A 57,671-nucleotide genomic window follows, 5' to 3' on the forward strand; every position below is an offset into this window, starting at 1 on the left:
CTCCTATTGCGACCGGTGTGCCAACGGTTTCCCCCTCGGGGCGGGGCGCGGGTGTGTCCCTGGGGCCACAGGCGGGAGGGGAAAAGCGTGGCAGGGGCGTGGGCCGCGTGCGACGGTCCGCGCCGCATGCGAATCGCGACCTGGAACGTGAACTCGGTAAGGGCCCGGCAGCAGCGGTTGGTCAACTGGCTGAAGAGCGCCCAGCCAGACGTGCTGTGCCTTCAGGAGCTCAAGTGCACCGACGCGGACTTCCCCTTCGACGCGGTGAAGGAGGCGGGCTACTTCGCCGCGGTGCACGGGCAGAAGACGTACAACGGCGTGGCCATCCTGGCGAAGACGGAGCCCACGGACGTCATCCGGGGCCTGTCGGACGGGGTGGATGACACGCACGCGCGCTTCATCTCCGCGACGGTGAACGGCATCCGCGTGGTGAGTGCGTACGCGCCCAACGGACAGCAGGTGGACTCGCCCGCGTATGTCTACAAGCTGGAGTGGTACCGGCGGCTGCGGAACTACCTGGACACGCGCCACAAGCCGGATGACCTGGTGGTGATGGGCGGGGACTGGAACATCGCGCCGGAGCCCATCGACGTGTACGACGTGGCGCAATGGGAAGGGCAGACGCTCTTCACCCTGCGCGAGCGGGACGCGCTGCAACAGCTCCGCGCCTTCGGCCTGACGGACGCGTTCCGCCAGCTGCACCCGGACGTGCAGAAGTTCTCCTGGTGGGACTACCGGATGCTGATGTTCCCCAAGAACAAGGGCGTGCGGATTGATCACCTGTTCCTCACGGCGCCGCTGCTGCCCCGGCTCACGGCATGTGACGTGGACCGCGAGGAGCGCAAGGGACAGCAGCCGTCGGACCACGCGCCGGTGTGGCTGGAGCTGAAGGACTGAGTAGAGTCGGAGGCATGTCCGTCCTCCGACTTGAATGCACGAAGTGCGACCAGACGTATGCGCCGGGCAAGGTGTGGAACCTGTGCACGGCGTGTCAGGCACCGTTGTTCGCGCGCTACGACCTGGAGCGCGCCGCGAAGACACTGCGCAAGGAAGCGCTGCCCGGACGCGAGCGCTCCATGTGGCGCTACCACGAGGTGCTGCCGGTGGACGACCCGGCGCACCGGCTGACCCTGGGTGAAGGCTTCACGCCGCTGCTCGCCACTCCCCGGCTGGGCGCGCGGTTGGGTTTGAAGCAGGTCCTGGTGAAGGACGAGAGCGGCAACCCGACAGGCTCCTTCAAGGCGCGAGGCCTGTCCGCCGCCGTCTCCATGGCGAAGGCGCTGGGAGCGAAGGCGGTGTGTCTGCCTTCGGCGGGGAACGCGGGCAGCGCGCTGGCGGCGTACGCGGCGCGGGGAGGCCTGGAGGCGCACGTCTTCGTGCCGAAGGACATCGCGTCATTGTTCCTGATGGAGACGCGGGCTTACGGCGCGCACGTGGAGACGGTGGAAGGGCTCATCTCCGATGCGGGCCGCGTGTGCGCGGGGCTGGCGAAGGAGCACGGCTGGTACGAGTGCGCCACGCTGAAGGAGCCGTACCGCGTCGAGGGCAAGAAGACGATGGGCTACGAGCTGGCGGAGCAGCTCGGGTGGACGCTGCCAGACGTCATCCTCTATCCGACGGGCGGGGGCACGGGGCTCATCGGGATGTGGAAGGCCTTCGAGGAGATGGAGGCGATGGGGCTCATCGGCGCGAAGCGGCCGCGCATGGTGGCAGTGCAGGCGGAGGGCTGCGCGCCCATCGTGAAGGCGCACTCGGAGGGCAAGCCGGACGCACCCATGTGGCAGGGCGCGACGACACACGCGCACGGCCTGCGGGTGCCCAAGGCGCTGGGGGATTTCCTCATCCTGCGCGCGGTGAAGGACAGCCATGGCACGGCGGTGTCGGTGACGGAGGAGGAGATCGTCCAGGGCACGAAGGACGCAGCCGCGGCGGAGGGCCTTTTCATGGCGCCGGAAGGCGGCGCATGCGTGGCGGCGCTCAAGAAGCTCCAGGCCACGGGTGACGTGAAACCGGAGGAGACGGTGGTCGTCTTCAACACGGGCACGGGCTTCAAGTACGTGGAGAACATGGCGCCCTTGTGGTGAGCACCGTTCCTGAATGACTGGGATTCAAGAATGAGAATCCCAGAGTCTGGTTGGCGCGGTGTGTTGGATGAAATCCAGATGTGTCGCTTGTCTTTGTGAAGACAATTCGTACGATGGGTGAATGCACTTCGTTCAAATCGAGATGAGCAACGAGCGGTTGGCCGAGAACGTGAAGTACTCGGTGTTGGACAACAAGCTGGCCCGGTTTGTGACCGTCGTGGGCAGCACCCGGAGCTTCACCGTCGAAAATGGCATCAAAGACACGAAGGCCTTCGTGGTGACCTTCCAGACGGAGAATCTGGAGGAGGTCAAGACGATGATGACGGACCCGACGATGAGGGTCGCGTCGATGTGTGCCTGGGAAATGGCGGCCTGAGGTGAGCAGACCCCTGGGACCTCCGCCGCGTCCGCCTGGAATGCCGCCCGTGCCTGAAGCCCCGGAGGCCGAGCCGGTAGGGTCGGCGCACATGAAGCCGGACGGCACGCTGGAACTCCGGATGTCCGCGCGAGGGCCCGGGGCCATCGCGGGCGAGGCGCTGTTCATCCTGAAGCCGGATCATCCCCGCTACGCAGGGGTGCTTGAGCACCTGGGCCCGATTGAGCCCGGTAGCTACGCACAGGTGATGCCGTTTCCCCCGGGCGTGTTCTGACGTGGGATTGATATGAAGTCGCGCGATGCGAGCGCGCGCCTTCATGCTGTTCCTATTGGTGGTGTCGTTCCTCGGAGGCTGTGCATCCGCCCCCTTGCCCGCGCTGGAGGACTGGGGCGCGGCGGAGGAGGACCACGCCTGCGAAGGCGACGACCGGTGCGTGGCGCTGGTCTGCGCGGATGACCTCTGCGGGCTCTATCGCTGCGAGGACACCGGTGTGCTGCTGGCACGGGGCGGCATCCGGCCTCCTGTGTCGTCAGCGGCGCCCGGTTCGGGACCCCGGCGCAACTGGGGCAGCGCTCAGTCGCTCCCAGGTGACCGCGAGGCCATCTTCGTCATCCGCTGGTACAACCATCCCGCCCCGGCTCCGCCACCCGATGGCAGGAAGCCTTCAGGGGCTGGATGGGTTAAGCATCACCTCTATCCGCAGGATCCGAACCTCGCGATATTCTTCAGGCGACAGGGCGGTATCAACGTACATGACTTCACGATGATCATCCCTCGTGCGGAGCATGTACGGCTACATGGGGTGGGGGGCCGGGGCGGCCCTTGGAATCAAGCGTGGCGCGACTTCGCTCGCGAACACACGAGGGCCACCCCAAAGGAAATCCAGGACCAACTGGCTCGGATGATCGTTGACTTCAACATCATGGGTCCCATTGTTCACTACTACCAGCTTCGCTAGGTGCCGGGAGGATGTGTGAGATTCTTTGAGGTGGAACCCAGGGAAGGCCCGCGCTTCACTGGCTATATCAATGGCGTGCACCGATGGGGCCTGCCGGGTGGGCTCTGCCCGGCCTGCCATTCGAGCCCGGGTGGACTGGGAGAGGCGTATCCGTCCGTGGATCTCTCGGGCTGGGCCCATCGTCAGGAACTCGTAGAGGCTCGGCAAGTACCGCTTGAGGAGTATGAGCGATTGCGTGAGCTGGTTCGGTCCCAGGTCCCTTTTGATGCCCCGTTGTTCCCAGGTGCTGAGTTCGGGCCTCTCACAGGGAAGGCCTCCGGCAAATGGGGAGCAATCCATCTGCCAGAACCATGGACCCTCGTCATGCGGCGCGATGCACTGGAGCGCATGCGTGAAGAGGGCATCGCGCTTCGTGCCAGCAAGATGGACCTGCGGTTCCTGGGGCGGACGGAAGTGGAGTTACTGGAGATCGAAGTCCATCCCCGCGGCCGAGTGCACGACAGTTGTTTCCCTGAAGGACGAGAACGTCCATGCGCACGGTGTGGGCGTCAGGGAGGCGGTTATCCGAAAGAGCCCATCCTGGACGGACACACCCTGCCTAAGGACCAGGACCTGTTCCGGCTGACGGACTACACGACCATCCTCATCGCCACGGAGCGATTCATGCAGGTTGTCGAACGCCATGGACTGGAGGGTGTCGTGTTCAAGGGACTCCCTGTCCTTTGACCTATGGCTCCACGTCCAGCCGGGTCCAATCCGAAGCCACCTGGAGCTCCAACACACCGTTCTCGACACGGTGTGCACGTACCCCCGTGACCTGTCCCACGGACTTCAAGCCATACACCCGGATCGTCTCCTCCGTCCGGGCCCGCAGAAGCGTCCCTGTCTCGCTCCGCTCCAATTGCATCACTCCGTCCGTCACTCCGCCGCGCAGCACCGTGAGCCGTGATTCACCGTATCCATCTCCCGCGTCTTCATAGAGCCGGCCGTGCACCTCCGGCGCCGCGTGCACGTGCCACTCCAGGTGCTTCCAGTTCGCGTCCGTGGTGTGCATCGCGGGCCGTGTCAGCGCCACCGCGCCTCCCGCGCGCAGCCACACCGGCACCGTGTCCAGCGGCCCGTCCGCGATGACGTACTGCCCTCCCTCGCGCACCTCGCCCGTCCTTCCCAGCCCCGGCCATTCCAGCCACGCGCCCGCCGGCAGGTACGCCAGCCGCTTCGTCTGTCCCGGCCGCACCACCGGCGCCACCAGCAGGTCCCTGCCGAACAGGAACTGATCAAACGCACCGGCCGCCTCCGCGTCCCCGGGCGCCTCCATCAACAACGGCCTCAAGGGCGCGAGCCCCGTCTCCGACGCCTCGTGCATCAGCGTGTACAGCGTGGGCAACAGCCGGTACCGCCGCTCCAGAGCCTCGCGCGCCAGCGTCAGGTACGGCTCTCCGTACCGCCACGGTTCCTGCGGCGCGACCCCCTTGCCCGCGTGGTTGCGCATCAGCGGATAGAACGTGCCCGTCTGCATCCAGCGCACCAGCAGCTCACCGGTGGCCCTGCCGATGAAGCCCGGGATGTCCACGCCCGTGAAGGCCACCGCCGCCAGGCCCAGGCCCATCAACATCGGCAGGGATGTCTCCAGTTGCGACCAGTGGCTGGAGTTGTCCCCCGTCCACACCGCCGAGTACCGCTGGATGCCCGCGAACCCCGCTCGCGTCAGCAGGAACGGCCGGACCTCCGTCCGCAGCTCGCGCAGCGCCTCGAACGCGCCCTTCGCCATGCCCAGCGCGTAGACGTTGTGCACCTCCAGGTGACGCTTGTCCCCGTGGCGCGCGTCGTACGGCAGCGTGTTGCCCTCCACCTTGCCCACGCCGTCGGAGCGCTCGCTCGTCAGCGTGAGGATGCCCACGTCCGGCTGCACCGCGAAGCACGACGGCTCGTTCATGTCGTTCCAGAACCCCGCCATGCCCAGCGCCACGAAGTCGCGGTGCAGGCCGCCCCACCAGCGCTGCACCTCCGGCCGCGTCAGGTCCGGGAACACCGCGGGCCGGGGCCACACCTCGCCCACCAGCACGCCGCCCCGGTCGTAGCGCACCAGGTAGTCGCGCGCCTTCGCCTCCTCGTACACGCTCCAGCCCGCCTCCTGCTTCAAGGCCGGGTCGATGATGGGCACCAGCCGCACGCCCTGCGCGGCCGCCTCGCGCACCAGGCCCGCGGGATCCGGGTAGCGCGCCCCGTCCCAGGTCCAGACCTTGTACCCATCCATGTAGTCGATATCGAGATACACGCAGTCCAGCGGCAAACCCCGCTGCCGGTAGCCCTGGATGACGCCCCGGATGTCGTCCGCGTTCTCGTAGCCCCAGCGGCTCTGCTGCGCGCCCAGGCTCCACAGCGGGGGCAGGGGAGGCCGCCCCGTCAGCGCCGCGTACCGCTGAACCACGTCCGCCGGCAGGGGCCCCGCGAACAGGTAGCAGTCCAGCTCCGGCCCCCACGACTCCCACGCCACCCGCGACACGTCCGCGAGCGCGACGTCCACCTCCGAGCGCCAGGACTCGTCCAGGAAGAACCCCCACGCCACGCCCTCGCGCAGGCCGATGAAGAACGGGATGGACTGGTAGAGCGGATCCGTGTCCGGGTGGTGCGGCACCACGTCCGTGTTCCAGAACGTGAAGTGCATGCCGCGCTTGTCCAGCGGCCCCACCTTCTCGCCAAAGCCCAGGTATCGCTCCCCCTCGGGTGCCCGCAGCGCCAGCCGCGCGCGATGCCGGCTCATCGGATACGCGGCCTGCACCTCGCCGGACACGTCCACGCAGCGCGCCAGCTCCCGGCCGTGCGCGTCCCGGAAGCGCCACGTCCCCGACTCCGCGTCCACCTCCAGGGACACGCCCTCGGCCATCACCCGCACGCGGTCGCCTTCGCGCTCCACCGTCAACGCGTGGCCCCCTTCCGCGATGACGGACCAGGACCGCTTGCCGGGCAGCTCGGGGTGGAGGAAGCCGATGTCCGACGACACCGGCGCGTGCCTCAACCGCAGCACTCCGGGCAGCGGACATGACACCTCCAGGACGGCGTGCCGTCCGGACAGGCGCAGGCGGGAGGGTTCGACGTGGGCGTCAGCGACGTGCATGCCTCGCAATCTAGGGAGCGCGCGCGGCCCGCACCCGCCTTTCCTTCCGGGTCCGTGCGATGCTGTCCACCGCCATGACGCCGCCCCCGGATCCGCTGCCTTTCCCGGACAGCCTCTGCCACCGCTGCGCCGCGCCGCCCCGCTACGTCCAGACGCGGACCACCACCTTCATCATGTGCCCGCTCCTGCCCCAGAAGTACGCGCCCCAGCCCGTGCGCGCGTGCTCCCTGTTCCGTCCCCACGACCCGCCCCAAGGGTGAGCAGGCAGCGGAGCACCTGAAGCCATTCCCCCGGAGCCATCCGTACCTTTGTCACAAGCAAAGGAGCCTGGATGGCCACCCGACGGAAGACGACCCGCGCCGCTCCCCGGCGCAAGCACGCCGCCGCCACACCCGCGAAGCGCGCCGCGCGCAAGAGTCACACATCCGCCAGCGCCAGCGGCCGGTACACGGACCCCGCCCTGCGCGAGCGCCTCAAGAAGCGCATCATGAAGAGCGACAAGGGCGGCAGCGCCGGTCAGTGGAGCGCGCGCAAGGCCCAGCTCCTCGCCACCGAGTACAAGAAGGCCGGCGGCGGCTACCGGGGCTCCCGTGGCACCGCGCAGCGCCACCTGTCCTCCTGGACGAAGGAGAAGTGGGGCACCCAGGACGGCGGCACCCGCGCCCGCCATGGCAAGACGACCGCGCGCTACCTGCCCAGGAAGGCCTGGGCCCACCTGAGCCCGGCACAGAAGAAGGCCACCGAGCGACGCAAGCGGACAGGCTCCCGCGCGGGCCGCCAGTTCGTCGCCAACACGCCCGCCGCACGCCGGGCGAGGAAGCAGGCCTCGAAGCGCTAGCCCGCGCCTCCAGGTCCTCCCTCCCGAAAAGGCGTGCGACAGCTCCCGCGAGGACGGCTCGCGCTCGTGGCATAGAGTGCGGACCTCCCGGGCGTGGGGAACTCGCGCACCTTCGGGAGACGGAGAGGACGTCATGGACTGCGACTGGCTCATCATCGGCTCGGGGTTTGGCGGCAGCGTCAGCGCGTTGCGGCTCGTCGAGAAGGGCTATCGCGTGGTGATGCTGGAGAAGGGCCGGCGCCTCAAGGGCCAGGACTTCCCCAAGTCCAACTGGAACCTGAAGCGCTGGCTGTGGATGCCGCGGCTGGGGTGGCGCGGCCTCTTCAAGATGACCTTCTTCCGCCACGTCACCGTGCTGTCCGGCGTCGGCGTGGGGGGCGGCTCGCTCGTCTACGCCAACACGCTGCCCATCCCGAAGGACGACTTCTTCGGCGCCTCCTCCTGGGGCCACCTGGCGTCGTGGAAGCAGGAGCTCGCGCCGCACTACGCGACCGCGCGCCGCATGCTGGGCGCCACCGTCAACCCGCTCAACACGTACCCCGACCAGGTGCTCAAGGAAGTGGGCCAGGACCTGGGCCGCACGGACTTCCAGGCCACCTCCGTGGCCATCTACTTCGGCGAGCCCGGCGTCACCGTGAAGGACCCCTACTTCAACGGCGAGGGCCCGGACCGCACCGGCTGCAACGCGTGCGGCGGCTGCATGCTGGGCTGCCGCAACAACGCCAAGAACACGCTCGACAAGAACTACCTCTACTTCGCGGAGAAGAAGGGCCTCACCCTCCACGCGGACACGGAGGTGACGTGGGTGCGCCCGCTGCCGGAGGGCGGCGGCTACGAGGTGACGGCGAAGGAGGGCACCGGCTTCTTCAAGAAGACGCGCCGCTTCACCGCGAAGCACGTCATCTTCGCGGGCGGCGTCCTGGGCACCATGGACCTGCTGCTCAAGCTCAAGGACGCACCGGACGGCCTGCCCCTGCTTTCCGAGCGCGTGGGCGACGGCGTGCGCACCAACTCCGAGGCCCTCATCGGCATCGTCAGCGGCGGCAAGCACAAGGACCGCGACCTGTCCCGGGGCATCGCCATCGGGTCCATCCTCCACACGGATGAGCACTCGCACCTGGAGCCCGTGCGCTACCCGGAGGGCTCCGGCTTCTTCCGCCTGCTCATGGCCCCCCACGTCCCGGGCGCCACCGCGTGGACGCGCGTGGCCCGGCTGGTGGGGCTGCTCGCGCGAAAGCCCCTGCGCTTCCTCCAGGCCTGGTTCGTCCCGGACTTCGCGCGCCGCACGATGATCCTCCTGTACATGCGCACCATGGAGGGCCACCTGCGCATGCGCCGCGGCCGCGCGCTCACCACCGGCTTCCGCTCCGGCCTCACCACCGGCCTGCAGGAGGGCCCCGCGCCCACCGCGAACATGCCGGAGGCCTTCGACCTGGCGAAGCGCGTGTCCGACAAGCTGGATGGCTACCCCATGACCATGGTCAGCGAAACGCTCATGGGCATCCCCACCACCGCGCACATCCTGGGCGGCGCGTGCATGGGAGACTCCGCAAAGACAGGCGCCATTGACGCGCGCCACCGCTTGTATGGCTATGAGGGGCTGTACGTGGTGGATGGCGCGGCCATTTCCGCCAACCCCGGCGTCAATCCCTCTCTCACCATCACCGCGCTCGCCGAGCGCGCGATGAGCTTCATCCCCGCCGCCCGCGAATTGCCCCGGGGAGACACGGACGCCACGCTCGAAACGCCGTCGCGTCCCCACGCCGCCGCCTCCTGATGGTGCCCCGCGGGGCGTGTACGCCGCTGGCCCCTGCGCCCCCTTGGGACCTGGGTGCGGGGCCCACTGGCCAGACGTGAGCGCACGCCTCGTACTCCGGTACCGGATGCGCCCGGTTCCATGGACGCGGGGATGGCCAGGATGTCATTGTTGGCTGCGAATGCACGGGATGGAGCCGCTCGGTTCTGTCTCACACCGTCGGCGTGGGTGGGGGCCGGCAGTGTTCAAGTGCAGGCACTCCTCGTGCCCTGGGGCAGCATGGTTGGATCATGGAGTTCCGTGTAATTCGTATTTTACAGGGTTAATCACTTCCGCCACCATTCCGGTCGGGTGAAGAGAGATGACTTCGTCCATGCCAGCCTTTTCCTTTCATGCTCCGGTGAATGTCTCTCAAGGTCTGGAAGGACGGGCGGCGGCGCTTCTGGCATTGCAGCTGCGCGAATCCCGCAGGCGGGTGGACGGACTGTTCACGTGGCTGATGCTGGGGCAGTGGGTGGCCGCGGTGCTGGTGGCGGTGTTCGTTTCTCCCTACGGGTGGGAGGGCAAGGTGCGCGCGCTGCACCTGCACGTGCAGACGGCGGTGCTGCTGGGGGCGGCGCTGAGCGTGTTCCCGGTGATGCTCACGCGGCTGCATCCGGGGGAGGCGGTGACGCGGCACGTGGTGGCGGTGAGCCAGATGCTCTGGTCCGCGCTGCTCATCCACCTGACGGGCGGCCGCATCGAGACGCACTTCCACATCTTCGGCTCGCTGGCGGTGCTGTCCTTCTACCGGGACCCGAAGGTGCTGCTCAGCGCCAGCCTGGCCATCGTCGTGGACCACTGCATGCGGGGCGCGCTGTGGCCGGAGTCCGTCTATGGCCAGCTGCACCCGGAGTGGTGGCGCTTCCTGGAGCACGCCTTCTGGGTGGGCGTCATCGACGCGGTGCTGCTCGTGGCCTGCCGGGACGCGCTGCGCGACCTGGGGGAGCGGGCCGGGCGCCAGGCCCTGGCGGAGGCCGCCAGTGAAGAGGAGCTGGCGCTGCGAGCAGGTCAGCTGGACGCCGCCGTGCGCGAGGTGCATGCCTTCCGTGACCACGCGGAGCGGATGGAGCGGCTGGCGTCGCTGGGGCAGCTCACCGCCAGCGTCAGCCACGAGTTGCGCAACCCGCTGGCGGCGGCGCGCACCGCGAACGCGTTCGTCCTGCGCCGCATGCGCAAGGTGGAGTCCTTCCCCGCGGATCCACGCATCGCGCGCTTCCTGGACATCATCGACCGGGAGCTGCAGGCGTGCTCGGTCATCATCTCCGACCTCCTGGACTACGCGAAGGGCCGGCCTCCGCGCCGCACGCCCTGTCCGCTCAAGCCGCTGGTGGAGGAAGCCATCAGCGTGGTGCCCTGCCGCGAGGGCGTGCGCGTGAACAACCAGGTTCCGGACGGGCTTCCGGTGCCGCACCTGGACCGGGAGCAGTTCCGGCAGGTGCTGGTCAACCTCATCCAGAACGCGGTGGAGTCCATTCCGCCGGAGCGCTCCGGGACGGTCTGCGTGCACGCCGACGCACGGGGCGACGGCGGCTGGAGCCTGCGCGTGACGGACGACGGGCCGGGCATCCCCGCGCCGCTCCTGGAGCGCATCTTCGAGCCCATGTTCACCACGAAGCTGCGCGGCACCGGGCTGGGGCTCGCCATCGTGAAGCGCCTGGTGCAGGGCCACGGCGCGCGCATCCAGGCGGAGAGTGACTTCGGCCATGGCTCGCGCTTCACAGTCCTCTTCCCGGACGCGTCTATCCAGGCGGCCGGGGCCGTGGCGCATCCCTGAAGAGAGAGCAGCAGCGGCGGCACGTTGGTGAATCGCAAGTGGGGCGTGGGCCCACGCGAACATGGAGGAAGCACATGCAGGCACAGGCGAAGCCGTACCCGGAGGCGGGCGCGGTGGAGGCGGACTGGGCGGTGCGGCGCATGGCGGCGACGGAGCTGGACACCGCCCGGGGCATGTTCTTCCTGGGGGTGCTGGAGACGGTGCGCAGCGGCGTGGGCGAGGAAGCGGTGGCCTCGTGCCGGGCCGTCACCGACGAGCGCCGCTTCGTGGGCTTCTTCAACTACCCGGTGGCCAGCTTCCTCAAGCTGTCGCAGGTGGCGGCGCGGCTGCTGGCACCCCGGTGGGGTGGGGGCGATGAGGCGTTGCGGCAGATGGGCATGCAGGCCACGCGCAGCTTCCTGGAGTCCGCGGTGGGCCGCACGTTCCTGCTCCTGGCCGGAGGCGACGCGCGCAAGCTCGTGTCCAACCTGCCGTCCGGATACCAGATGGCGGTGAGCTACGGGGAGCGCTCCGTCGACTGGAAGGGGGATGGGGACGCGCTCTTCATCATGCGGCGCGACTTCATGCCGGCGGCGTATCACGAGGGCGTGCTGCGCGAGGTGCTCACCATGGTGGGGGTCCGCAACCCTCGCGTCCAGGGGCGCAAGCTGGGCCTGCTGGACACCGAGTACCACATCACCTGGGAGGCCCCCATCGCGCTGCCCACCGGGGCGCCGAAGGAGTCCCGCTGGCGGCTGTTCCAGTAGGACGCGCGGGGACCGGGGGCGGGGCCCGGTCCCCCACCGGCCGGGCGCCCGGAACGTGCGTGCCTGGCCGCCGGGCGCTACGCTTCAGCCCATGTGTGGCCGAGTCACCGTCCGGACCTCCCCCGCGCAGCTCGTCGCCGAGCTGGAGCTCGCGGGCGCGCGCGCGACGCTGGAGCGCGAGCGCTTCAATCTCTGTCCCACGCAGCTCTTGCCCGTGGTGCCCAACGACGGCGCGCGGCTGCTGGACGTGTTCCGCTGGGGGCTCATCCCGTCCTGGGCGAAGGACGCGTCCATTGGCAACAAGCTCATCAACGCGCGCGGCGAGACGGTGGCGGAGAAGCCCAGCTTCCGCTCGGCGCTGAAGCGCAGGCGGTGCCTGGTGGTGGTGGACGGCTGGTATGAGTGGAAGCAGTCCACGAAGCCCAAGACGCCGTTCTTCTTCCATCACCGCGACGGCAAGCCGCTGGCGCTGGCGGGGCTCTGGGAGGAGTGGACGGCGCCGGACACCGGCGAGGTGCTGCGCACCTGCACCATCATCACCACCGGCCCCAACGCGCTGATGGCGCCCATCCACGACCGGATGCCCGTCATCCTGTCAAAGGAGGCCCAGGAGGTGTGGCTGCGCCCGGAGCCGCAGGAGGCGTCCGTCCTGCTGCCGTTGCTCGTCCCGGCGCTGGATGCGCCGCTGGACCTGTATGAAGTGGCGCGCGGAGTGAACTCGCCCGCCAACGACGGTCCGGAGTGCGTGGCCCGCATCGCGGCCTGACCCGAGGCCGTTCTAGCCCGCGGAGTGCTCCTCTTCACCGGGAGGCGTGCAGGGGCAGTACGGCGCGACCGCCTCCAGCAGCAATTCCATGTGCAGGGGTTTGCGCAGGAGCCCGACGACGCCGGCCATCCGCTCCGTCTGGAAGCTGGCGGTGAGCACGAAGACGGGCAGTCCGCACAGCGTGGCATCGTCGTGCACCCGGCGGAGGAAGCCGTAGCCGTCCATCACCGGCATCATCAAATCCAGCAGCACGATGCAGGGCTTGCGGCAGGAGGCCAGGGCCAGCAGTCCCTCCTCGCCGTTGCTCGCCGTCAGGACAGAGTAGCCTTCAAGCTCGAGGTACCGGGCCATCACCTCCAGCTCCGGCTCGTCGTCGATGATGAGAATCAGGGGCGGGGTCGTCGCGTCGGGCACGGCTCTCTCTTCCGTGTGTTCGAAAGTAAGCTAGGTCGCCCGAGCGCCGCACTGCCCAGGGCCCGTCATTGATTCCGGGCAGGCGGATCCACCCACGGCCAATAGGGCAGGGGTCTGGTTGGCCGTCTGCCCTGAAACAGTGGCGCGGCGGTCGTGGACAGTTCCTGGGTCGTCTGGAAAAAGCCCTCTAGGATTGTCCGTCATGAAGTCCTCCGACAGGGCAACGCCGGGCAGGAGCAGGCGCATCGCCACGGTCTCCGTCGCGGGGCTTGTCGTGCTGACCGGTGCCTGCCTGGTGGGCGTGGAGGCATGGTTCCAGCGGAAGTCCGAGTCCCCGTTGCGCCTCCACCGCGAGCAACTGGCCGCGAACGTGGATGCCTACTGCGCGCAGGAAGCCGCGCTCGGCGCCGACCCCTGGTTCCACGAAGGCCGGACGGAAGGCGACGCGGGCCTCCTGCTCAACGCCTGGCTGCCCTGGTCGCGGGACCTGAAACGGCCGCCGCCCGAGGGCTCGCCGCTCGTCCTTCCCGAAGCGCTGCGCGAGGAGGCCCTGGATCTGAAGCAGGGCCGCTGGCTCACCGCGAACATCGACGTGTCCCGCCTGGACTTCGACTGGATGGTCCGGCTGCTGGCGTATGACCGGTGGGACCTGTTCAACGGCAGCCCCTTGAGCGCCGGGGCACGCTTCAACTGGGTCGCCGGTGAGGTCCCCGACCTCTTCCTCCTCCAGCGCTGGGCGAAGTTCCGCATGCTCCAGGGCTTGAGGACGGGCCACCCGCTGGAGGCCGCGCAGCAGGTGCGCCACCTCGCGTGGCTGAGCCTGCGCACGGACTCGCTCGCGGGCGGCTCGCTGGCCGTCAACCTGCTGGACATCGAGCGGCTGGCGCATGCCTCACTCGCCTCGCCCCCCGCGGACTGGACGCCCATGTCCGCGGAACAGACGGCCCGGATGAACGCCCTGCTCCTGACGGCCCCCCGCTTCGCCGGTCTCGCCGCGCCCCCGGACGTGGCCCGCCAGGCCCGCGGCTGCGCGACGCAGGCGAACCGGTGCCTCGCCCTGACGGAGACCGCCTTCCACGCGCGGCTGCTGGAGCCCTTCGCGGACGCCTCCCTGGAAGAGGCCACCGCCGCGCTCGACCGCGACCTGTCGCGGGCCGGCTGTCCCACGCTCGCCGCGAACGAGATACGCACGCGCGGTGTGGCGCTGCGGGACCCGGACTCCGGCATGTCCGCCGGCGCCTCCGCTGTTGCCTGGATTCCCGGGCCCCCCGGCCGCTGGCTCCGCTCACGGATGGCCTGGAGCGTCCTCGCCAGCGCACTGGAAGACCTCCCTCCGCTGGATGAAAACAAAATGAAACAACCCGAGCGCTTTCATGGCCAGGCAAGCACTCCAACCCCCTGAATCGCCGTCCCCGAAGCGCCGGGAAAGGCCCTGCGCCTGCCCACCTCCACGGTTTTCCGTGGATGACATGGTACTGGCGCCTCGACTGACCTACAGTTCTTGAACGGAGGGGGAAGGTTGTCCGAACTGCCACCCAGCGCGTATCCGGCCTTGTTCGAGCACACGCGAGACGGCGTGCTCGTCCTGGACCCGACCCTGCGGGTCGTGGCCGTGAACCGCGCCGCGGAGGCGCTGCTGGGGCCGCGCGACCTGTTGGTGGGACAGGCGGTGGACCGGGTGCTGCCGGGCTGGACGCCTCCCCAGGTTCCCTCCCCGGACGGGGCTCCCCTGGAGATGGACTGCCACGTGGGCCCGGTGCACCCGGTGCGGGTGCTGGCGGTGCCGCAGGACGGTGGCTGGATGCTGCTCATCCGCGGCATGGACGCAGCGCAGGCCGCTGAGTCCATCCTCCGGCAGCAGAAGGAGTTCTTCGAGGCGGTGGTGCGCCACAGCCCCGTGGCCATCGTCACCATCAGCCGCGCCTTCGAGGTGCTGACCTGGAACCCCGCCGCGGAGCGGCTCTTCGGCTACACGCCGCAGGAGGCGCTGGGGCGCAACATCCTCAAGCTGGTGGCCAACGTGGACGGCATCCGTCCGGAGGCCGAGGAGACGTCGCGCGAGGTGCTGCGCATGGACCGCGTGCACGTCGTCACCCGGCGCGCGCGCAAGGACGGCACGGTGGTGGACGTGGAGCTGCGCGCGCTGCCGGTGACGGTGGCCGGGCAGTCCATGGGCTTCATCGCCATCTACCACGACGTCACCGACCTCCAGCGGGCGCGCCAGGCCGCCGAGCACGCCAACCAGGCCAAGAGCCTGTTCCTGGCCACCGTGAGCCATGAAATCCGCACGCCGATGAACGCCATCATCGGCATGGCGGGGCTGCTCATGGACACGGCGCTCACGCCCGAGCAGCGCGACTTCGCGTCCACCATCCGCCAGAGCGGGGATGCGTTGTTGGGGCTGCTCAACGACATGCTGGACTTCTCCAAGATCGAAGCCGGCCGGGTCGAACTGGAGCAGCAGCCCTTCAACCTGCGCCAGTGCGTGGAGTCCGTGTTGGACCTGCTCGCCATGCGCGCGAGCGAGAAGTCCCTGGACCTGGGCTACCACGTCACGGACGAGACGCCCGTCAGCGTGGTGGGCGACGGCGCGCGCCTGCGGCAGGTGCTGCTCAACCTGGTGGGCAACGCGGTGAAGTTCACCGAGCGCGGCGGGGTGTCCATCTCCGTGGACACGCCGCGCCAGCCGCTCGCGCCGGGCGGCCTCTTCGAGCTGCACTTCGCGGTGCAGGACACCGGCCTGGGCATCACCGAGGCCGCGCGCGGCGGCCTGTTCCAGCCCTTCAACCAGCTGGATGAGTCCGTGTCGCGCCGCTACGGCGGCACGGGGCTGGGGCTCGCCATCAGCAAGCGGCTGGTGGAGGCCATGGGCGGGCGGCTGTGGATGGAGAGCGAGGGCGTGCCGGGCCGGGGCGCCACGTTCCACTTCACCTTCCAGGCGCGCGAGGCCCCGCGCAGCGCGGACGCCCTGCGCCCGGACGCGCTGAAGCTGCACGGCCGGCGCGTGCTGGTGGTGGACGACAACGCCATCAACCGCAAGCTGCTGGGCCGTCAGCTGGCCGCGTGGGGGATGGCCATCGTGGAGGTGGGCTCCGGCGCGGAGGCGCTGACGAAGCTGGAGTCCGGCGCCCGCTTCGACCTGGCCATCCTGGACCACCGCATGCCGGTGATGGACGGCCCCACGCTGGCGGCGCACATCCGCCAGCAGCGCGACGCGCGCGAGCTGCCCCTGCTGCTGCTCACCTCGTACGACCAGCGCGACGCGCAGCCGCCCGGGATGTTCACCGCGGTGCTGCCCCGGCCCGTGAAGGCGTCACACCTGCACGACGCGCTGATGACGTGCCTGGCCCAGGACCTCATCGCCGCGCGGCCCCTGCCGGTTTCGCCCGCGCCCGCCACGCGCGAGCGCTCCGTGTTCAACACGCGCCCCGGCGAACAGATGCCGCTGCGCATCCTGCTGGTGGAGGACAACCCCACCAACCAGAAGCTGGCGCTGCTGGTGCTGGACAGGCTGGGCTACCCGGCGGACACCGCGAACAACGGGCGCGAGGGGCTCAGCCTGATGTCCCGCAAGCGCTACGACGTCGTGCTGATGGACGTCCAGATGCCGGAGCTGGACGGGCTGGAGACGACGCGCCAGCTGCGCAAGGACGTGCCCGTCAGCGAGCAGCCGTGGGTCATCGCCATGACGGCCAACGCGATGACGGCGGACCGGCGCGAGTGCCTGGACGCGGGCATGGACGACTTCCTCAGCAAGCCCATCCGCGTGGAGGAGCTCATCTCCGCGCTGCGCCGCGCCTGGGAGCGCCTGCCTCGCGAGCCCGGAGCCGCTCCCGTCGCCCGCGCGCCGGAGGCTCCCCGCATGGGCGCCCCGCGCATCCGGGGGCTGGAGGCGGGCGCGCTGGACAGGCTCTGGCAGTCGTTGGACGGGCAGGTGGAGCGGATGCTCCCGGAGCTCGTGGACACCGCGCTGGAGAGCATGCCCCGGCTGATGGACGACGCGCGGGGAGCGCTCGCGCGCGGCGAGCTGGAGACCCTGGCGCGGGCCGCGCACACGCTCAAGTCCAACGCGGCCTACTTCGGGGCGGCCACGCTGGAGTCGCTGTGCTGGGACATCGAGCAGCGCGCGGACGCCCGGGTGCTGGAGGGGCTGGAGCCGCTCGTGGCCCACTGCCAGGAGGCGCTGGATGAGAGCCGCCGGCTTCTGGAGCAGCTCAAGGGCACGGTGACGGCCCGCGCCGCGGGCTGACGGCCTTCAGGCGCGCTGGGGCGCGTTCGGGTCGCTGATGGTGAGCGGCCGCCGCTGTCCATCCTTCGCGACGAGGCTGGCGGTGAGGGCGAAGTCCGGCCCCATGCGCAGCTCCAGCGTGGTGGGGCCCGGGTGGGCCACGCGCCAGTCCGGTTCGATGCGCACGGTGCCCAACAGCTCGCGCTCCACGGTGGTGCGGTCCAGCGCTTCGAACAGCGCCACCGGCACGGGACCGGGCCAGGGCGGCAGCTCCAGGTCCACGGAGCGCGTGCCGGGCACGGGCGTGTTGGCGGGGAGCACCTCGTGCTGGCCGCCGCCGGGCACCATGGCGCCAATGGGCATGGGCACCACGTCCGACAGGCCGCTGATGCCGCGCGCCAGGTTGCGCCCGAGGATGGCCGCGCCCACGGCCACGCCCAGCTCCGGGTGCACTTCTTTATCCGACGACAGCTTCTTGAAGTGGGACAGGCGCTTGCGGATGGCGGGCATGCGCGTCTGGCCGCCCACCATCACCAGCTCGTCGATGGCGTCCGGCTTCATGCCCGCCTTCTCCAGCACGTCGTCGCACGCGGCGGCGGTGCGCTCGATGAGCTGGAACACCATGGCCTCCATCCGCTCACGCGTGAGCGTGACGTTGAAGTCCACGAAGGCGCCGTCCTTCTGGGTGATGCAGGGGATGCGGATGGGGACGGACGCGCCGCTGGAGAGCGCGATCTTCGCGGACTCGGCGGCGAAGACCAGGCGCTGCATCACGACCTTGTTGTCGCGCAGGTCGATGCCGTGCTCCTTCTTGAAGTCGTCCACCAGCGCCTCGACGATGGCCTCGTCGAAGTTGGCGCCGCCGAGGAACGCGTCGCCGCCGGTGGCCAGCACCTTCACCACGCGGTTCTGCACGGACATGAGGGTGACGTCGAAGGTGCCGCCGCCCAGGTCGAACACCATCACCGTCTGCTCGGGGTTGCGCAGGTTGGCGTAGTAGAGCGCCGCGGCGGTGGGCTCGTTGACGATGGCGCGCACGCGCAGGCCTGCCTTCTCCGCTGCGCAGCGGATGGCCTCGCGCTGGCGGATGTTGGCGTGCGCGGGCACGGTGAGCACGCACTCCTCGAACTTCGCTCCGGCCGCGTGCGTGGCCAGCGTGTTGATGTGCTTGAGGATGAAGTGCGCCACGTCGATGAGCGGCGTCACCTTCCCGTAGACCTGCACGGCGGTGTAGCCGTCCGGGCCCTCCACCAGCTCGAAGGCGAAGCGGTTGCGGTGGCGGGCCACGTATTCGGACTGGAAGCGGCGCCCCAGGAAGCGCTTGGCGCCGAAGATGGTGTGGCGCGGGTCATCGATGATCTGCCGCCGCGCCGCGGGGCCGACAATCGCCTTGTCGCCCGCGTGGAACCACGCGATGGAGGGCAGCGTGAGGCTCTTCTCCGCGATGGGCACCACGCGCAGCTTGTTCGCCTTGTCGAAGAAGGCCGCCGCGGTGTTGGTGGTCCCGAAGTCGATGCCGAGGATGGGGGCGGCGCTCGTGCTCATGAGAGGCCGCCATCCTCGCACGTCCCGCCGCGCCGGGGCACCCGGCGCGGTGGTTCGCCTGTGCGCGGAGGTCGGTTGAACCCCCCGTGTCAGCTCCCGGACGGCGTGTTGTAGCCGGCGTCGCCATAGGGCTTCAGGCGCTCCAGCCACATCTCCTCCAGCACCTTCAGCTCCTCCACGGGGGGCGGGCCGCCGGGCTCCTCGCGGGGCTTGAGCTTGTCCAGCACCTCGAAGGAGAAGGCCGCCTCGCCATGGCGCTCCCAGTCCGCCTGCAGCTCCGGGACGCGGTGCATGCGCTGGGCGAACTCGAACCGGATGCGGTTGAACATCGCGGTCAGGTTGAGGGCGTGGCCGATGAAGAGCTTGCCGTTCGCGTGACAGCGGATGGCGTAGATGCCCATGGGCACCTCCGCTTCCTTGTACGCGCGCTTGCGTTCGGCGCGGGCCGCGCGCGAGTCGTCACCGGACATGGTGGCCTCCGTAGCCCAGCGCGACGAGCTTCGCTTCCAGCCGCTCCTTCGCGGCGGCGTCCCGGGGGCGCACCCAGTCGCGGCCCATCCGTTCCCAGTCCGCGTCCCGCGCATCAACGCCCAGCGCCTGGAGGAAGCCGGCCTCGCAGATGAAGCACTGGTCGCGGAAGGGGAAGAGGAAGCCGCCCTGCGCCTCCAGCGACCGCGCGGCCTCTTCGTGGGTGGAGAACCACCGGTTGAGGAACACGGCCTGGACCTTCTGGAAGAAGGCGCGCGTGTCCAACCCCCGCGCACCGCCCTCCAGGGCCTGCTTCAGGTCCGCCCAGGTGGCGTGCCCGGCTTCCCGCGCGATGACGGCGAGCCCGTGTTTGTGCTGCACGCTGTCCTTGCGCGCGAGCACCTCGCCCAGGGGCAGGGCCGCGAAGAAGGGCAGGGCGCGCATCCGTTCCGCGGCGCGCGTGGCTCGGGCGGTGTCGGACGCGTCCAGGTCCTTGAGGAGCAGGGACGCGCGGACCTTGTATTCATGCAACGTGACGGGGAGGGTGCTGCCGGTTCCCATGACGAATCCTCCGGTGCTGGCCCTCACCCGTTGGGGGACCGTGGAAGGACTGCATCAGGGTCTGGCGACAGCGGGTGCAGCGAGGGTGACGTCGTCTTTCCGGGCGGCGGGCACCCCTCGGCACCCGTGGACGCGAATAGACCAGACGCGTCCCGCGGACGTCAACGCGTCCACGCAACAGGCCCCGGGTCGGACGCGAGCGTGTGATGGATGGCACGCAGGACGGGGAGGGCGAGCGGCCCGGCGAGGCGGCGCCCGCGCTGGTAGCGTTGGAGGCGGTCGGGTGGTTCACCCGCGCGGGGGACAGTGATGCGTCGATACCCAGGGGCTCTGCTGGTGCTGTGGCTGTCATTCGGGCCCGAGGTCGCATGGGGCCAGGCGCGGGACCCGGAATCGCTGAACCTGCTGGTGCCGCCCGGCATGGCGCCGGAGCCGTCCTTCGCCCCTGGTACGGGTCTGGTGAAGGCCTCGAACGACTATCGGGTGGGCAAGCACCTCGGCCTGGGAGTGCTGATGGGGAGCGCTGGCTTCGTGAGTGGCACGTTGACCGGGCTGCTCATCGGCATGGGGGTGGACAGCCAGTGCGATGTGTCGGGCTGCCCGGGCTCTCCCACGAGCCTCATCCCCACGGGGTTGGGGGCGGCGATCGGAACCTCGATTCCCATCTACTTCGCCGGAAGGATGTCAGGAGGGGAGGGCGGCTATGGCCTCACCCTGCTGGGGGCCTCCCTGGGCGCGCTGCCTTCCGCGCTGCTCACCCTCAGCGACGACAGCACCCTCCATTCCGTGGGCATCATCGGGCTGGTGGTGATGCCCTTCGTGGGCTCGTTCCTGGGCTACGGGTTGTCCCAGAGCCTCGAAGGCACTGGCGCATGGCCCCCCACGACCCCCGTCCTCCCGGGCGCCCAGGTCACGCCCGTGTTCGGCATGTCGAAGAAGGGGGCCGTCGTGGGCGGCCTCATGGGCCAGTTCTGAGGCCCGGGACTCAGGCTTCGGACTGCCCGCGGCGCAGGCCCAGGGCCTTCATCTTCTTGTAGAAGTGCCCGCGCTCCAGGTCGAGGATGCGCGCCGCCTCCGTCACGTTGTCATGCGTGTGGGCGAGCACCCGCTGGATGATCTCCCGCTCCGCGTCCTCCACCTGTTCGCGGAAGGTCTGATCCACGCGCGGCTTCCATCCGCCAGCGCTTGCGGCGGGCTCGGCGGCGGGCACGGCCTGCGCGGCAGGCGGCGCGACGGGCGGAGCATCCCCGCCCACGGTGGGCTCGGGCATCGGCGGCAGGGGACGGCCCCGGGGCAGCAGCTCCAGCGCGTCCGTGCGTGACACGACCGGGCCCTCGCAGAGGATGGCCAGCCGCTCCACCAGGTTGCGCAGCTCGCGCACGTTGCCCGGGTAGTCATACGCGCTCATCACCGCGAGCGCGTCCGGTGACAGGGCCAGCGGCCGCCGCCCGTTCTTCGCGCACGCCTCGCGCAGGAACGTGTCGATGAGGTCCGGCAGGTCCTCGCGGCGCTCGCGCAGCGGCGGGGAGTGAATCTGCACGACGTTGATGCGGTAGTAGAGGTCCTCGCGGAAGCGCCCCGCGGCGATCTCCTTCTCCAGATTCTTGTTCGTCGCGGCGATGACGCGCACGTCCACCTTGAGCGTCTCCGCGCCGCCCACGCGCTCCAGTTCTCCCTCCTGGAGCACGCGCAGCAGCTTCGACTGCATGGCGGCCGGCATGTCGCCAATCTCGTCCAGGAAGAGGGTGCCCTCGTGCGCCAGCTCGAACTTGCCGCGCCGCACGCTCACCGCGCCGGTGAAGGCGCCCTTCTCATGGCCGAACAGCTCGCTCTCGATGAGGTCGTGCGGCACCGCGGCGCAGTTGAGCTTCACGAACGGCCCGCCCTTGCGCTTGGAGTGCTGGTGCAGCGCCCGCGCGATGAGCTCCTTGCCGGTGCCGTTCTCACCGGTGATGAGCACGCGCCCCTCGCTGGGGGCTGTCCGCTGGATGAGGGAGAAGATGCGCTGCATGGCGGGACCGCCGCCCACCATGTCGAAGCGGCCCAGCTGCGCGCGCAGCTCCTGCAGTTCCTCCATCGCCGCCTGGTGCTTGAGGGCGTTGCGCAGCGCCACCAGCAGCCGGTCGCGTGCCAGGGGCTTCTCCAGGAAGTCGCGCGCGCCCAGCTGCGTCGCCTTCACCGCCGTGTCGATGGTGCCGTGGCCCGACATCATGATGACGGGCAGGTCCGGCTTGAGGGCGGTGAGCTTCGCCAGCACCGTGAGGCCGTCCATGTCCGGCATCTTCACGTCCATCAACACCGCGTCCACCGGACGCGCGCTCACCACGTCCAGCGCCACCTGCCCGCTGCTGGCCAGCTCCGTGCGGTAGCCGGCCAGCTGCAACGACTGGCTCAGGGTGAGGAGGATGTTCTTCTCGTCATCGACGATGAGGACGGCGGCGGGCATGGGCAAACCGCTCACACTCTCATGGAAATAATCGGGGCTTCAAGCGTCTCGTGCCGTCCGGAAGGCCAGGGAAAGGACAAATCTTTTGACTCTCCCCGGTGGGTCCGACTACACGCGACAGCCCTGGCCCACTCCCTGTGGGCCTCTCTTTTCCCGTGGTTGCTGTCGGAGGAATGATGCGTCGGATTTCGCTTTGGGCCGGGTTGGCCCTCGCCGTGGCCGTGATGACCGGGTGCCCGCCCACCTACCCCAAGTGCAACAACGACGAGCAGTGCCAGGAGAAGGGCGAGGTCTGCGTCCAGGGCCAGTGCCAGGAGTGCGCGACGGACGCGAACTGCCGCGAGGGCTTCACCTGCCAGGCCAACAAGTGCGCGCCCAAGCCTCCTGAGTGCACCACGGACACGGCCTGTGGCACCGGCCGCATCTGCGAGGCCGGCAAGTGCGCCGAGGCCCAGTGCAAGGACGACTCCGCGTGCAACGGTGGCAAGTGCCAGGCCGGCCGCTGCCAGGCCCCCAAGGACACCTGCTCCGCCAGCACCGACTGCGGTGAGGGCCAGGAGTGCCAGTCCGGCAAGTGCGTGACGGCGGACGCCAGCTCCAAGTGCGACTACTCGCCGGTGCCCTTCGGCTTCAACGAGTCCACCCTGGACTCCAGCGCGCAGTCGCGCCTGGGCGAGCTGGCGGCCTGCATCAAGGCCAGCCAGGGCAAGATCACCCTGGGCGGCCACGCGGACGAGCGCGGCACGGAGGAGTACAACCTCCAGCTGTCCAACCGCCGCGCCGCGGCCGTGAAGCGCTACCTGGTCGACCTGGGCGTGCCGGGCAACCGGCTGTCCACGGTGGGCTATGGTGAGACCCGCCCGGTCTCCAGCGCCGCCACCGAGGAAGGCTGGTCGGAGAACCGCCGCGTGGAGTTCCAGCGCTAGTTCTGGGGTAGGCTCTGGGGCGCATGGCCGCCCTAGAGTCGGAAACACGCCAGTCCTATCTCGTCTTCGCGTGTGGAAACAGTTGGTACGCGGTGCCCGCGGAAGCCGCGGCGGAGGTCGTCACCTTCCCCGAGCTGACGCGGGTACCGGGTTCCCCGCCCCACCTGCTGGGTGTGTTCGCGCACCGGGGTGAAGTCATCCCCGTCGTGGACATGAGCCTGCTGGTGGGCGGGGTCACCGCCGGGTCCCGCCGCGCCGTCCTGGTGCGGCTGTCCCGCGGAACGCTGGCCCTCACCGCCAGCAGCGTCGCCGGCGTGTCCGCCCTGATGGGGCCGCTGGAGCCCCTGGGCCCCTCGGGCGTGCACGTCCACCTGCGCGGCCCCGTGAAGAGCGGCTCGCGCGACGTGGCCGTCATCGACCCGGAAGGCCTCTTCGACCACCTCAGTCAGGGCGGATAGGTCCCATGCTTCCCGCGGGCCGGGTCGAGGGGACGCTCCTGTGCCACGTGGGGCCGCACCGCATCGCCTTCGAGGCGGGTGAGGTGGCCTCCATCGCCGCGCCGGACGCTGGCACGGTGTCCGCCCACCGGGCCTTCCACGGCGCCGGGGGCACCCAGCGCGTGCTCGTGACGGCCACCGGGGAGACGGTGGGCGTGGACGGACTGGAGATCGACTCGGAGGTGCTGTCGGTGCTGCCGCCCTCGCCGGTGGTGGCGGGTGCCTCCGGGGGCAGCCTGCGGGGCTTCGTCATCACGCGCGGGGTGCTCTGGCCGCTGTTGCGCCTGGACGCCTTCCAGCGCTACCTGCGAGAGCTGGACGGGGAGGGCGCATGACGCCGCCGCCGGAGCTGCGCGCCCTGGGGCGCTGGACGACGCGGCCGCGCATCCCGGGCAGCTGCCTGGGCGTGGGGGTCGCGTTCCTGCACATCCACCTGTCGCACACGCTGCCGGAGGCGGGCCGCACGCCGCTGACGTGGCTGATGTTCTGTGCGCTCGCGCTGTTCATCGGCGTGGGGTACGCGCGCGACACGCGAGCGCTGCGCACGCTGTTCGCGCTGGGCGAGGGTCAGCTGCCCGTCACGTCGGAGCACCTGCTGGTGGCGGTCCAGGAGGTGGCCTCCATCCCCGGCCGCAGCTTCTGGTTCGTGATGCAGGGCTGGCTGGGCGGCACGCTGACGGTGGCGCTGGCCTTCCCCACGCTGGTGCACGTGCCGTGGACGGAAGGCGTGCGGGTGATGGTGCTGGGGCTGTCCATCGGCCCGTTGAGCGCGATGCTCGTCTACCTGCTGGTGGTGCGCCGCGCGCGGGCCACGCTGGAGCGGCTGGTGTCGCTGGGGCCGTCGCCGCTGGAGGTGCTGGCCGCGCTGCCGCCCCGGCGCATGCACATCCGCCGCAGGCTGGTGGTGTTCACCGCCATCGCCGTGCTGAGCCCGTCCCTCTTCATCCTCGACGTGGCCTTCACGCGCACGGTGACGGTGGTGGACGCGTGGGCCCAGGCCACCACGCCCGCCGAACGGGCGGAGGTGATGGCTCGCGCGCGCAACGGAGACGGCCCGCCACTGGGGCTCATCGCGGGGCTCGTCACGCTGCTCATCCTGGGCACCGCGGCGCTCGCGGGCACGGCGCTGTCGGAGCCCCTGCGCGCCATCACCGAGGACGCGACGCGCATCGCTCGCGGCGAGGTGCGGCCCCCGCGCGTCATCCACGCGGAGGACGAGGTGTGGGCCACCTCCGCGGCCTTCACCCAGATGCAGGTGCAGCTGGTGCAGGCCCTGTCACAGCTCAAGCGGGCGGGCATCCAGATTTCCTCCACCACCGAGCAGCTGGTGGCCACCAGCACGGAGCAGGAGGTGGGCGCGGACGAGCAGGCCGGGGCGCTCAACGCCACCAGCGCCACCACGGAGGAGCTGGCCCGGTCCGCGCAGCAGATCGCCGACAACGCGGAGTCCGTGTCCGCCATCGCGGAGACGACCTTCGGCGCGGCGCAGTCCGGCCAGCGCGGCGCCACCGCCTTCCTGGGCGCCATGCAGCGCATGAAGGAGGACAACGAGGCCATCGCGGAAGCGGTGGTGCGCCTCAACAAGCGCGTGCAGCAGATTGGCAAGGTGGTGGAGTTCATCAACGAGATCGCCGACAAGTCCGACCTCCTGGCGCTCAACGCGGAGCTGGAGGGCACCAAGGCAGGGGAGGTGGGCCGGGGCTTCTCGCTGGTGGCCGCGGAGATGCGGAGGCTGGCGGAGAACGTCATCCGCTCCACGAAGGAGATTGAAGGCCTCATCGGGGAGATCCGCGACGCGACCAACGGCGCGGTGATGGCCACGGAGGCGGGCCTGAAGACGACGGAGCTGGGCACGCTGCTGGCGGCGCAGGTGGACGACAGCCTGGGGCTCATCCTGGAGCTGGCGCGGCAGACGTCGCACGCGGTGCGCAGCATCTCGCTGGCGACGCTGCAGCAGCAGACGGGCACGGACCAGCTGGCGGCGGCCATGGGGGACATCCTGCGCGTCACCGAGCAGAACGCCGCGGCCACCAAGCAGATGGTGGCGGCCAACGCGGACCTGTCCACCCTGGCGGCGGACCTGCAACACGTGGTGCAGCGCTTCCACGTCGAGCCTCCGGGTGGCGACTCCGCCGGGGCGCCGGGTTCGTCTGGCGCGAAGGGCGGTGGGTGACATGGCCCCTCCTTCGCGCGGGAGTCCCCGGCGGGCCGCCTTCAGCCGGGAGCTGATGTTCCCCATTCCGCTGGCGAACCTGGTGGGCTCCACGCTGGGGCTGCACTTCGCGTCGCTCGTGGTGGGGAATCCGCTGACGCAGCAGCTGGGCACGCTCGTCATCCTGGTGGTGGGCGTGAGCGCGCTGCACATGGTCCTGGGCGTGGGCGTGTCCCTGGGCCGCTTCCCCCGGCTGCGGGCGCTGGAGCGCGGGGACCTGTCCCCCACGCCCGAGCACCTGGCGCTCGTGGTGGGCGAGGTGGCGCGCGCGCCGGGCGAGGCGTTCTTCCGCTCGCTGGGGTTGTGGGGGCTGACGACGGGCGTGGTGGCGCTGGCGCTCGGGTCGGTCATGAAGCTGCCCGGGGACGTCACGCTGCGGGTCGCGGGGCTGGGGGCGCTGTTCGGCCCGCTCACGTCGCTGCTCGTGTACGGGCTCGTCACGCTGCGGGCGCGGCGCGGGGTGCTGTGGGTGGCGGAGCAGGGGCTGACGCACGCGCAGGTCATCGCCGCGCTGCCCCGGCGCTCGCGCATCCGCGCGCGGCTGGTGGCCTTCACCGCCATCTGCGTGGTGACGCCCGCGGTGATGTGCGCGCAGGTCGTGACGGCGCTGACGGACCGGCTCTTCCAGCAGCTCCTGGACGCGGGCAGCCCGGACGCGCAGGGCGTGTTGGTGGATGCGCTGCGGCTGGATGCGTTCACGTCCAGCGCGCTCCTGTGCGCGGTCGTGTTCGGCCTGGCGCTCGCCACGGCGTACCTGGGCGGGACGCTGCTGGGCCGGCCCATGCGGGAGCTGTCCGGCGAGGCGCGCCGCATCGCCGCGGGCGACCTGGCCAGCCCCCGGCTGGTGCCCGCGGAGGACGAGGTGTGGGCGGTGTCCGCGGCCTTCACCACGATGCGCACGCACCTGGCGGACGTGCTGTCGGAGTTGCAGCGCGCGGGCTCCCAGATTTCAGCCACCACCGAGGAGATCCTCAGCACCTCCGGGCGCTACGAGGCGGGCGCGGCGGAGCAGGCCAGCAGCCTGGACGAGACGAGCGCCACCACGGAGGAGCTGGCGCGGTCCGCGAAGCAGATCGCGGACAACGCGAGCTCGGTGGCGGAGATCGCCCAGCGCACGCTCGCGGCGGCCCAGGGCGGACAGCGCAGCGCGGAGTCCTTCCTGGGGGCCATGTCGCGCATGCGCCAGGACAACCAGGCCATTGGCTCGGCGGTGTCGCGGCTCAACAAGCGCGTGCAGCAGATTGGGAAGATCGTCGAGTTCATCAACGGCGTCGCGGACAAGTCCGACCTCCTGGCGCTCAACGCGGAGCTGGAGGGCACCAAGGCAGGGGAGGTGGGCCGGGGCTTCTCGCTGGTGGCCGCGGAGATGCGCAGGCTCGCGGAGAACGTGCTGGAGTCCACGAAGGAGATTGAAGGACTCATCGAGGAGGTGCGCGAGGCCTCCTCGGCGGCGGTGACGGTGACGGGCGGCGGGGTTCGCGCGGTGGAGACGGGGACGGCGCTCGCGGAGCAGGTGTCCGAGTCGCTCCGCCAGATTGTCAGCCTGGCGGGACAGACGTCGGACGCGGTGCGGATCATCTCCCGGTCCACGCAGCAGCAGCAGGCGGGCACGGATCAGCTCGCGGACACGATGGCGGACATCCTGCGCATCACCCAGCAGAGCCTCAACGCGACGAAGCAGGTGGGCGCGGCGAACGGCGACCTGTTGGGGCTGGCGCAGGACCTGCGCGGGGTGGTGGAGCGCTTCCAGATCCACCAGGCGACGTTGCGCAGGGGGAGCGGCGGGTGAACCCCAGCGAACGGCTCCTCAAGCAGTTCCGCGACCTCGTCACCGTCCGTCTGGAGCGCATCAACCGCTCCCTGATGGAGCTGGAGTCCGGGGGCAACCTGGAGGCCGGACAGCGGGTGCTGCGCGAGCTGCACGGCCTCAAGGGCGAGGCCCGGATGATGGGCTTCAGTGAAATCAACACGCTCGCGCATGAGATGGAGGAGCTGGTCCGGTGCGCGGAGCCGCAGCGCTACCGTCTGTCGTCGGAGTCCACCGACGCGCTGCTCGCCACGGCGGACACGGTGCTCGCGCTGTCGGGCGCGCTCCAGGCGGGAGAGCCGCTGCTGGCGGTGGAGACGCTGGTGTCGACCCTGCAGGAGCGGGTCCTCGTGGAGTCCGCGCGCCCGCCGGGTGCCTCCCGCCCGGAGGAGGGCGTCCGGACCGCGAAGGGAGAGGGGGCGTCGCATCTCATCGTGACGGATCGCCGGGAGCCGTCAGGGGCCGTGGTGGTCCCCGCGCACTGGGGAACGCCCGTGTCGCGCCCGGACGCGCCGGCCACCGCCGCGTCGCCGGGAGCCGCCGCATCGCAGTTCCTCGCGACGGCCCTCCGCTCGGAGCCGCCCGGTGGTTCGCCGGCACCGCATGGGGAGGGGCCCGCGCATGGAGGCCCGGGTCTCGGCTCCAATGCTGGGGCCGCGCCGGGTTCGCACGGTCCGCACCCGGGCGGTCCGGCCGCCGGAAGCTCGGGCCATTCGCACCTCGTGGCTCCGGTGACGGGAAGCCCGGGAGCTTCGCACCTCCTGGGCCCCGCGACGGGCACCGCTCCGAACACGCACCCGGTGAGTCCGGCCGCGTCCCCAGGCGCGCGGCTGGCTGACACCGCCCGCTCGCGCCCTCCCGCCGCGCCGAAGCCCGGGGCGGGCGCGGTGCGCACGGGAGACGTCCGCATGGACACGGCCGTGCGCATCGGCGTGGCCAGCCTGGACATGCTCACCAGCGCGGTCACCAACCTGGGGCAGGTGGCCCGCCGCCGTGAGCTGGCCACCGCGCGCCGCCTGGAGCTCGTGCGCGAGTTGAGCGAACTGGCCCGCGTGGCGGAGGACCTGGGGCCCGCCGGCGTCGCGCTCGCTGAACGGCTGGGCCGCACGAAGGAGCTCGCCGCCACCCTGCACCGCGAGGCCAAGCTGCTCGCCAACGCGGAGCTGCGCGACCTGAGCCAGGTGTCGGAGGAGATCCAGGGCCTGCGCATGCTGCCGCTCTCCGTCCTCTTCGAACCCTACCCCCGCATGGTCCGCGACCTGGCGCGGGAGCTGGGCAAGGAGGTGGAGCTCGTCGTGGACGGCGAGGACACCCGCGCGGACCGCTCCGTCGTGGAGGCCCTGCGCGAACCCCTCATGCACCTGGTGCGCAACGCGCTGGACCACGGCCTGGAGACGCGCGTGGACCGCGTCACCTCCGGCAAGCATCCCCGGGGCTGCCTCACGCTGCGCGCCTCCCGCGAGGGCAGCCGCATCATCCTGCGCGTGGAGGACGACGGCGCGGGCATGGACCCTGTGCTCCTGCGGCGCGTGGCCGTGCGCCGGGGCATGCTGGACGAGCCCGCCGCCAACGCCCTGTCCGACGCCGCCGCGCGCGACCTCGTCTTCCTGCCCGGCTTCACCTCGCGCGACGTGGTCACCGACCTGTCAGGTCGGGGCGTGGGGCTGGACGCGGTGCGGACCTCCCTCCAGGCGCTGGGCGGCGACGTGGGCGTGGAGTCCGCGCCCGGCTGGGGCACCATCTTCACCCTGCGCGTCCCGGTGTCCCTCACCGTGGCGCCCCTGCTCTTCGTCCAGGTCTTCGACGAGACGCTCGCCTTGAGCGCCGTCCACGTCTCCCGCGCCCTCAAGGTGGACGCCTCCGAGGTGGGAGAGGTCGCCGGCCGTCCCACCCTGCGGATGGAGGGCCGCGTGCTGCCCTTCGCCTCGCTGGCGTCGCTCCTGGGGCATGCCGCGGAACGCCCCGCCCGGGAGGGCGAGTTGGTGCTGGTGGTGAAGGGCCAGGGCATGGAGGCCGCACTGGCGGTGGACCGGGTGCTGGAGGAGCGCGTCCAGGCCATCCTCCCGCTGAAGGGCATCCTCGCGCGCTTCACGCACCTCACCGGGGCCACGTCGCTCGCGGACGGGCGGCTTGCCATGGTGCTGTCCGCGGCCGCGCTGGCGGCGGGCGTGCACGGCACCGTGCCCCTGAAGCTTGCTCGCCCGCCGGTGCGCGCGCCGGCACCGCGCCGCCGCCGGATCCTCGTGGTGGACGACTCGCCCCTCACCCGCGAGCTGGTGGCCAACCTGCTGGAGGCGGTGGGATACGACACCCTCCGGGCGGCGGACGGCCCTTCCGCGCTGGAGCAGCTGGAGCAGGAGGGCCCTCCGGTGGAGCTGGTCGTCACCGACCTGGAGATGCCGGAGATGGACGGCGTGGAGCTCACCCGGCGCCTGAAGACCGACCCTGCCCGGGGCCGCCTGCCCGTCGTCATCCTCACCACGCGAGGAGGGGAGGCGGACCGGGCGCGGGGGCTGGCGGCCGGGGCGGACGGCTACATCACCAAGGGCGACCTCGTCCGGCAGGACCTGGTGGACGTCGTGGGGCGGCTGCTGGCCTGAAGTCCCCGGAAGCTCGGAGGAGGACGCCCGGAGATGTTCGCGGACGCCCGGGGCCCCCTCGCATTGCTATACTCCCGCGGCGCGTACGGGGTATTGAACGGTCATGGGCAAGAAAGTGTCGGTGCTGGTGGTCGATGACTCGGTCATCTGCCGCCAGCTCATCAGCGCGGCGTTGAGCGACGACCCGGACATCCAGGTCATCGGCACCGCCGCGAACGGCCAGGAGGCCGTTGCCCTCACGAAGGAGCTGCGTCCCCACGTCATCACCATGGACGTGGACATGCCCGTCATGGATGGGCTCACGGCCGTGGAGCACATCATGGCCGAGTGCCCCACGCCCATCCTGGTGCTGACGGGCGACCCGCGCTCGCAGGCCCCCGCGCTGACGTACCGCGCGCTGGAGCTGGGCGCGCTGGCGCTGCAGATCAAGCCCTCCATCGACGCGGGGCCGGATGCGTGGAACCTCACCAAGGAGGTGAAGCTCATCTCCTCCGTGCGCGTCATCCGCCACGTGCGCGGCCAGAAGCGTGGCCCGCCAGGGACGCCGCACGCGCCGGTCGCGGTGCTGCCCGCGACCTCCATGGGCATCGTCGCGGTGGCCGCCAGCACGGGCGGTCCGCAGGTGCTCTACCGGATGCTGTCGGAGCTGCCAGCGGACTTCCCGGCGCCCATCGTCATCGTCCAGCACATCAACGCCGCCTTCTCCGAATCGCTGGCCAGCTGGCTCGCCAACGCGAGCAAGCTCAAGGTCCGGCTGGCGGTGGACGGCGACACGCTGGCGCCGGGGCTGGTGCTGGTGGCGCCGCCGGATCAGCACATGGTGGTGCCCGTGCGAGGCCGCGTGGCGCTCAAGGCCGGTGTGGAGCGCGACGGGCACATGCCCAGCGGCACCGTGCTGCTGGAGAGCGTGGCGAAGGCCTACGGCCGGCGCGCGGTGGGCGTGGTGCTCACCGGCATGGGCGCGGACGGGGCGGACGGGCTCCTGGCCATCAAGCAGGGCGGTGGGCTGGCGCTGGCGCAGAACGAGGAGTCCTGCGTGGTGTTCGGCATGCCGGGCGCGGCGGTGGAGCGCAAGGCGGTGGACCACCTCATCCACGGCGATGACGTGGCCGCCACCCTGGCGCGGCTGGCGCGCGGAGAGTCGCTGGCCGTCAGCCGCTGACCCGCGCGCGATGACGTCCTCCTCCGAGCGCTGGGCTCCCGTCCACGCCTGGCTTCAGGCGTACACGGGCATGGCGCTGAGCGGGGCCCAGCGGCGGCGGATGGACGCGCGGCTGGAGGCGCTGGGACACGGCGGAAGTCCAACGCAGCTGGCGGCGCACCTGCGCACCCCGGCGGGCGCGGCGGACCTGGCCCGGCTGGTGGACGCGGTGGCGGTGCACACGTCGGAGGTGTTCCGGGACGGGGTGCAGCTCACCGCCTTCCGCGAGCACGTGCTGTCGCCCCGCATCCAACGCTCGAAGGCGCCGCTGCGCGTGTGGAGCGCGGGCTGCGCGGCGGGCGAGGAGGTCGCCACGCTGCTCCTGCTGCTGGCCCAGGAGGGGGCGGACCCCGCCAGCCGCGTGCTGGGCACGGACATCTCCGAGCAGGTGCTCACCCGGGCGCGCGAGCTGAGCTTCTCCGCGGAGGCGCTCCGCCATGTGCCGGAGGGGCCGCGCTCGCGCTACTTCGAGCCGAAGGGCCGGCGCCACGCCCTGGTGGCGTCGCTGCGCGCGCAGGCGGAGTTCCGGCGCCACAACCTGATGGAGGCGCCCTACCCGGAGGCCCCCGGGGGCGGCGGGTTCGACGTCATCTTCTGCCGCAACGTCCTCATCTACTTCACCCCGGACGCCTTCCAGCGCACGGTGCGCAACCTGGGCGAAAGGCTCGCGCCCGGCGGCGTGCTGGTGCTGTCCGCCGCGGAGCCCCTGCTCCAGGTGCCCCCGGAGCTGCGGCTGTTGCCCAGCGAGCACGCGTTCTTCTACGTGCGGGAGGACGCCGCGCCCGCGGAGGCGCCCCGGCCGAAGCGGGACTCCGGCCGGTTCCCGAGCATCGCCGAGCCGGCCGGGCCCGCGGCGCCGAAGCCTGAAGTGCCACCTGCTCCGGACGAGTCCGCGATGGCGGAGGCGGACTGGCTCTTCTCGTGCGTGCTCGACGGGGCCTCCACGGGCGTCCCGGACGAGAAGTCGGAGCGCGACCTGCGCCGGTGCCTGGACCTGGATCCGGACCACGTCGCCGCCCGCTACCTGCTGGGGCTGCTCCTGGAGCAGTGCGGCCAGCCGGCAGCGGCCCTGGAGGCCTACCGCCGGGCGCTGAGGGCGGTGGAGTCCGGGCGGGCGCGGCCGGTGCCCTTCTTCCTCAACCTGCCCCGGCTCCGGGTGGCCTGTGCCCGGGCCGTGGAGCGGCTGGAGGCCGACGGGGCGCGCTGAAGGGCAGGGGGGCAGCCGGGCGGAGGAGGAAACAGAAGCGGCGCGCGGGGCGCTTTGGACCTAGGATGCCCGGCCCATGCGCAGGCTCGTGCTCTTCGCCTTGTTGACCGCCGCCGTTCCCGGCTGTTTCTACCCCGCCGACCGCGGCCGTGCCCTGGAAGCCAAGGTGGACCGGCTGGGCGCGGACAACGCCCGGCTGGCCACGGAGCTGAAGGAGGCGCGTGACCAGCTCGCCGCCACCCAGCCGAAGATTGACGAGAAGGTCGCCCAGGTGACCCAGGCCCTGCAGAGTCTGGACACCGCCGCGCGCCGCAAGGACGCGGACATCGGCGTGCAGTTCCAGAAGACGGTGGAGGACCTGGCGCAGCTGCGCGGCCAGGTGGAGACGTACCTCTACAAGATTGGTGAGCTGGAGGCCGCGCTCGGCAAGAGCACGGAGGAGACCAACCAGCGGCTGCTGGCGCTCCAGGGCACGGAGGCGGTGAAGGAGGCCGAGGCCCGGAAGAAGGCCGAGGAGCTCCAGCGCCCCACGGACAAGAAGGAGTTCCTCGCGCTCGCGCAGGAGAAGGCCAAGGCCGGCGACTCGCTGATCGCGCGCCAGCTCTACAACGAGTTCGTGAAGAAGTGGCCCAAGGACGCGCTCGTGGGCGAGGCGCACTTCGGCCTGGGCGAGACGTACTTCACCGAGTCCAAGTGCCGCGAGGCCCTCTTCGAGTACGGCAAGGTGGTGCAGGACTTCGCGAAGACGGCGTCCGCGCCGGACGCGTACCTGCGCTCCTCCGACTGCTTCCAGAAGCTGAAGATGAAGGAGGAGTCGAAGCTGGCGCTGGAGGAGCTGGTGAAGAGCTACCCCAAGTCGGACGCCGCCAAGACGGCGAAGACGAAGCTGGCGGACCTGGACAAGAAGCCCGCGCCCGCGCCGAAGAAGGGGAAGAAGTGAGCCCCCGCGCTCCCCGGCTCGCCGCCCTGGCGCTGCTGCTGCTCCTGCCGCTCATGGCGGGGGCCGCGCCGAAGAAGCTCGTGCTGCTCTTCACCGGAGACAATGGGGGCGAAATCGCCCCCTGTGGTTGACGCCACAACCCGTCTGGCGGTCTGGCCAGACGAAAGACGGTCCTGACGCAGGAGCGCGCCAAGGGCGTGCCAGTGCTCGCACTGGACGCGGGCAACGCGCTCTTCAAGACCCTGGCGGATGGCCAGGATGCGACGGCGAAGCCTCGCGCGGAGCTGCTCCTGGAGCAGCTGGACGCGCAGGGCTACGCGGCGATGGCCGTGGGCCAGCGCGACCTCGTGCTGGGCGTGGACTTCCTGAAGAAGAAGACGAAGGGCGCGAAGCTGAAGCTCGTGTCCGCGAACCTCGTGGACACGAAGGGGCAGCCGCTCTTCCCCGCCTCGGTGGTGACGACGGTGGGCGGGCTGAAGGTGGGCATCGTCGGCGTGTCGCCCGCGTCGGCGGACCCCAAGGCCCCGGCCGGAAGTTCGGAGGGCACGGCCGTCCTGCCCCAGGGCGTCCGGGGCCTGCCGGTGGGACCGGCGGTGGCCTCCGAAGTAAAGCGCCTGCGCCAGAAGGAGCAGGTGCAGTTGGTGGTGCTGCTGGCGGCGGTGCCCTACGTGGAGGCCGTGAAGCTGGCCCAGGGCGCCGAGGGCGTGGACTTCGTGGTGCAGTCGCATGACGGCCGGGGCGTGGGCATGGCGCAGCGCCAGGGCGTGTCCACGCTGGTGCCCCCCGGGGAGCGGGGCCGCCAGGTCGGGAAGCTGGAGCTGTCCGTGGACGGCACGGGCCCCTTCACCGACCTGTCGGAAGCGAACCGCGCCCGGGAGAGCCAGCGCATGGTGGAGGCGAACATCGCGCGGGTGCAGGAGCGCCTGAAGACGGAGAAGAGCGAGGACACGCGCCGCTCGCTCCAGGAGACGCTGACCTCGTTTGAATCCCGGCGCGACGCCCTGGCCCGTACGGCGGCGGCGCAGGGTCCGGCGACGGGGCGCACCTACCTGCTGACGTACCTGCAGCTGGGGGCGGACGTGGCGTCGGATGCCGCCGTCCAGAAGCAGGTGGAGCGCGTCGAGCCGCCCGGCTCCGCGGGTCACTGAGCGCCCTGCGCGCAAGCCAACCCCGTCCATCCTGGGACGGGGCCTGGATCACCTGTTTCATCCGCCTGTCGCAGGCTGTGTCACGCCCGTTCCAGCCCTGCTGGAGAGCAGGCAGGCCGCGCGGCCGGGAACGCATGGCAGGCCGCTGTTCGACCGAATAATGTGACTCCAGGTTTCTGGCCTCCCCCCAGGCCGCTCGGATGACGAGTGGCAGGCCGCTCGTCATCGACAACTGCTGACACTGCCGCGAGGGCGTGCGTCCGGAGTTCCGGGCGTCCCTCCAGGGCCGTGTCGCGTCCAGAGTGCGGAGTTTTTCAATGAGCAGCAGCGGTGATCTGTCGAAGCGAATCGCGAACCTCTCGCCGGAGAAGCGCGCGGAGCTGCTGAAGAAGATGGCCGCGCAGAAGCAGGCGGCGGGCACTCCGGCGCGGGCGGCGTTCCCGCTGCGGGACAGGTCCCAGCCGGCGGAGCTGTCCTTCGCGCAGCAGCGTCTGTGGATCCTCGATCAGCTCGAATCCGGCAGCGCGCTCTACAACGTGCCCGTCGCGGTCCGGCTGGAGGGCGTGCTGGACGTGGGCGTGCTGGAGCGCGCGCTGCGCGAGGTGGTGCGCCGTCACGAATCGCTGCGCACGACGTTCCACGCGGACGAAGCAGGGCCGGTGCAGCGCATCTCCGACGTGCCGGTGCTGGAGCTGGAGCACGCCGACGTCACGGCGGTGCCCGCCGACGCGCGCGAGGCGGAGGCTTGGCGTCAGGTGGAGGCCGGTGCGCAGCGGCCGTTCGACCTGGCTCGCGGCCCGCTGATGCGGGCGCTGCTGGTGAAGCTGGGGGAGACGGATCACCTGTTGATGGTGGTGCTGCACCACATCGTGTCGGACGGGTGGTCGTTGGGCGTGCTGGTGCGCGAAGTGGCTGTGCTCTACGGGGTGTTCGCGCAGGGGCAGCCGTCGCCGCTGCCGGAGCTGGCCATCCAGTACGCGGACTACGCGGCGTGGCAGCGCGGCGTGCTGCGGGGAGCGGTGCTGGACAAGCAGCTCGGGTACTGGCGCGAGCAGCTTCGCGGCGCGCCGCCCGCGCTGGAGTTGATGACGGACAAGCCCCGGCCGGCGGTGAGTGCCTTCCGGGGGGCGCGCAAGCCGGTCCAGTGGACCCGGGCGCTGACGGAGTCGCTGAAGACGCTGGGGCAGCAGGAGGGCGCCACGCTCTTCACGGTGCTGCTCGCGGGCTGGCAGACGGTGCTGGCGCGCTACGCGGGGCAGGACGACGTGAGCGTGGGCACGCCCATGGCGGGCCGGACGCGTTCGGAGCTGGAGGGGCTCATCGGCGTGTTCGTGAACACGCTGGTGATGCGCGCCCGGTTCGCGCCGGGGCTGACGTTCCGGGCGTTGCTGCGCCAGGTACGTGAAGCGCAGGTGGGCGCGACGGATCACCAGGACCTGCCCTTCGAGCAGCTGGTGGAGGCCGTGCAGCCCGTGCGCGACCTGGGGCGCAGTCCGCTCTTCCAGGTGATGTTCGTGCTGCAGAACGCGCCCCGTGGGCCCATGGCGCTCCAGGCGTTGAAGCTCCAGCCGCTGGAACTGGAGACGCGCACGGCGAAGTTCGACCTGCTGATGCAGGTGGCGGAGACGGACGAAGGCCTGCGCGGCTACCTGGAATACGACGTGGACCTCTTCCTCCCGCGCACGGTGGAGCGGATGGTGGACCACCTGCGTGTGCTCCTGGAGGGAGCCGTCGCACGGCCTGATGCGCAGGTGGATCGGCTGCCCCTGCTGACGGAAGCGGAGCGCAAGCAGCTGCTGGTGGAGTGGAACGAGACGAAGCCCGAGGCGCTGGCGGGCGTCGGGATGCACTCGGCGTTCGAATCCCAGGCGAAGCAGACGCCGGAGTCGGTGGCGGTTGTCTTCGAAGGCCGCGAGCTGGCGTACGCGGCGCTGGAAGCGAAGGCGAACCAGCTGGCGCGGCACCTGGTGAAGCAAGGCGTGAGGCCCGAGGCCCGGGTGGGCCTGTACGTGGAGCGCTCGGAAGCGATGGTGGTGGCGCTGCTGGCCATCCTGAAGACGGGCGCCAGCTACGTACCGTTGGATCCGTCCTTCCCGCCGGAACGTCTGGCGTACATGCGGGACGACAGCGGCATGGCGGTGCTGGTGACGCAGCAGTCGCTGCGAGCCGGGCTGGAGTCCCCGGCGACGAAGGTCGTCTCGCTGGACGGAGACGCGGACGTCTACGGGAAGGAAGCCACGGCATCGCTGGGCGTGGAAGTGGCGTCGGAGTCGGTTGCGTACGTCATCTACACGTCTGGGACGACAGGCCGTCCGAAGGGTGTGCAGGTTCCGCATGGAGCCGTAGCGCGCTTCCTCTCGGCCATGGCATCCGCGCCGGGGCTGAAGTCACAGGACGTGCTGGTGGCGGTGACGACGCTGTCATTCGACATCGCGGTGCTGGAGTTGCTGCTGCCCCTGTCGGTAGGCGCGAAGGTGGTGGTGGCCTCGCGCGAGACGGTGGTGGACGGCAAGCGGCTGAGCACGCTGCTGGAAGCAAGCGGCGCGACGGTGCTGCAAGCGACGCCGAGCACATGGCGGCTGCTGCTGGAAGCCGGCTGGAAGGGCCCAGGCGTCAAGGCCCTGACGGGCGGCGAAGCCCTGCCCAGGGAGTTGGCCAAGACCCTGCGTGAGCGCTGCGCCTCGGTGTGGAACGTGTACGGACCGACGGAGACAACGGTCTGGTCGACGGCGCACGAGGTGGAGGAAGGCACGGGCCCAGTGCCCATCGGCCGCCCCATCGCGGGCACGCGCGTCTACGTGCTGGATGCGTCGTTGCAGCCGGTACCGGTGGGCGTCCCCGGCGAGCTCTACATCGCGGGTGAAGGCGTCACGCGAGGCTACCTGGGCCGCCCGGAGCTGACGGCGGAGCGGTTCCTACCGGAAGTGCACGGCTCCGAGGGCAGTCGGATGTACCGCACAGGGGACCGGGTGCGGTGGCACGCGGACGGGGCGCTGGAGTACGTCAACCGCGCGGACAACCAGGTGAAGGTGCGGGGCTACCGCATCGAGCTGGGCGAAATCGAATCAGTGCTGCGCCAGCAGGACGAAGTACGCGATGCAGCCGTAGTGGTGCGTGGTGAAGGGGCCGAAGCACGGTTGGTGGGCTACGTGGTGGCGAAGCCCGGGCAGACGGTGGAAGCAGGGCCGCTGCGAGAGCGCCTTCGCGTGAAGCTGCCGGAGTACATGGTGCCGCCGGTCCTCCAGGTGCTGGAGGCCATGCCGCTGACGCCCAATGGGAAGGTGGACCGCAAGGCCCTGCCCGCGGTGGAGCAGGCCGCAACCACTTCTCGCGAGTACGAAGCGCCGAGGAACGAAGTCGAGAAGGCGCTGGCAAGCATCTGGGCCGAAGTGCTGCGGGTACCGCGAGTCGGAGTGAAGGACAGCTTCTTCGAACTGGGCGGGCACTCGCTGATGGCCATGCGGGTGGTTTCCCGGGTCCGCGAGGAACTGGGCGTGGAGCTGCCGCTGCGCATGCTCTTCGAAGCCACCACGGTGGAAGCCCTGGCCACCCGTCTGGACAAGGCGAAGCACGGGAAGACTCGAACCCTCTGGCGGGCGTCGGGTGACACGTCACGTCCGCTGTCGTTCGCGCAGCAACGGTTGTGGTTCATCGACAAGCTGGACCCGGGCAGCCCGCTCTACAACATCCCGGTCGCGGTGCGGCTGGACGGCACGCTGCACCAGGACGTCCTGGTGAAGGCCCTGCGAGAAATCTCGCGGCGTCACGAAGCCCTGCGGACGACGTTCGCGCAGGAGCAGGACCAGGCCATCCAGGTCATCCATGCCGAGGTGGAGGTGCCGCTGGAAGCGGTGGACCTCCAGGAGTTCGCCCCGTCCCAGCGGGAGGTCGAAGTCCGGCGCCGGGTCGAGCAGGAGGTGCTGAAGCCCTTCAACCTCAAGACCGGGCCATTGATCCGCGCGCTGCTGGTGACGCTGGGCGCGCAGGAGCACGTGCTGGCGCTGACGACGCATCACATCGTGTCGGACGCCTGGTCGTTGGGCGTGTTGGTGCGCGAAGTGAGCGCGCTGTACGCGGCGTTCGCGGAAGGACATGCGTCGCCGCTGCCAGCGCTGCCGGTGCAGTACGCGGACTATGCGCTGTGGCAGCAGCAGACCCTGCGGGGCGAGGTCTTGCAGCGCGAAGTGGAGCACTGGAAGCAGAAGCTCGCGGGAGCGCCGCCGGTGCTGGAGTTGCCCACGGACCGTCCGCGGCCCGCGGTGCGAGGCGAAGCGGGTGGAGTGGAGCGCTTCCTCTGGCCGCGAGAGTTCGAGCAGGCCCTGCGTACCCTGGGACAGCGTGAGGGCGCGTCGCTGTACATGGTGCTGTTGGCCGGGTGGCAGGTGTTGATGGCCCGCTACTCGGGCCAGACGGACATCAGCGTGGGGTCTCCCATCGCGGGCCGTACGCGCGCGGACGTCGAGGGCCTGATCGGCTTCTTCGTCAACACGCTGGTGCTGCGCGCCCAGGTGGATGGCGATCAGTCCTTCCAGGCCCTGCTGACGCAGGTGCGTGAGACGGTGCTGAGCGCGTACGAGCACCAGAACGTCCCGTTCGAGAAGCTGGTGGAAGCGTTGCAACCGCAGCGCAGCCTCAGCCACACGCCGCTCTTCCAGACGCTGCTGACCCTCCAGAACGTGCCCATGGAGGAGGTCCGGCTCGCCGGTCTGGTGCTCAAGCCCATGGACATCGAGGGCCGCACGTCGAAGTTCGACGTGAGCCTCTACTTCACGGAGACGCCGCAGGGGCTGCGCGGCATGGTGGAGTACAGCACCGACCTGTTCGACGCCGGAACCGTGCAGCGCATGGTGGAGCACCTGCGCGTGCTGCTGGAAGGCGTGGTGGCCAAGCCGGAGGCAGCCGTGGGCCGGCTGCCACTCCTGACGGAGGTGGAGCGTCAGCAGGTCCTGGCGACGTGGAACCAGACGCAGGCGGAGTACGCACGCGACGCGACGATTCCACAGCTCTTCGAGGCGCAGGCGAAGCGCACGCCCGACGCCGTGGCGGTGGTGAGCGGCAAGCAGCGGCTGACGTACCGGGAAGTGCAGGCAAGGGCGAACCAGCTGGCGAACCGGCTGCGCAAGCTGGGAGTGAGGCCCGAGTCTCGAGTGGGCCTGTGCGTGGAGCGCACGGCGGACGTGGTGGTGGGGACGCTGGGCATCCTCAAGGCAGGCGGCGCGTACGTGCCGCTGGACCCGAGCTACCCGAAGGAGCGCCTGGGCTGGCTGCTGGAGGACGCGCAGGGCCCTGCGCTGGTGGCGCACTCGCACCTGCTGGGGTCGCTGCCCGCCTTCACGGCGCAAGCGGTCTGCCTGGACACGGACACGGGGTTGGCTACGGAGCCGGAAGAGGCGCCGGAGACAGGGCTGCGCCCGGACAACGTGGCGTACCTCATCTACACGTCGGGAAGCACCGGCCGTCCGAAGGGCGTGGCGGTAACGCACCGGAACGCGGTGGCCTTCCTCGCCTGGGCGCAAGAGACGTTCACGGAGGAGGAGACGAAGGCCGTGCTCGCGGCGACGAGCCTGAACTTCGACCTCTCCGTCTTCGAACTCTTCGCGCCGCTGGTGAGGGGCGGCAGCGTGGTGATGGTGCGCAACGCGCTGCACCTGGTGGAGGAGACGCCGGACGCAGAGGTGACACTCATCAACACGGTGCCGTCAGCGATGGCGCAACTGGTGCGGCTGAATGCGGTGCCGCCGTCAGTGCGCGTGGTGAACCTCGCGGGCGAAGCCTTGCCGGAGACGCTGGCGAAGGGCGTGTACGGCATTCCCACGGTGCGCAAGCTGTACAACCTGTACGGCCCGTCGGAAGACACGACGTACTCGACGTGGTCGCTGGTGGGGCGCGAGGAGGTGCCGAACATCGGCCGGCCGCTCACCAACACGCGGGCGTACGTGTTGGACAAGTACCTCCAGCCGGTACCGGTGGGCGTGGCGGGCGAGCTGTTCCTGGCGGGAGAAGGGCAGGCACGCGGCTACCTGCTGAGACCGGAGCTGACGGCGGAGAAGTTCCTGCCGGAAGTCCATGGTCCTGAAGGCAGCCGGATGTACCGCACGGGGGACCGGGTGCGGTACCGGGCGGACGGAGTGCTGGAGTACCTGGGCCGGGTGGACTTCCAGGTGAAGGTGCGAGGCTTCCGCATCGAGCTGGGCGAAGTCGAAGCAGCGCTGCGCCAGCAGGAGCCGGTGAAGGAAGCAGTGGTGGTGGCGAAGGGGGAGGGCGCGGAGAAGCGGCTTGTCGCGTACGTGGCACCGAAGGCGGGCGCGACGCTGGAAGCGGAGGCGCTGAAGGCCAGCCTGCGTCAGCGGTTGCCGGAGTACATGGTGCCCGGAGCGGTGGTGGTGCTGGAGGCGCTGCCGCTCAACTCCAACGGCAAGGTGGACCGCAAGGCCCTGCCGGAGCCGGAGGCGCCGACGACGGAGAACACGTACGAAGCGCCGCGCACGGAAGTGGAAGCGAAGCTGGCGGCCATCTGGGCGGAAGTGCTGCGAGTGCCGCGGGTGGGCGTGAAGGACAACTTCTTCACGCTGGGCGGTCACTCGCTGCTCGCGATGCAGGTGGCGTCGCGGGTGCGTGCGGAGCTGGACACCGAAGTCCCGCTGCGCGTGTTGTTCGAGGCGACGACGGTGGAAGTCCTGGCGAGCCAGCTGAAGCAGGGCGTCCCGCGCAGGGGTCCCCGGCTGGTGCGCACATCGCGCGACGCACCGCAGGCCTTGTCCTTCGCGCAGCAGCGCCTGTGGTTCATTGACCAGCTCGAGCCGGGAAGCCCCCTCTACAACATGCCGGTCGCGATGCGGCTGGAGGGCGAGCTGAACGTGGGCGTGCTGGAGCGCGCCCTGGGCGAAGTGACGCGGCGCCACGAAGCGCTGCGCACGACGTTCGTGGACGGGCCTTCCGGACCGGTCCAGCGCGTCTGGCCGGAAGTCGGCCTGTCGATGGCGGTGCGAGACCTGTCGCAGACCGCCGAGCCGGAGCGCGAGTCCCTGGCGCGGGCGCGGATCGAAAAGGAGATCCTGCGTCCGTTCGATCTCGCGAACGGCCCGCTCCTGCGGGTGCTGTTGCTGAAGCTGGAGGAGCACCGCCACGTCCTCGTGGTGACGATGCACCACATCGTGGCGGACGGCTGGTCGCTGGACGTGCTCGTGCGCGAAGTCGCGACGCTCTATGGCGCATTCGCGCAAGGCGCGCCGTCGCCCCTGCCGCCGCTGCGGATGCAGTACTCGGACTACGCGGCGTGGCAGCGGGGCTGGTTGCAGGGAGAGGTGCTGGAGACGCAGCTGGGCTACTGGCGCGAGCAGCTTCGCGGGGCGCCGCCCGCGCTGGAGCTGCCGACGGACAAGCCTCGTCCGGCCGTGCGGGCCTACCGGGGCGCGCAGCGCGGCGTCGTGTTCTCTCGCGAGCTGACGGAGGGCTTGAAGAAGCTGGGCCAGGGTGAGGGCGCCTCGCTCTTCATGGTGCTGCTGGCGGCGTGGCAGACGCTGTTGTCCCGGTACTCGGGACAGGATGACGTGAGCGTGGGCACGCCGATGGCGGGCCGGACGCGCTCGGAGCTGGAGGAGCTCATTGGCGTGTTCGTCAACACGCTGGTGCTGCGCGCCCGTTTCACCCCGGGACAGACGTTCCGCGCGCTGCTGCATCAGGTGCGTGAGACGGTCCTGGGCGCGACGGAGCACCAGGACCTGCCCTTCGAGCGGCTGGTGGAAGCGCTCCAGCCCGTGCGGGACATGGGCCGCAGTCCGCTGTTCCAGGTGATGTTCATCCTGCAGAACGCATCCCGTGGGCCGGTGACGGTGCAGGGCCTGAAGCTCCAGGCCCTGGAGTTGGAGACGCGCACGGCGAAGTTCGACCTGCTGATGCAGCTGTCGGAGACGGCGGACGGCCTGCGCGGCACCCTGGAGTACGACACGGACCTGTTCGCCGCGCCGACGATGGAACGGCTGGTGGAGCACCTGCGCGTCCTGCTCGAGGACGTGGTCGCACGCCCCTCGGTGACGGTGGATGCGTTGTCCTGGCTGACGCAGCACGAGCGCAAGCAGTTGCTGGTGGAGTGGAACAAGACGAAGCCCGAGGCGCTGGTGGGCGTCGGGATGCACTCGGCGTTCGAAGCCCAGGTGAGGATGACACCGGAGTCGGTGGCGGTCGTCTTCGAAGGCCGCGAGCTGGCGTACGCGGCGCTGGAAGCGAAGGCGAACCAGCTGGCGCGGCACCTGGTGAAGCAAGGCGTGAGGCCCGAGGCCCGGGTGGGCCTGTACGTGGAGCGCTCCGAAGCGATGGTGGTGGCGCTGCTGGCCATCCTGAAGACAGGCGCCAGCTACGTACCGTTGGACCCGTCCTTCCCGCCGGAACGTCTGGCGTACATGCGGGACGACAGCGGGATGGTGGTGCTGGTGACGCAGCAGTCGCTGCGAGCCGGGCTGGAGTCACCGGCGACGAAGGTCGTCTCGCTAGACGGAGATGCCGAAGTCTACGAGCGCGAGGAGTCGTCCCCGCTGGGCGTGAAGGTGGCGTCGGAGTCAGTGGCGTACGTCATCTACACGTCTGGGACGACGGGCCGTCCGAAGGGCGTGCAGGTTCCGCACGGGGCCGTGGCGCGCTTCCTCTCGGCGATGGCGGCGGCCCCGGGGCTGAAGGCGCGGGACGTGCTGGTGGCGGTGACGACGCTGTCATTCGACATCGCGGTACTGGAGTTGCTGCTGCCCTTGTCGGTAGGCGCGAAGGTGGTGGTGGCCTCGCGAGAGACGGCGGTGGACGGCAAGAAGCTGAGCACGCTGCTGGAAGCAAGCGGCGCGACGGTGCTGCAAGCGACGCCGAGCACATGGCGGCTGCTGCTGGAAGCCGGCTGGAAGGGTCCGGGCGTCAAGGCCCTGACGGGCGGCGAAGCCCTGCCCAGGGAGTTGGCCAAGGCCCTGCGGGAGCGCTGCGCCTCGGTGTGGAACGTGTACGGACCGACGGAGACGACGGTCTGGTCGACGGCGCATGAGGTGGAAGAGGGCACGGGCCCTGTGCCCATTGGCCGCCCCATCGCGGGCACGCGCGTCTACGTGCTGGATGCGTCGTTGCAGCCGGTACCGGTGGGAGTCCCCGGCGAGCTCTACATCGCGGGTGAAGGCGTCACGCGAGGCTACCTGGGCCGGCCGGAGCTGACGGCGGAGCGGTTCCTGCCGGAAGTGTACGGCTCCGAGGGCAGCCGGATGTACCGCACGGGAGACAGGGTTCGGTGGCACGCGGATGGGACGCTGGAGTACGTCAACCGGGCGGACAACCAGGTGAAGGTGCGGGGCTACCGCATCGAGCTGGGTGAAATCGAAGCAGTGCTGCGCCAGCAGGACGAAGTGCGCGACGCAGCCGTAGTCGTCAGGGGCGAAGGGGCCGAAGCACGGTTGGTGGGCTACGTGGTGGCGAAGCCCGGGCAGAAGGTAGAAGCCGGGCCGCTGCGCGAGCGGCTGCGGGTGAAGCTGCCGGAGTACATGGTGCCGCCGGTCCTCCAGGTGCTGGAGGCCATGCCGCTGACGCCCAATGGGAAGGTGGACCGCAAGGCCCTGCCCGCGGTGGAGCAGGCCGCAACCACTTCTCGCGAGTACGAGGCGCCGAGGAACGAAGTCGAGATGGCACTGGCAAGCATCTGGGCTGAAGTGCTGCGGGTGCCGCGAGTCGGCGTGAAGGACAGCTTCTTCGAGCTGGGCGGGCACTCGTTGATGGCGATGCGGGTGGTCTCCCGGATCCGGGAGGAAATGGGCACGGAGTTGCCGCTGCGCGCGCTCTTCGAGGCCACCACCGTGGAAGCCCTCGCCGGCCGACTGGCGAAGGGAGGCCGGACGGCGGCTCCTGCGCTGGTCCGCATTCCGCGCGAAGCGGCCCTGGAGCTGTCGTTCGCGCAGCAGCGGCTGTGGTTCCTCGACCAGTTGGAGCCGGGCAGCCCGCTCTACAACATCCCGGTCGCGATGCGGCTGGAGGGCGCGCTGAACCTGGGTGTCTTGAAGCTCGCGCTGCGGGAAGTGGTGCGCAGGCACGAAGCGCTGCGCACGACCTTCGAGGAAGGGGCCACGGGGCCCGAGCAGCTCATCCACTCGCTGGTGGAATTGCCGCTGGTGGAGCGAGACGTCACCGATGAGCCCACCGGGTCGCGTGAGGCTTCCGCGTTGCGTCTGCTGGAGGAAGAGGCGCAGCGGCCCTTTGAGCTCGCCAGGGGTCCCCTGATCCGCGGGACGGTGGTGAAGCTGGGAGAGACGGACCACCTGTTGATGGTGGTGCTGCACCACATCGTGTCGGACGGCTGGTCCCTGGACGTGCTGGTACGGGAAGTGGCGCTGCTCTACGGGGCCTATGTCGAAGACCGTCCGTCGCCGCTGCCGGAGTTGCCCATCCAGTACGCGGACTACGCGGCATGGCAGCGCGGCTGGCTCCAGGGCGGCTTGCAGGCCCGCCAGTTGGCGTACTGGCGCGAACAGCTTCGCGGTGCGCCGCCCGCGCTGGAGTTGATGACGGACAAGCCCCGGCCGGCTGTGCGTGGCTTCCGGGGCGCGCGCCAGGCAATCCACTGGCCGCGTGAGCTGACAGAGTCGCTGAAGGCTTTGGGGAAGCAGGAGGGCACCACGCTCTTCACGGTGCTGCTCGCGGGCTGGCAGACGGTGCTCGCGCGCTACTCCGGGCAGGACGACGTGAGCGTGGGCACGCCGATGGCGGGGCGCCCGCGTGCGGAGCTGGAAGGGCTCATCGGCGTGTTCGTCAACACGCTGGTGCTGCGCGCCCGGTTCGCACCGGGGATGACGTTCCGCGCGCTGCTGCGGCAGATGGGTGAGACGGTGCTGGGCGCGATGGAGCACCAGGAGCTGCCCTTCGAGCGGCTGGTGGAAGCGCTCCAGCCCGTGCGCGACATGGCACGCAGCCCGCTGTTCCAGGCGATGTTCGTCCTGCAGAACGCGGCGCAGGGCACGTTGTCGGTGCCGGGCTTGAAGCTGCGGGCGCTGGACCCGGACACGCGCACGTCGAAGTTCGACCTGCTGATGCAGGTGTCCGAAGGCGAGCAGGGCCTGCGTGGATACCTGGAGTACGACTCGGACCTCTTCCTCCCGAGGACGATGGAGCGGATGGTGGCGCACCTGCGCGTGCTCCTGGAGGACGCGGTCGCACACTCGGACACCGCCGTGGATGCGCTGCCGATGCTGGCGGAGGCGGAGCGCAAGCAGCTGCTGGTGGAGTGGAACGAGACGAAGCCCGAGGCGCTGGTGGGCGTCGGGATGCACTCGGCGTTCGAAGCCCAGGTGAGGATGACACCGGAGTCGGTGGCGGTCGTCTTCGAAGGCCGCGAGCTGGCGTACGCAACGCTGGACGCAAAGGCGAACCAGCTGGCGCGGCACCTGGTGAAGCAGGGCGTGAGGCCCGAGGCGCGGGTGGGCCTGTACGTGGAGCGCTCCGAAGCGATGGTGGTGGCGCTGCTGGCCATCCTGAAGACAGGCGCCAGCTACGTGCCGTTGGATCCGTCCTTCCCGCCGGAGCGGCTGGCGTACATGCGGGACGACAGCGGCATGGCGGTGCTGGTGACGCAGCAGCCGCTGCGAGCCGGGCTGGAGTCCCCGGCGACGAAGGTCGTCTCGCTGGACGGAGATGCCGAAGTCTACGAGCGTGAGGAGTCGTCCTCGCTGGGCGTGAAGGTGGCGCCAGAGTCGGTGGCGTACGTCATCTACACGTCTGGGACGACGGGGCGTCCGAAGGGCGTGCAGGTTCCGCACGGAGCCGTGGCGCGCTTCCTCTCGGCGATGGCTGCGGCGCCGGGGCTGAAGGCGCAGGACGTGCTGGTGGCGGTGACGACGCTGTCATTCGACATCGCGGTACTGGAGCTGCTGTTGCCCTTGTCGGTGGGCGCGAAGGTGGTGGTGGCCTCGCGCGAAACCGCGGTGGACGGCAAGAGGCTGGGCGCGCTGCTGGAGGCGAGCGGCGCGACGGTGCTTCAGGCAACGCCCAGCACGTGGCGACTGCTACTGGAAGCCGGCTGGAAGGGCCCAGGCGTCAAGGCCCTGACGGGCGGCGAAGCCCTGCCCAGGGAGTTGGCCAAGGCCCTGCGCGAGCGCTGCGCTTCGGTCTGGAACGTCTACGGCCCGACGGAGACGACGGTCTGGTCGACGGCGCACGAGGTGGAGGACGGCACGGGCCCTGTGCCGATTGGCCGCCCCATCGCGGGCACGCGCGTCTACGTGCTGGACGCGTCATTGCAGCCCGTGCCGGTGGGCGTCCCTGGCGAGCTGTACATCGCGGGTGAAGGTGTCACGCGGGGCTACCTGGGCCGTCCGGAACTGACGGCGGAGAGGTTCCTACCGGAAGTGTATGGCCCCGAGGGCAGCCGGATGTACCGCACGGGGGACCGGGTGCGGTGGCACGCGGACGGGACGCTGGAGTACGTCAACCGGGCGGACAACCAAGTGAAGGTGCGTGGCTACCGCATCGAGTTGGGCGAAATCGAAGCAGTACTGCGCCAGCAGGAAGAAGTGCGCGACGCGGCGGTGGTGGTGCGTGGCGAAGGGGCCGAAGCACGGTTGGTGGGCTACGTGGTGGCGAAGCCCGGGCAGACAGTGGAAGCAGGGCCGCTGCGCGAGCGGCTGCGGGCGAAGCTGCCGGAGTACATGGTGCCGCCGGTCCTCCAGGTGCTGGAGGCCATGCCGCTGACGCCCAACGGCAAGGTGGACCGCAAGGCGCTGCCCGCGGTGGATGCCGTAGCCGCGTCCTCGCGCGAGTACGAGGCGCCGAGGAACGAAGTCGAGAAGACGCTGGCGGGCATCTGGGCCGAAGTGCTGCGGATGCCGCGTGTCGGCGTGAAGGACGGCTTCTTCGAACTGGGCGGGCACTCGCTGATGGCGATGCGCGTGGTCTCCCGGATCCGGGAGGAAATGGGCGTGGAGCTGCCGCTGCGCATGCTCTTCGAAGCCACCACGGTGGAAGCCCTGGCCGCCCGTCTGGGCAAGTCGAAGCACCTGAAGACTCGAGCCCTCCGGCGGGCATCGGGTGACACGTCACGTCCGCTGTCGTTCGCGCAGCAGCGGTTGTGGTTCATCGATCAGCTGGAGCCGGGCAGCCCGCTCTACAACATCCCGGTCGCGGTGCGGCTGGACGGCACGCTGAACGTGGGCGTGATGGAGCGCGCCCTGCGAGAGGTGGTGCGCCGGCACGAAGCGCTGCGCACGACCTTCGTGGATGGCGATTCCGGTCCGGTGCAGCAGGTCTGGCCGGAGGTCGGTCTGTCGCTCGGCGTGCGCGACCTGTCCGAGTGCACCGAGGAGGAGCAGGAGTCCCTGGCCCGGGCGAGAATCGAGCAGGAGGTCCTTCGTCCCTTTGACCTGGCGAACGGGCCACTGCTGCGCGCACTCCTGCTGAAGCTGGGAGAGCGCAAGCACATCCTCGTGGTGACGGTGCACCACATCGTCTCGGACGGCTGGTCGATGGGGGTGTTCGTCAATGAGGTGAGCGCGCTCTACGCGGCCTTCACCCAGGGGCTCCCGTCGCCGTTGCCGGAGCTGCCGGTGCAGTACCCCGACTACGCGGCGTGGCAGCGCGACTGGTTGCAGGGCGAGGTCCTGCAACAGGAAGTGGACTACTGGAAGCAGAAGCTCACGGGGGCGCCTCCGGTGCTGGAGCTGCCCACGGATCGTCCGCGTCCCGCGGTGCGAGGCGACGCCGGTGCCCTTCACCGGTTCATCCTCCCGGAGCCCCTGGTGCAGCGCCTGCGCGCGCTGGCCCAGCAGGAAGGGGCCTCGCTGTACATGGTGTTGCTGGCGGGCTGGCAGGCGCTGTTGTCGCGCTACTCCGGTCAGCCGGACATCAGCGTGGGCTCGCCCATCGCGGGCCGCACACAGGCGGAGACGGAGGGCCTCATCGGCTTCTTCGTCAACACGCTGGTGATGCGCACGGACCTGTCGGACGCGCCGGACTTCCTCCACCTGGTGCGCCGGGTGAAGCAGGGAGCCCTGGAGGCCTTCGAGCACCAGCACGTCCCCTTCGAGAAGCTGGTGGAGGTGCTCCAGCCCGAACGAAGCCGCAGCTACTCGCCCATCATCCAGTCCATGTTCGCCCTGCAGAACGTGCCTGCCGGCGAGGCGAACCTGCCAGGCGTGAAGCTCACGTTGCTGGAGCTGGAGAGCAGGTCGTCGAAGTTCGACCTGAGCCTCTTCTTCCTGGAGAAGGCCCAGGGCCTGACCGGCGTGATCGAATACAGCACCGAGCTGTTCGATGAACCCTCCATGCGACGCATCAGCGAGCACCTGCGAGTGATGCTCGAAGGCGCGGTCGCCAGGCCTGGGGACTCGGTGACGCGTCTGCCGCTGACGGATGAGGCGGAGCGCCGTCGGCTGCTGGTCGAGTGGAACCAGACCGGAGCACCGCCCATGCGCCCCGCTTCCGTGCATGCCCTCTTCGAGGCACAGGCACTGAAGACACCGGGCGCGGTGGCCCTGAAGTCCGCGACACGCGGAGAGACGCTGACGTACGGGGCGCTGGACGCGAAGGCGAACCAGCTGGCGCACCACCTGCGGGGCCTGGGAGTGAAGCGAGGCACGCGAGTGGGTGTGTACGTGGAGCGCTCGTTCGAGATGGTGGTGGGGCTCTTGGCCATCCTGAAGGCCGGAGGCGCGTACGTGCCGGTGGACCGCAACTACCCGGCGGAGCGAATCGCGCTGATGCTGGAGGACGCGGGCGTCGAGGTAACGCTGACGCAGCAGGCACTGGTGGAGAAGCTGCCCAAGAGCGCGGGCCGGCCGCTGGCGCTGGACACGGCCTGGAGCGAAGTCACCCGTCAGCCGCAAACGGCACCGCAGGTGGAAGTGAGCAGCGAGGACCTGGCGTACGTGATGTTCACGTCGGGGAGCACGGGCCGTCCGAAGGGCGTGTGCATCCCGCACCGGGGCATCACTCGGTTGGTGGTGGGTAACGGCTTCCTGCGCTTCGGGCCGGAGGAGGTGTGGCTGCAACTGGCGCCGGTGGCTTTTGACGCCTCGACGTTGGAACTCTGGGGCGCATTGCTGCATGGGGCGAAGCTGGTGCTGGCTCCGCCGCACGCGCTGACGCTGGAAGAGTTGGGCACACTGCTGGAGCAGGAGCGCATCAGCGCGCTGTGGCTGACGGCGGCGCTGTACGAGCAGATGGCACTGCACCAGGTGGAGGCACTGGCGGGGGTGTCGCAGGTGCTGGCGGGCGGCGACGTGCTGCCGGCCCAGCGCGTGCGCGAGCACCTGAAGCACCTGCCCGAAGGCGCGGTGCTGGTGAACGGGTACGGCCCGACGGAGAACACCACCTTCTCGGCCACGTACACGCTCACGCGTGACACGTCACTCACGGCCTCGGTACCCATTGGCAAGCCGATCGGGAACTCGACGGCGTACGTGTTGAACGCGCACGGGGACGTGGCGGGCGTGGGCGTGCCGGGAGAGCTGTACGTGGGAGGCGAAGGCCTCGCATGGGGCTACCTCAACCGGACGGACCTGACAGCGGAGCGCTTCGTGCCGGATGCCTTCAGCACGCAGCCTGGAGCGCGGCTGTACCGCACGGGCGACAAGGCGCGTTGGAAGGAGGACGGCACGCTGGAGTTTCTGGGCCGCATCGACTTCCAGGTGAAGGTACGTGGCTTCCGCATCGAGCTGGGAGAAGTGGAAGCGGCGCTCCTGAAACAGGAGAGCATCGCGGAAGCCGCGGTCGTGGTGCGCGACGTGGGCGGCGACAAGCGGCTCATGGCGTACCTCGTCGCGAAGCCGGGGCAGGGCATCGACCCGAAGGCGGTGGAGGCGGAGCTGCGCAAGGGCCTGCCGGAGTACATGGTGCCCTCGGCCATCGGCGTGCTGGCTTCGCTGCCACTCAGCGCCAACGGCAAGGTGGATCGCAAGGCCCTGCCGGAGCTTGAGGCAAGTCGTTCGGAGCGCGAGTACGAAGCGCCGCGCACGACGACAGAGAGCCGTCTGGCGGCCATCTGGTCCGATCTGCTGCGCGTTCCCCAGGTGGGCCGGCAGGACAACTTCTTCGCGCTGGGTGGCCACTCGCTGCTGGCGACGCAGGTGGTGTCACGCCTTCGCTCGGAGCTGGGCGTTGAGCTGTCGCTGAGCGCGCTGTTCGCGGCTTCGACGTTGGCGTCGTTCGCCCAGCGGGTGGAGGAAGCCACCCGTTCGGAGGCGAAGGCCCTGGTGCGGGTGCCGGACGCCGGACCGCGTCCGCTGTCGTTCGCGCAGCAGCGGTTGTGGTTCATTGACCAACTGGAGCCGGGCACGGCGCTCTACAACGTGCCCGTGGTGGTGCGGCTGGAAGGCAACCTGCGTCCAGAGGTGCTGGAACAGGTCCTGCGGGAAATCTCGCGCCGCCATGAGGCCTTGCGGACGGCGTTCGTCGAGGACGCAGGCCAGACGTTCCAGGTCATCCACTCGGAGCCGGACCTGCCGTTGGAGAGGGTGGAGCTCCAGGACTTCGACCCGTCCCAGAGGGAGGCGGAGGCACGTCGCCGGGTCGAGCAGGAGATGTTGAAGCCGTTTGACCTGCGCCAGGGCCCCCTGGCCCGGGCCCTGCTGGTGAAGCTGGGAGCGCAGGAGCACGTGCTGTCACTGACGATGCACCACATCGTGTCGGACGGCTGGTCGTTGGGCGTGTTGGTGCGCGAGGTGAGCGCGCTCTACACGGCGTTCGCGGAAGGACGTCCGTCGCCATTGCCGGAGCTGCCGGTGCAGTACGCGGACTACGCGCTGTGGCAGCAGCAGACGCTACAGGGCGACGTGCTGCGGCGCGAAGTGGAGCACTGGAAGAGGACGCTCGCGGGAGCGCCGCCGGTGCTGGAGTTGCCCACGGACCGCCCACGCCCCGCGGTGCGAGGCAACACGGGCGCCGTGCATGGATTCCTCTGGCCACGGGAACTCGAGCAGGCCCTGCGAGCCCTGGGGCAGCGCGAGGGCGCATCGCTCTACATGGTGTTACTGGCGGGGTGGCAGGTGTTGATGGCCCGCTACTCGGGCCAGACGGACATCAGCGTGGGTTCACCCATCGCGGGCCGCACGCGTTCGGAGGTGGAAGGCCTCATTGGCTTCTTCGTCAACACGCTGGTGCTGCGTGCCCGGGTGGAGGGCGAACAGTCCTTCCAGGCCCTGCTCAATCAGGTGCGCGGGACGGTCCTCGACGCGTACGAGCACCAGGAGGTGCCGTTCGAAAAGCTGGTGGAGGCGTTGCAGCCGGAGCGCAGCCTCAGCCACACGCCGCTCTTCCAGACCCTGCTGGCCGTGCAGAACGTCCCCATGGGTGAAGTGGCCCTGTCGGGCCTGACCCTGAAGCCGGTGGACTTCGAGGGCCGCACGTCGAAGTTCGACGTGAGCATCTTCTTCACGGAGACGCCGCAAGGCTTGCGCGGAGCGGTGGAGTACAGCACCGACCTGTTTGAAGCCACGACCGTGCGCCGGATGGTGGAACACCTGCGAGTGCTCTTGGAAGGCGTGCTGGCCCAGCCCGAGACACGCGTCGACCAGCTGCCCTTGCTCGACGCGGGCGAGAGAAGCCAGCTCCTGGAGCAGTGGGCTCGTGCACGAGGCGAGCACCCGGGAACCGACGCGGTGAACGCGCGCTTCGAGGCACAGGCACGGAAGACGCCGGAGGCGGTGGCCCTGAAGTCCGCGACACGCGGAGACACGCTGACGTACGGGGCGCTGGACGCGAAGGCGAACCAACTGGCGCACCACTTGCGCGGGCTGGGAGTGAAGCGAGGCACGCGAGTAGGCGTGTACGTGGAACGCTCGTTCGAAATGGTGGTGGGGCTCTTGGCCATCCTGAAGGCCGGGGGCGCGTACGTGCCGGTGGACCGCAACTACCCGGCGGAGCGAATCGCGCTGATGCTGGAGGACGCGGGCGTCGAGGTGACGCTGACGCAGCAGGCGCTGGTGGAGAAGCTGCCCAAGAGCGCGGGTCGGCCGCTGGCGCTGGACACGGCCTGGAGCGAAGTGGGCCGTCAGCCGCAGACGGCACCGCAGGTGGAAGTCAGCAGCGAAGACCTGGCGTACGTGATGTTCACGTCGGGAAGCACGGGCCGTCCGAAGGGCGTGTGCGTCCCGCACCGGGGCATCACGCGGCTGGTGGTGGGCAACGGCTTCCTGCGCTTCGGGCCGGAGGAGAACTGGCTGCAACTGGCGCCGGTGGCTTTTGACGCGTCGACGTTGGAACTCTGGGGCGCATTGCTGCACGGGGCGAAGCTGGTGCTGGCTCCGCCGCACGCGCTGACGTTGGAGGAACTGGGCACGCTGCTGAAGCAGGAGCGCATCAGCGCGCTGTGGCTGACGGCGGCGCTGTACGAGCAGATGGCACTGCACCAGGTGGAGGCACTGGCGGGCGTGTCGCAGGTGCTGGCGGGCGGAGACGTGCTGCCGGCGCAGCGAGTGCGCGAGCACCTGAAGCACCTGTCCGAAGGCGCGGTGCTGGTGAACGGGTACGGCCCGACGGAGAACACCACCTTCTCGGCCACGTACACGCTCACGCGTGACACGTCGCTTACCGCTTCGGTGCCCATCGGCAAGCCGATCGGGAACTCGACGGCGTACGTGCTGGACGCGCACGGGGACGTGGCGGGCGTGGGCGTGCCGGGAGAGCTGTACGTGGGAGGCGAAGGCCTCGCATGGGGCTACCTCGGCCGAGCGGACCTCACGGCGGAGCGCTTCGTGCCGGATGCCTTCAGCACGCAGCCTGGAGCGCGGCTGTACCGCACGGGCGACAAGGCGCGCTGGAAGGAAGACGGCACGCTGGAGTTCCTGGGCCGCACCGACTTCCAGGTGAAGGTGCGCGGCTTCCGCATCGAGCCGGGAGAAGTGGAAGCGGCGCTCCTGAAGCAGGAGAGCGTCGCGGAAGCCACGGTCGTGGTGCGCGACGTGGGAGGGGACAAGCGGCTCGTCGCGTACCTCGTCGCGAAGCCGGGGCAGAGCATCGACCCGAAGGCAGTGGAAGCGGAGCTGCGCAAGGGCCTGCCGGAGTACATGGTGCCCTCGGCCATCGGCGTGCTCGACGCCCTCCCGCTCAGCGCCAACGGCAAGGTGGATCGCAAGGCCCTGCCGCAGCTTGACGCAGTCCGTTCGGAGCGTGAGTACGAAGCGCCGCGCACAGAGGCGGAAGCAAAGCTGGCGGCCATCTGGGCGGAAGTGCTGCGCGTTCCCCAGGTGGGCCGGCAGGACAACTTCTTCGCACTGGGCGGCCACTCGCTGCTGGCGACACAAGTGGCGTCGCGGATCCGCACGGAGCTGGGTGCGGAGCTGCCGTTGCGCGCCTTGTTCGAAGCCCCCACCCTGGAGGCCCTGTCCCAGCGGGTGGAGAAGGCCGGGCGCGCCGAGACCTCACTCCTGGGGTACGCGCCCACGGATGTCGCACCGCCGCTGTCCTTCGCGCAGCAGCGGTTGTGGTTCATCGACCAGCTGGAGCCGGGCACGGCGCTCTACAACGTCCCCGTGGCCGTGCGGCTGGAAGGCACGCTGCGCCAGGACGTCCTGGAGCGGGCATTGCGCGAAGTGATGCGGCGCCATGAGGCACTGCGGACGACCTTCGCGGAGGAGAACGGCCAACCCATCCAGGTCATCCACCCGAACGTCAGCCTGCACCTGGAACAGGTGGCGGTCTCCGGCGCGGACACGCAGGCGCGGGAGACTCGGGCACGGGAGTGGATCTCGCAGGAGATACGGAAGCCCTTCGACCTGCTGCGCGGCCCATTGTTCCGGGCGTTGCTGGTGAAGCTGGAAGAGCAGCATCACGTGCTCGTCGTCACGATGCATCACATCGTGTCGGACGGCTGGTCGTTGAGCGTGCTCGTGCGCGAGGTGAGCGCGCTCTACACGGCGTTCGCGGAAGGAGGTCCGTCGCCCTTGCCGGAGCTGCCGGTGCAGTACGCGGACTACGCGTTCTGGCAGCGGCAGGAGTTGCAGGGCGAAGCGCTCCAGCGGGAGGTGGACTACTGGAAGAGGAAGCTCTCCGGCGCGGCGCCTGTGCTGGAATTGCCCACGGATCATCCCCGCCCCGCGGTGCGTGGCAATGCGGGTGCATCCCAGGCCTTCCTCTGGCCAACGGCGTTCGCCCAGGGACTTCGTGACCTGGCGAAGCGTGAGGGCGCCTCGCTGTACATGCTGCTGCTGGCGGGCTGGCAGGCCATGTTGTCGAGATACTCGGGGCAGGAGGACATCAGCATCGGCTCGCCCATCGCGGGCCGCACGCGCGCGGAGGTGGAAGGCCTCATCGGCTTCTTCGTCAACACGCTGGTGCTGCGGACGCACGTGGAGGGCGGCGCGTCCTTCCGTGACCTGTTGAAGCAGGTGCGCGAGACGGTCCTGGAGGCACAGGAGCACCAGCATGTGCCGTTCGAGAAGCTGGTGGAGGCACTCCAGCCTGAACGTGACCGGAGCCACACGCCGCTGTTCCAGGTGCTCCTGGCGCTCCAGAACCTGCCAGGAGGGGAGGCTCGGCTGCCCGGGCTGGCCCTCAAGCCGGTGGACCTGGAAGGCAGGACGGCGAAGTTCGACCTGAGCATCTTCTTCGAGGAGCGGCCCAGGGGCCTGGGCGTCTTGATCGAGTACGGCACGGACCTGTTCGAGGCCGCCACCATGCGCCGGATGGTGGAACACCTGCGAGTGCTCTTGGAAGGCGTGCTCGCCCACCCCGAGACACGCGTCGACCAACTGCCCTTGCTCGACGCGGGCGAGCGAAGCCAGCTCCTGGAGCAGTGGGCGCGTGCACGAGGCGAGCACCCGGGAGCCGACGCGGTGCACGCGCGCTTCGAGGCACAGGCCAGGAAGACGCCGGAGGCGGTGGCCCTGAAGTCCGCGACACGCGGAGAGACGCTGACGTACGGGGCGCTGGACGCGAAGGCGAACCAGCTGGCGCACCACCTGCGAAGCCTTGGGGTAAAGCGAGGCACGCGAGTGGGCGTGTACGTGGAGCGCTCGTTCGAGATGGTGGTGGGGCTCTTGGCCATCCTGAAGGCCGGGGGCGCGTACGTGCCGGTGGACCGCAACTACCCGGCGGAGCGCATCGCGCTGATGCTGGAGGATGCGGGCGTCGAGGTGACGCTGACGCAGCAGGCGCTGGTGGAGAAGCTGCCCAGGAGCGCGGGCCGGCCGCTGGCGCTGGACGCGGCGTGGAGCGAAGTCACCCGTCAGCCGCGGACGGCGCCTCAGGTGGAAGTCAGCAGCGAAGACCTGGCGTACGTGATGTTCACGTCGGGAAGCACGGGCCGGCCGAAGGGCGTGTGCATCCCGCACCGGGGCATCACGCGGCTGGTGGTGGGCAACGGCTTCCTGCGCTTCGGGCCAGAAGAGGTCTGGCTGCAACTGGCGCCGGTGGCCTTCGACGCGTCGACGTTGGAGCTGTGGGGCGCATTGCTGCACGGAGCGAAGCTGGTGCTGGCGCCTCCACACGCGCTGACGCTGGAAGAGTTGGGAGCACTGCTGAAGCAGGAGCGCATCAGCGCGCTGTGGCTGACAGCGGCGCTGTACGAGCAGATGGCGTTGCATCAGGTGGAGGCACTGGCGGGAGTGTCGCAAGTCCTGGCGGGTGGCGACGTGCTGCCGGCCCAGCGCGTGCGAGAGCACCTGAAGCACCTGCCCGAAGGCGCGGTGCTGGTGAACGGCTACGGCCCGACGGAGAACACCACCTTCTCCGCCACGCACACGTTGACGAACACGAGCACGGTCGGGAAGTCCGTACCCATCGGCAAGCCGATCGGGAACTCGACGGCGTACGTGTCGAACGCGCACGGGGACGTGGCGGGCGTGGGCGTGCCGGGAGAGCTGTACGTGGGAGGCGAAGGCCTCGCATGGGGCTACCTCGGCCGAGCGGACCTCACGGCGGAGCGCTTCGTGCCGGATGCCTTCAGCACGCAGCCGGGAGCGCGGCTGTACCGCACGGGCGACAAGGCGCGCTGGAAGGAGGACGGCACGCTGGAGTTCCTGGGCCGCACCGACTTCCAGGTGAAGGTGCGCGGCTTCCGCATCGAGCTGGGAGAAGTCGAGGCCGCACTCCTCAAGCAGGAGAGCGTCGCGGAAGCCACGGTGGTGGTGCGCGACGTGGGTGGGGACAAGCGGCTCGTCGCGTACCTCGTCGCGAAGCCGGGGCAGAGCATCGACCCGAAGGCAGTGGAGGCGGAGCTGCGCAAGGGCTTGCCGGAGTACATGGTGCCCTCGGCCATCGGCGTGCTCGACGCCCTCCCGCTCAGCGCCAACGGCAAGGTGGATCGCAAGGCCCTGCCGCAGCTTGACGCAGTCCGCTCGGAGCGTGAGTACGAAGCGCCGCGCACGGAGGCAGAAATGAAGCTGGCGGCCATCTGGGCGGAAGTGCTGCGCGTTCCCCAGGTGGGCCGGCAGGACAACTTCTTCGCGCTGGGCGGCCACTCGCTGCTGGCAACGCAGGTGGCGTCGCGGATCCGCACGGAGCTGGGCGCGGAGCTGCCGTTGCGCGCCCTGTTCGAAGCCCCCACCCTGGAGGCCCTGTCCCAGCGAGTGGAGAAGGCCGGGCGCGCCGAGACTTCACTCCTGGGGCACGCGCCCACGGGTGTCGCACCGCCGCTGTCCTTCGCGCAGCAGCGGTTGTGGTTCATCGACCAGCTGGAGCCGGGCACGGCGCTCTACAACGTCCCCGTGGCCGTGCGGCTGGAGGGCACGCTGGACGTGGGCGCCCTGGAGCGCTCCCTGCAAGAGGTCGTGCGCCGGCATGAGTCTCTGCGCACGACGTTCGCGGAGCAGGACGGCCAGGCCATCCAGGTCATCCATCCCTCCCCGTCGCTGGAGCTGGAGCGGGTGGACCTGCGGACCTTCGACGCCGCCCACCGTGCGGCAGAAGCCCGCCGGCAGGCTGAACAGGAGATGATGCGTCCCTTCGACCTGGGACGCGGGCCATTGATCCGCGCACGCCTGTTCGCGCTCTCGGAACGCGAACACATCCTCGTCGTCACGATGCACCACATTGTGTCGGACGGCTGGTCGCTGGGCGTGCTCGTGCGT

33 protein-coding genes (1 of these 33 running past the window's edge) are annotated in these 57,671 nt (G+C 70.1%); 27 read left to right on the top strand and 6 right to left on the bottom strand.

Translation table 11 applies throughout. The features are described 5' to 3' along the window. The first annotated feature begins 126 nt into the window (after positions 1 to 126). The 6 genes from xth to sitI6 all read left to right on the top strand — a co-directional run bounded on the left by xth (position 127) and on the right by sitI6 (position 4,145). A complete protein-coding gene (gene xth / locus D7W81_RS01590; RefSeq protein WP_120553525.1) occupies positions 127 to 897 on the top strand; it encodes an exodeoxyribonuclease III in 771 nt (256 codons plus the stop codon). Positions 898 to 911: 14 nt separating this feature from the next. Next, positions 912 to 2,084, top strand: a complete 1,173-nt coding sequence (locus D7W81_RS01595) for a threonine synthase (protein WP_120553526.1) — start codon at positions 912 to 914, stop codon at positions 2,082 to 2,084. A 121-nt stretch (positions 2,085 to 2,205) separates the two neighbouring features. After that, entirely contained in the window at positions 2,206 to 2,460 is a 255-nt protein-coding gene (locus D7W81_RS01600; protein ID WP_120553527.1) for a hypothetical protein, read from the top strand. Between the two features lie 49 nt (positions 2,461 to 2,509). After that, positions 2,510 to 2,734, top strand: a complete 225-nt coding sequence (locus D7W81_RS01605; protein WP_147445313.1) for a hypothetical protein — start codon at positions 2,510 to 2,512, stop codon at positions 2,732 to 2,734. A gap of 25 nt (positions 2,735 to 2,759) precedes the next feature. Continuing rightward, on the top strand, positions 2,760 to 3,419 hold the full coding sequence (sitA6, locus tag D7W81_RS01610) for a SitA6 family polymorphic toxin lipoprotein (RefSeq protein WP_120553529.1): 660 nt from the start codon (positions 2,760 to 2,762) through the stop codon (positions 3,417 to 3,419). A 30-nt stretch (positions 3,420 to 3,449) separates the two neighbouring features. Next, entirely contained in the window at positions 3,450 to 4,145 is a 696-nt protein-coding gene (gene sitI6, locus D7W81_RS01615; protein WP_279637795.1) for a SitI6 family double-CXXCG motif immunity protein, read from the top strand. 1 nt (position 4,146) lies between these two features. Here sitI6 and D7W81_RS01620 read toward each other — a convergent pair whose 3' ends face one another. Beyond that, a complete protein-coding gene (locus D7W81_RS01620) occupies positions 4,147 to 6,537 on the bottom strand; it encodes a glycoside hydrolase family 31 protein (RefSeq protein ID WP_120553552.1) in 2,391 nt (796 codons plus the stop codon). Positions 6,538 to 6,596: 59 nt separating this feature from the next. Here D7W81_RS01620 and D7W81_RS01625 point away from each other — a divergent pair, with 59 nt between their 5' ends. From D7W81_RS01625 to D7W81_RS01650, 6 genes are all read left to right on the top strand, one after another. Beyond that, entirely contained in the window at positions 6,597 to 6,797 is a 201-nt protein-coding gene (locus D7W81_RS01625) for a hypothetical protein (protein WP_208721115.1), read from the top strand. Positions 6,798 to 6,868: 71 nt separating this feature from the next. Continuing rightward, positions 6,869 to 7,375, top strand: a complete 507-nt coding sequence (locus tag D7W81_RS01630; protein ID WP_120553531.1) for a hypothetical protein — start codon at positions 6,869 to 6,871, stop codon at positions 7,373 to 7,375. A 133-nt stretch (positions 7,376 to 7,508) separates the two neighbouring features. Further along, positions 7,509 to 9,152 (top strand): GMC family oxidoreductase, encoded by a 1,644-nt coding sequence (locus D7W81_RS01635; protein ID WP_120553532.1) that lies wholly within the window; start codon positions 7,509 to 7,511, stop codon positions 9,150 to 9,152. A gap of 352 nt (positions 9,153 to 9,504) precedes the next feature. Then, entirely contained in the window at positions 9,505 to 10,947 is a 1,443-nt protein-coding gene (locus D7W81_RS01640; protein WP_120553554.1) for a sensor histidine kinase, read from the top strand. Positions 10,948 to 11,021: 74 nt separating this feature from the next. Beyond that, the gene (locus D7W81_RS01645) at positions 11,022 to 11,693 is read left to right on the top strand and encodes a DUF2378 family protein (protein ID WP_120553533.1); all 672 of its coding nucleotides are present in this window, start codon (positions 11,022 to 11,024) and stop codon (positions 11,691 to 11,693) included. Positions 11,694 to 11,784: 91 nt separating this feature from the next. Continuing rightward, entirely contained in the window at positions 11,785 to 12,459 is a 675-nt protein-coding gene (locus tag D7W81_RS01650; protein ID WP_120553534.1) for an SOS response-associated peptidase, read from the top strand. Positions 12,460 to 12,471: 12 nt separating this feature from the next. Here D7W81_RS01650 and D7W81_RS01655 read toward each other — a convergent pair whose 3' ends face one another. Continuing rightward, entirely contained in the window at positions 12,472 to 12,873 is a 402-nt protein-coding gene (locus D7W81_RS01655; RefSeq protein ID WP_244226912.1) for a response regulator, read from the bottom strand. Positions 12,874 to 13,075: 202 nt separating this feature from the next. Between D7W81_RS01655 and D7W81_RS01660 the strand changes: the two genes are divergently transcribed. Together D7W81_RS01660 and D7W81_RS01665 are read left to right on the top strand one after the other, a co-directional pair. Further along, complete coding sequence (locus D7W81_RS01660) at positions 13,076 to 14,275, top strand: hypothetical protein (protein ID WP_120553535.1); 1,200 nt, start codon at positions 13,076 to 13,078, stop codon at positions 14,273 to 14,275. A 117-nt stretch (positions 14,276 to 14,392) separates the two neighbouring features. After that, a complete protein-coding gene (locus tag D7W81_RS01665; protein ID WP_120553536.1) occupies positions 14,393 to 17,122 on the top strand; it encodes a PAS domain-containing hybrid sensor histidine kinase/response regulator in 2,730 nt (909 codons plus the stop codon). Between the two features lie 6 nt (positions 17,123 to 17,128). Here D7W81_RS01665 and D7W81_RS01670 read toward each other — a convergent pair whose 3' ends face one another. The 3 genes from D7W81_RS01670 to D7W81_RS42920 all read right to left on the bottom strand — a co-directional run bounded on the left by D7W81_RS01670 (position 17,129) and on the right by D7W81_RS42920 (position 19,675). Next, positions 17,129 to 18,646 (bottom strand): Hsp70 family protein, encoded by a 1,518-nt coding sequence (locus tag D7W81_RS01670; protein WP_120553537.1) that lies wholly within the window; start codon positions 18,644 to 18,646, stop codon positions 17,129 to 17,131. Positions 18,647 to 18,735: 89 nt separating this feature from the next. Further along, positions 18,736 to 19,116 carry a GIY-YIG nuclease family protein gene (locus D7W81_RS42915; protein WP_208721117.1) on the bottom strand — a complete coding sequence of 127 codons (381 nt, stop codon included), beginning with the start codon at positions 19,114 to 19,116 and terminating at the stop codon, positions 18,736 to 18,738. Further along, positions 19,106 to 19,675, bottom strand: coding sequence for a hypothetical protein (locus tag D7W81_RS42920; RefSeq protein ID WP_208721119.1), 570 nt, complete (start codon positions 19,673 to 19,675; stop codon positions 19,106 to 19,108). Before D7W81_RS42920 ends, D7W81_RS42915 begins: the two co-directional genes overlap by 11 nt. 309 nt (positions 19,676 to 19,984) lie before the next feature. On the opposite strand from D7W81_RS42920, the gene D7W81_RS01680 reads away from it, so the two are divergent. Beyond that, positions 19,985 to 20,650: a hypothetical protein gene (locus D7W81_RS01680; RefSeq protein ID WP_147445314.1), complete on the top strand. Its 666-nt coding sequence runs from the start codon at positions 19,985 to 19,987 to the stop codon at positions 20,648 to 20,650. Between the two features lie 10 nt (positions 20,651 to 20,660). Here the strand turns inward: D7W81_RS01680 and D7W81_RS01685 are convergent, their stop codons facing one another. Then, entirely contained in the window at positions 20,661 to 22,121 is a 1,461-nt protein-coding gene (locus tag D7W81_RS01685) for a sigma-54-dependent transcriptional regulator (protein WP_120553539.1), read from the bottom strand. Between the two features lie 176 nt (positions 22,122 to 22,297). Here D7W81_RS01685 and D7W81_RS01690 point away from each other — a divergent pair, with 176 nt between their 5' ends. From D7W81_RS01690 to D7W81_RS01740, 12 genes are all read left to right on the top strand, one after another. Continuing rightward, complete coding sequence (locus D7W81_RS01690) at positions 22,298 to 23,047, top strand: OmpA family protein (RefSeq protein WP_120553556.1); 750 nt, start codon at positions 22,298 to 22,300, stop codon at positions 23,045 to 23,047. A gap of 23 nt (positions 23,048 to 23,070) precedes the next feature. Continuing rightward, positions 23,071 to 23,505, top strand: coding sequence for a chemotaxis protein CheW (locus D7W81_RS01695; protein WP_120553540.1), 435 nt, complete (start codon positions 23,071 to 23,073; stop codon positions 23,503 to 23,505). Between the two features lie 5 nt (positions 23,506 to 23,510). Continuing rightward, entirely contained in the window at positions 23,511 to 23,879 is a 369-nt protein-coding gene (locus tag D7W81_RS01700) for a protein CrdC (protein WP_120553541.1), read from the top strand. Beyond that, the gene (locus D7W81_RS01705; protein WP_120553542.1) at positions 23,876 to 25,717 is read left to right on the top strand and encodes a methyl-accepting chemotaxis protein; all 1,842 of its coding nucleotides are present in this window, start codon (positions 23,876 to 23,878) and stop codon (positions 25,715 to 25,717) included. Before D7W81_RS01700 ends, D7W81_RS01705 begins: the two co-directional genes overlap by 4 nt. Position 25,718: 1 nt before the next feature. Beyond that, entirely contained in the window at positions 25,719 to 27,545 is a 1,827-nt protein-coding gene (locus D7W81_RS01710) for a methyl-accepting chemotaxis protein (RefSeq protein WP_120553543.1), read from the top strand. Next, a complete protein-coding gene (locus D7W81_RS01715) occupies positions 27,542 to 30,163 on the top strand; it encodes a response regulator (RefSeq protein WP_120553544.1) in 2,622 nt (873 codons plus the stop codon). The genes D7W81_RS01710 and D7W81_RS01715 overlap by 4 nt, the downstream gene beginning before the upstream one ends. A 103-nt stretch (positions 30,164 to 30,266) precedes the next feature. Beyond that, entirely contained in the window at positions 30,267 to 31,325 is a 1,059-nt protein-coding gene (cheB, locus tag D7W81_RS01720; protein ID WP_120553545.1) for a chemotaxis-specific protein-glutamate methyltransferase CheB, read from the top strand. Positions 31,326 to 31,335: 10 nt separating this feature from the next. Beyond that, a complete protein-coding gene (locus tag D7W81_RS01725; protein WP_120553546.1) occupies positions 31,336 to 32,571 on the top strand; it encodes a CheR family methyltransferase in 1,236 nt (411 codons plus the stop codon). Between the two features lie 76 nt (positions 32,572 to 32,647). Continuing rightward, the gene (locus tag D7W81_RS01730) at positions 32,648 to 33,511 is read left to right on the top strand and encodes a tetratricopeptide repeat protein (protein ID WP_120553547.1); all 864 of its coding nucleotides are present in this window, start codon (positions 32,648 to 32,650) and stop codon (positions 33,509 to 33,511) included. Beyond that, on the top strand, positions 33,508 to 33,642 hold the full coding sequence (locus D7W81_RS43990; RefSeq protein WP_279637794.1) for a hypothetical protein: 135 nt from the start codon (positions 33,508 to 33,510) through the stop codon (positions 33,640 to 33,642). The genes D7W81_RS01730 and D7W81_RS43990 overlap by 4 nt, the downstream gene beginning before the upstream one ends. Positions 33,643 to 33,708: 66 nt before the next feature. After that, on the top strand, positions 33,709 to 34,659 hold the full coding sequence (locus tag D7W81_RS01735) for a bifunctional UDP-sugar hydrolase/5'-nucleotidase (protein WP_147445315.1): 951 nt from the start codon (positions 33,709 to 33,711) through the stop codon (positions 34,657 to 34,659). Positions 34,660 to 34,976: 317 nt separating this feature from the next. Then, positions 34,977 to 57,671 carry the 5' portion of a non-ribosomal peptide synthetase gene (locus D7W81_RS01740; protein WP_120553549.1) on the top strand. The gene runs 9,789 nt beyond the window's last position, so only the first 22,695 of its 32,484 coding nucleotides appear in the window; it begins with the start codon at positions 34,977 to 34,979; its stop codon lies off the right edge, out of view.

It is taken from the genome of Corallococcus aberystwythensis (genome assembly GCF_003612165.1).
Lineage (GTDB): Bacteria > Myxococcota > Myxococcia > Myxococcales > Myxococcaceae > Corallococcus > Corallococcus aberystwythensis.

Coding starts and splice junctions, on each gene's coding strand:
- D7W81_RS01600 (WP_120553527.1), top strand. CDS start 2,206: ATGCACTTCGTTCAAATCGAGATGAGCAACGAGCGGTTGGCCGAGAAC.
- D7W81_RS01685 (WP_120553539.1), bottom strand. CDS start 22,121: ATGCCCGCCGCCGTCCTCATCGTCGATGACGAGAAGAACATCCTCCTC.
- D7W81_RS01625 (WP_208721115.1), top strand. CDS start 6,597: ATGCTGTCCACCGCCATGACGCCGCCCCCGGATCCGCTGCCTTTCCCG.
- D7W81_RS01620 (WP_120553552.1), bottom strand. CDS start 6,537: ATGCACGTCGCTGACGCCCACGTCGAACCCTCCCGCCTGCGCCTGTCC.
- D7W81_RS01710 (WP_120553543.1), top strand. CDS start 25,719: ATGGCCCCTCCTTCGCGCGGGAGTCCCCGGCGGGCCGCCTTCAGCCGG.
- D7W81_RS01660 (WP_120553535.1), top strand. CDS start 13,076: ATGAAGTCCTCCGACAGGGCAACGCCGGGCAGGAGCAGGCGCATCGCC.
- D7W81_RS01690 (WP_120553556.1), top strand. CDS start 22,298: ATGCGTCGGATTTCGCTTTGGGCCGGGTTGGCCCTCGCCGTGGCCGTG.
- D7W81_RS01680 (WP_147445314.1), top strand. CDS start 19,985: ATGCGTCGATACCCAGGGGCTCTGCTGGTGCTGTGGCTGTCATTCGGG.
- D7W81_RS01650 (WP_120553534.1), top strand. CDS start 11,785: ATGTGTGGCCGAGTCACCGTCCGGACCTCCCCCGCGCAGCTCGTCGCC.
- D7W81_RS01700 (WP_120553541.1), top strand. CDS start 23,511: ATGCTTCCCGCGGGCCGGGTCGAGGGGACGCTCCTGTGCCACGTGGGG.
- xth (WP_120553525.1), top strand. CDS start 127: ATGCGAATCGCGACCTGGAACGTGAACTCGGTAAGGGCCCGGCAGCAG.
- cheB (WP_120553545.1), top strand. CDS start 30,267: ATGGGCAAGAAAGTGTCGGTGCTGGTGGTCGATGACTCGGTCATCTGC.
- D7W81_RS01725 (WP_120553546.1), top strand. CDS start 31,336: ATGACGTCCTCCTCCGAGCGCTGGGCTCCCGTCCACGCCTGGCTTCAG.
- D7W81_RS01705 (WP_120553542.1), top strand. CDS start 23,876: ATGACGCCGCCGCCGGAGCTGCGCGCCCTGGGGCGCTGGACGACGCGG.
- D7W81_RS01640 (WP_120553554.1), top strand. CDS start 9,505: ATGCCAGCCTTTTCCTTTCATGCTCCGGTGAATGTCTCTCAAGGTCTG.
- D7W81_RS01645 (WP_120553533.1), top strand. CDS start 11,022: ATGCAGGCACAGGCGAAGCCGTACCCGGAGGCGGGCGCGGTGGAGGCG.
- D7W81_RS01595 (WP_120553526.1), top strand. CDS start 912: ATGTCCGTCCTCCGACTTGAATGCACGAAGTGCGACCAGACGTATGCG.
- D7W81_RS42920 (WP_208721119.1), bottom strand. CDS start 19,675: ATGGGAACCGGCAGCACCCTCCCCGTCACGTTGCATGAATACAAGGTC.
- D7W81_RS01670 (WP_120553537.1), bottom strand. CDS start 18,646: ATGAGCACGAGCGCCGCCCCCATCCTCGGCATCGACTTCGGGACCACC.
- D7W81_RS01635 (WP_120553532.1), top strand. CDS start 7,509: ATGGACTGCGACTGGCTCATCATCGGCTCGGGGTTTGGCGGCAGCGTC.
- D7W81_RS01695 (WP_120553540.1), top strand. CDS start 23,071: ATGGCCGCCCTAGAGTCGGAAACACGCCAGTCCTATCTCGTCTTCGCG.
- D7W81_RS42915 (WP_208721117.1), bottom strand. CDS start 19,116: ATGTCCGGTGACGACTCGCGCGCGGCCCGCGCCGAACGCAAGCGCGCG.
- D7W81_RS01730 (WP_120553547.1), top strand. CDS start 32,648: ATGCGCAGGCTCGTGCTCTTCGCCTTGTTGACCGCCGCCGTTCCCGGC.
- D7W81_RS01630 (WP_120553531.1), top strand. CDS start 6,869: ATGGCCACCCGACGGAAGACGACCCGCGCCGCTCCCCGGCGCAAGCAC.
- sitA6 (WP_120553529.1), top strand. CDS start 2,760: ATGCGAGCGCGCGCCTTCATGCTGTTCCTATTGGTGGTGTCGTTCCTC.